This is a genomic window from Streptomyces sp. NPDC107550, assembly GCF_055639095.1.
Genome location: NZ_JBVKBC010000031.1, coordinates 1 through 57206, shown reverse-complemented (window position 1 = coordinate 57206; position 57206 = coordinate 1). Strand labels below are relative to the sequence as shown.

52 protein-coding genes (1 of these 52 running past the window's edge) are annotated in these 57206 nt (G+C 72.8%); 39 read left to right on the top strand and 13 right to left on the bottom strand.

What is annotated here, in order from left to right; genetic code table 11:
- From ACZ7LY_RS28825 to ACZ7LY_RS28775, 11 genes are all read left to right on the top strand, one after another.
- Positions 1-1474, top strand: partial view of a CTP synthase gene (locus ACZ7LY_RS28825; RefSeq protein WP_471627663.1) — the 3' portion only. The gene continues 218 nt to the left of window position 1, outside the view; the window shows 1474 of its 1692 coding nt (coding positions 219-1692); the start codon falls outside the window, past its left edge; its stop codon occupies positions 1472-1474.
- Positions 1475-1564: 90 nt separating this feature from the next.
- Entirely contained in the window at positions 1565-2194 is a 630-nt protein-coding gene (locus ACZ7LY_RS28820) for an NUDIX domain-containing protein (protein WP_471627662.1), read from the top strand.
- Between the two features lie 398 nt (positions 2195-2592).
- Complete coding sequence (locus tag ACZ7LY_RS28815; protein ID WP_471627661.1) at positions 2593-4671, top strand: tetratricopeptide repeat protein; 2079 nt, start codon at positions 2593-2595, stop codon at positions 4669-4671.
- Positions 4672-4816: 145 nt separating this feature from the next.
- Complete coding sequence (ald, locus tag ACZ7LY_RS28810) at positions 4817-5932, top strand: alanine dehydrogenase (RefSeq protein WP_471627660.1); 1116 nt, start codon at positions 4817-4819, stop codon at positions 5930-5932.
- A gap of 350 nt (positions 5933-6282) precedes the next feature.
- The gene (locus ACZ7LY_RS28805) at positions 6283-7458 is read left to right on the top strand and encodes a ParA family protein (protein WP_471627659.1); all 1176 of its coding nucleotides are present in this window, start codon (positions 6283-6285) and stop codon (positions 7456-7458) included.
- Complete coding sequence (locus tag ACZ7LY_RS28800) at positions 7443-8063, top strand: hypothetical protein (RefSeq protein WP_471627658.1); 621 nt, start codon at positions 7443-7445, stop codon at positions 8061-8063. Before ACZ7LY_RS28805 ends, ACZ7LY_RS28800 begins: the two co-directional genes overlap by 16 nt.
- A gap of 17 nt (positions 8064-8080) precedes the next feature.
- Complete coding sequence (locus tag ACZ7LY_RS28795; RefSeq protein ID WP_471627657.1) at positions 8081-9115, top strand: segregation and condensation protein A; 1035 nt, start codon at positions 8081-8083, stop codon at positions 9113-9115.
- 23 nt (positions 9116-9138) lie between these two features.
- Complete coding sequence (scpB, locus tag ACZ7LY_RS28790; protein WP_471627681.1) at positions 9139-9795, top strand: SMC-Scp complex subunit ScpB; 657 nt, start codon at positions 9139-9141, stop codon at positions 9793-9795.
- Positions 9795-10922 (top strand): pseudouridine synthase, encoded by a 1128-nt coding sequence (locus ACZ7LY_RS28785; RefSeq protein ID WP_471627656.1) that lies wholly within the window; start codon positions 9795-9797, stop codon positions 10920-10922. The genes scpB and ACZ7LY_RS28785 overlap by 1 nt, the downstream gene beginning before the upstream one ends.
- Positions 10923-11074: 152 nt before the next feature.
- Positions 11075-11899 carry an NUDIX hydrolase gene (locus tag ACZ7LY_RS28780; protein ID WP_471627655.1) on the top strand — a complete coding sequence of 275 codons (825 nt, stop codon included), beginning with the start codon at positions 11075-11077 and terminating at the stop codon, positions 11897-11899.
- Positions 11896-12888 carry an ADP-ribosylglycohydrolase family protein gene (locus ACZ7LY_RS28775; protein WP_471627654.1) on the top strand — a complete coding sequence of 331 codons (993 nt, stop codon included), beginning with the start codon at positions 11896-11898 and terminating at the stop codon, positions 12886-12888. Before ACZ7LY_RS28780 ends, ACZ7LY_RS28775 begins: the two co-directional genes overlap by 4 nt.
- A gap of 71 nt (positions 12889-12959) precedes the next feature.
- Here ACZ7LY_RS28775 and ACZ7LY_RS28770 read toward each other — a convergent pair whose 3' ends face one another.
- A complete protein-coding gene (locus tag ACZ7LY_RS28770) occupies positions 12960-13646 on the bottom strand; it encodes a nucleotidyltransferase domain-containing protein (RefSeq protein ID WP_471627653.1) in 687 nt (228 codons plus the stop codon).
- Positions 13647-13766: 120 nt separating this feature from the next.
- On the opposite strand from ACZ7LY_RS28770, the gene ACZ7LY_RS28765 reads away from it, so the two are divergent.
- The 6 genes from ACZ7LY_RS28765 to der all read left to right on the top strand — a co-directional run bounded on the left by ACZ7LY_RS28765 (position 13767) and on the right by der (position 18968).
- The gene (locus tag ACZ7LY_RS28765; protein ID WP_471627652.1) at positions 13767-14291 is read left to right on the top strand and encodes a YidB family protein; all 525 of its coding nucleotides are present in this window, start codon (positions 13767-13769) and stop codon (positions 14289-14291) included.
- Positions 14292-14410: 119 nt separating this feature from the next.
- The gene (gene aroH, locus ACZ7LY_RS28760) at positions 14411-14773 is read left to right on the top strand and encodes a chorismate mutase (protein WP_471627651.1); all 363 of its coding nucleotides are present in this window, start codon (positions 14411-14413) and stop codon (positions 14771-14773) included.
- Entirely contained in the window at positions 14770-15855 is a 1086-nt protein-coding gene (locus tag ACZ7LY_RS28755) for a prephenate dehydrogenase (protein ID WP_471627650.1), read from the top strand. The genes aroH and ACZ7LY_RS28755 overlap by 4 nt, the downstream gene beginning before the upstream one ends.
- Positions 15856-16073: 218 nt before the next feature.
- The gene (gene cmk / locus ACZ7LY_RS28750; protein ID WP_471627649.1) at positions 16074-16769 is read left to right on the top strand and encodes a (d)CMP kinase; all 696 of its coding nucleotides are present in this window, start codon (positions 16074-16076) and stop codon (positions 16767-16769) included.
- A complete protein-coding gene (locus ACZ7LY_RS28745; protein WP_471627648.1) occupies positions 16727-17410 on the top strand; it encodes a lysophospholipid acyltransferase family protein in 684 nt (227 codons plus the stop codon). Before cmk ends, ACZ7LY_RS28745 begins: the two co-directional genes overlap by 43 nt.
- A 79-nt stretch (positions 17411-17489) precedes the next feature.
- Entirely contained in the window at positions 17490-18968 is a 1479-nt protein-coding gene (gene der / locus ACZ7LY_RS28740; RefSeq protein WP_471627647.1) for a ribosome biogenesis GTPase Der, read from the top strand.
- Between the two features lie 3 nt (positions 18969-18971).
- Here der and ACZ7LY_RS28735 read toward each other — a convergent pair whose 3' ends face one another.
- Both ACZ7LY_RS28735 and ACZ7LY_RS28730 read right to left on the bottom strand, forming a co-directional pair.
- Complete coding sequence (locus ACZ7LY_RS28735; RefSeq protein ID WP_471627646.1) at positions 18972-19364, bottom strand: hypothetical protein; 393 nt, start codon at positions 19362-19364, stop codon at positions 18972-18974.
- Positions 19365-19473: 109 nt separating this feature from the next.
- Entirely contained in the window at positions 19474-20271 is a 798-nt protein-coding gene (locus ACZ7LY_RS28730) for a hypothetical protein (RefSeq protein ID WP_471627645.1), read from the bottom strand.
- A 507-nt stretch (positions 20272-20778) separates the two neighbouring features.
- Here ACZ7LY_RS28730 and ACZ7LY_RS28725 point away from each other — a divergent pair.
- The 4 genes from ACZ7LY_RS28725 to ACZ7LY_RS28710 all read left to right on the top strand — a co-directional run bounded on the left by ACZ7LY_RS28725 (position 20779) and on the right by ACZ7LY_RS28710 (position 24470).
- The gene (locus tag ACZ7LY_RS28725; protein WP_471627680.1) at positions 20779-21354 is read left to right on the top strand and encodes a LysM peptidoglycan-binding domain-containing protein; all 576 of its coding nucleotides are present in this window, start codon (positions 20779-20781) and stop codon (positions 21352-21354) included.
- Positions 21355-21603: 249 nt separating this feature from the next.
- Positions 21604-22851, top strand: a complete 1248-nt coding sequence (locus ACZ7LY_RS28720; protein ID WP_471627644.1) for a glycosyltransferase family 4 protein — start codon at positions 21604-21606, stop codon at positions 22849-22851.
- A complete protein-coding gene (locus ACZ7LY_RS28715; protein ID WP_471627643.1) occupies positions 22848-23768 on the top strand; it encodes a hypothetical protein in 921 nt (306 codons plus the stop codon). Before ACZ7LY_RS28720 ends, ACZ7LY_RS28715 begins: the two co-directional genes overlap by 4 nt.
- Positions 23769-24254: 486 nt before the next feature.
- The gene (locus ACZ7LY_RS28710) at positions 24255-24470 is read left to right on the top strand and encodes an I78 family peptidase inhibitor (RefSeq protein WP_471627642.1); all 216 of its coding nucleotides are present in this window, start codon (positions 24255-24257) and stop codon (positions 24468-24470) included.
- Between the two features lie 108 nt (positions 24471-24578).
- Here the strand turns inward: ACZ7LY_RS28710 and ACZ7LY_RS28705 are convergent, their stop codons facing one another.
- Both ACZ7LY_RS28705 and ACZ7LY_RS28700 read right to left on the bottom strand, forming a co-directional pair.
- The gene (locus ACZ7LY_RS28705) at positions 24579-25604 is read right to left on the bottom strand and encodes a phosphatase PAP2 family protein (RefSeq protein ID WP_471627641.1); all 1026 of its coding nucleotides are present in this window, start codon (positions 25602-25604) and stop codon (positions 24579-24581) included.
- 259 nt (positions 25605-25863) lie between these two features.
- Positions 25864-27006, bottom strand: coding sequence for a hypothetical protein (locus ACZ7LY_RS28700; protein ID WP_471627640.1), 1143 nt, complete (start codon positions 27004-27006; stop codon positions 25864-25866).
- Positions 27007-27252: 246 nt separating this feature from the next.
- On the opposite strand from ACZ7LY_RS28700, the gene ACZ7LY_RS28695 reads away from it, so the two are divergent.
- A complete protein-coding gene (locus ACZ7LY_RS28695; protein ID WP_471627639.1) occupies positions 27253-28920 on the top strand; it encodes an MFS transporter in 1668 nt (555 codons plus the stop codon).
- 212 nt (positions 28921-29132) lie between these two features.
- On the opposite strand, the gene ACZ7LY_RS28690 is transcribed toward ACZ7LY_RS28695, so the two are convergent.
- A complete protein-coding gene (locus ACZ7LY_RS28690; RefSeq protein ID WP_471627638.1) occupies positions 29133-29570 on the bottom strand; it encodes a cell division protein SepF in 438 nt (145 codons plus the stop codon).
- Positions 29571-29959: 389 nt separating this feature from the next.
- Here ACZ7LY_RS28690 and ACZ7LY_RS28685 point away from each other — a divergent pair, with 389 nt between their 5' ends.
- Positions 29960-31321, top strand: coding sequence for a DUF5685 family protein (locus ACZ7LY_RS28685; RefSeq protein WP_471627637.1), 1362 nt, complete (start codon positions 29960-29962; stop codon positions 31319-31321).
- A gap of 41 nt (positions 31322-31362) precedes the next feature.
- Here ACZ7LY_RS28685 and ACZ7LY_RS28680 read toward each other — a convergent pair whose 3' ends face one another.
- Positions 31363-32304, bottom strand: a complete 942-nt coding sequence (locus ACZ7LY_RS28680) for an ABC transporter substrate-binding protein (RefSeq protein WP_471627636.1) — start codon at positions 32302-32304, stop codon at positions 31363-31365.
- A gap of 805 nt (positions 32305-33109) precedes the next feature.
- Here ACZ7LY_RS28680 and ACZ7LY_RS28675 point away from each other — a divergent pair.
- The 10 genes from ACZ7LY_RS28675 (at position 33110) to adhE (ending at position 46048) form a co-directional block, all read left to right on the top strand.
- Entirely contained in the window at positions 33110-33961 is an 852-nt protein-coding gene (locus ACZ7LY_RS28675) for an amino acid ABC transporter permease (RefSeq protein WP_471627635.1), read from the top strand.
- Positions 33958-35823, top strand: coding sequence for an FAD/NAD(P)-binding protein (locus ACZ7LY_RS28670; RefSeq protein ID WP_471627634.1), 1866 nt, complete (start codon positions 33958-33960; stop codon positions 35821-35823). The genes ACZ7LY_RS28675 and ACZ7LY_RS28670 overlap by 4 nt, the downstream gene beginning before the upstream one ends.
- Positions 35824-35895: 72 nt before the next feature.
- Positions 35896-36837 carry an amino acid ABC transporter permease gene (locus ACZ7LY_RS28665; RefSeq protein ID WP_471627633.1) on the top strand — a complete coding sequence of 314 codons (942 nt, stop codon included), beginning with the start codon at positions 35896-35898 and terminating at the stop codon, positions 36835-36837.
- Positions 36838-36842: 5 nt separating this feature from the next.
- A complete protein-coding gene (locus ACZ7LY_RS28660; RefSeq protein ID WP_471627679.1) occupies positions 36843-37595 on the top strand; it encodes an amino acid ABC transporter ATP-binding protein in 753 nt (250 codons plus the stop codon).
- Positions 37596-37705: 110 nt separating this feature from the next.
- A complete protein-coding gene (locus ACZ7LY_RS28655) occupies positions 37706-38686 on the top strand; it encodes an ABC transporter substrate-binding protein (RefSeq protein WP_471627632.1) in 981 nt (326 codons plus the stop codon).
- A gap of 73 nt (positions 38687-38759) precedes the next feature.
- The gene (locus tag ACZ7LY_RS28650; protein ID WP_471627631.1) at positions 38760-39623 is read left to right on the top strand and encodes an LLM class flavin-dependent oxidoreductase; all 864 of its coding nucleotides are present in this window, start codon (positions 38760-38762) and stop codon (positions 39621-39623) included.
- A gap of 38 nt (positions 39624-39661) precedes the next feature.
- A complete protein-coding gene (locus ACZ7LY_RS28645; protein WP_471627630.1) occupies positions 39662-40450 on the top strand; it encodes a DUF1684 domain-containing protein in 789 nt (262 codons plus the stop codon).
- Positions 40451-40643: 193 nt separating this feature from the next.
- The gene (locus ACZ7LY_RS28640) at positions 40644-41543 is read left to right on the top strand and encodes a S1 family peptidase (RefSeq protein WP_471627629.1); all 900 of its coding nucleotides are present in this window, start codon (positions 40644-40646) and stop codon (positions 41541-41543) included.
- A gap of 546 nt (positions 41544-42089) precedes the next feature.
- On the top strand, positions 42090-43172 hold the full coding sequence (locus tag ACZ7LY_RS28635) for a S1 family peptidase (protein WP_471627628.1): 1083 nt from the start codon (positions 42090-42092) through the stop codon (positions 43170-43172).
- A gap of 239 nt (positions 43173-43411) precedes the next feature.
- Positions 43412-46048, top strand: a complete 2637-nt coding sequence (gene adhE / locus ACZ7LY_RS28630) for a bifunctional acetaldehyde-CoA/alcohol dehydrogenase (protein WP_471627627.1) — start codon at positions 43412-43414, stop codon at positions 46046-46048.
- A gap of 76 nt (positions 46049-46124) precedes the next feature.
- Here the strand turns inward: adhE and ACZ7LY_RS28625 are convergent, their stop codons facing one another.
- Both ACZ7LY_RS28625 and ACZ7LY_RS28620 read right to left on the bottom strand, forming a co-directional pair.
- On the bottom strand, positions 46125-46778 hold the full coding sequence (locus tag ACZ7LY_RS28625; protein ID WP_471627626.1) for an acetate uptake transporter: 654 nt from the start codon (positions 46776-46778) through the stop codon (positions 46125-46127).
- Positions 46775-47839 (bottom strand): DUF3533 domain-containing protein, encoded by a 1065-nt coding sequence (locus tag ACZ7LY_RS28620; RefSeq protein WP_471627625.1) that lies wholly within the window; start codon positions 47837-47839, stop codon positions 46775-46777. Before ACZ7LY_RS28620 ends, ACZ7LY_RS28625 begins: the two co-directional genes overlap by 4 nt.
- Before the next feature lie 151 nt (positions 47840-47990).
- Between ACZ7LY_RS28620 and ACZ7LY_RS28615 the strand changes: the two genes are divergently transcribed.
- Both ACZ7LY_RS28615 and ACZ7LY_RS28610 read left to right on the top strand, forming a co-directional pair.
- The gene (locus ACZ7LY_RS28615; protein ID WP_471627624.1) at positions 47991-51458 is read left to right on the top strand and encodes a DNA polymerase III subunit alpha; all 3468 of its coding nucleotides are present in this window, start codon (positions 47991-47993) and stop codon (positions 51456-51458) included.
- A 6-nt stretch (positions 51459-51464) separates the two neighbouring features.
- The gene (locus tag ACZ7LY_RS28610) at positions 51465-52493 is read left to right on the top strand and encodes a DNA polymerase Y family protein (RefSeq protein ID WP_471627623.1); all 1029 of its coding nucleotides are present in this window, start codon (positions 51465-51467) and stop codon (positions 52491-52493) included.
- Between the two features lie 71 nt (positions 52494-52564).
- Here the strand turns inward: ACZ7LY_RS28610 and ACZ7LY_RS28605 are convergent, their stop codons facing one another.
- The gene (locus ACZ7LY_RS28605; RefSeq protein WP_471627622.1) at positions 52565-52948 is read right to left on the bottom strand and encodes a cupin domain-containing protein; all 384 of its coding nucleotides are present in this window, start codon (positions 52946-52948) and stop codon (positions 52565-52567) included.
- Positions 52949-53043: 95 nt separating this feature from the next.
- Between ACZ7LY_RS28605 and ACZ7LY_RS28600 the strand changes: the two genes are divergently transcribed.
- Positions 53044-53490, top strand: coding sequence for a MarR family winged helix-turn-helix transcriptional regulator (locus ACZ7LY_RS28600; RefSeq protein ID WP_471627678.1), 447 nt, complete (start codon positions 53044-53046; stop codon positions 53488-53490).
- Between the two features lie 7 nt (positions 53491-53497).
- Here ACZ7LY_RS28600 and ACZ7LY_RS28595 read toward each other — a convergent pair whose 3' ends face one another.
- Positions 53498-54541 carry a lytic polysaccharide monooxygenase auxiliary activity family 9 protein gene (locus ACZ7LY_RS28595; RefSeq protein WP_471627621.1) on the bottom strand — a complete coding sequence of 348 codons (1044 nt, stop codon included), beginning with the start codon at positions 54539-54541 and terminating at the stop codon, positions 53498-53500.
- A 243-nt stretch (positions 54542-54784) separates the two neighbouring features.
- Between ACZ7LY_RS28595 and ACZ7LY_RS28590 the strand changes: the two genes are divergently transcribed.
- A complete protein-coding gene (locus ACZ7LY_RS28590; RefSeq protein ID WP_471627620.1) occupies positions 54785-55255 on the top strand; it encodes a GNAT family N-acetyltransferase in 471 nt (156 codons plus the stop codon).
- Positions 55256-55264: 9 nt separating this feature from the next.
- Here the strand turns inward: ACZ7LY_RS28590 and ACZ7LY_RS28585 are convergent, their stop codons facing one another.
- Entirely contained in the window at positions 55265-55402 is a 138-nt protein-coding gene (locus tag ACZ7LY_RS28585; protein WP_471627619.1) for a hypothetical protein, read from the bottom strand.
- A 108-nt stretch (positions 55403-55510) separates the two neighbouring features.
- On the opposite strand from ACZ7LY_RS28585, the gene ACZ7LY_RS28580 reads away from it, so the two are divergent.
- Complete coding sequence (locus ACZ7LY_RS28580; RefSeq protein ID WP_471627618.1) at positions 55511-56065, top strand: class I SAM-dependent methyltransferase; 555 nt, start codon at positions 55511-55513, stop codon at positions 56063-56065.
- Here the strand turns inward: ACZ7LY_RS28580 and ACZ7LY_RS28575 are convergent.
- Positions 56046-56543 carry a ribonuclease FAU-1 family protein gene (locus ACZ7LY_RS28575; protein WP_471627617.1) on the bottom strand — a complete coding sequence of 166 codons (498 nt, stop codon included), beginning with the start codon at positions 56541-56543 and terminating at the stop codon, positions 56046-56048. The two genes, ACZ7LY_RS28580 and ACZ7LY_RS28575, sit on opposite strands and share 20 nt — an antisense overlap.
- Positions 56544-56613: 70 nt before the next feature.
- Here ACZ7LY_RS28575 and ACZ7LY_RS28570 point away from each other — a divergent pair, with 70 nt between their 5' ends.
- Complete coding sequence (locus ACZ7LY_RS28570) at positions 56614-56979, top strand: GntR family transcriptional regulator (RefSeq protein WP_471627616.1); 366 nt, start codon at positions 56614-56616, stop codon at positions 56977-56979.
- The last annotated feature ends 227 nt before the right edge of the window (positions 56980-57206 follow it).

Sequence of the window (57206 nt, the reverse complement as noted above, 5' to 3'; positions counted from 1 at the left end):
CACCAACGACGGCGCCGAGACCGACCTGGACATCGGCCACTACGAGCGCTTCCTCGACGTCGACCTCGACGGCTCGGCCAACGTCACCACCGGCCAGGTCTACTCGCAGGTCATCGCCAAGGAGCGGCGCGGCGAGTACCTCGGCGACACCGTCCAGGTCATCCCGCACATCACGAACGAGATCAAGCACCGCATCCGCCGCATGGCCACCGAAGAGGTGGACGTCGTCATCACCGAGGTCGGCGGCACCGTCGGCGACATCGAGTCGCTGCCGTTCCTGGAGACTGTCCGCCAGGTCCGCCACGAGGTCGGCCGGGACAACGTGTTCGTGGTGCACATCTCGCTGCTGCCCTACATCGGCCCCTCCGGCGAGCTGAAGACCAAGCCGACCCAGCACTCCGTCGCCGCCCTGCGCAACATCGGCATCCAGCCCGACGCCATCGTGCTGCGCTGCGACCGCGAGGTCCCGACCGCCATCAAGCGCAAGATCTCGCTGATGTGCGATGTCGACGAGGCCGCCGTCGTCGCCTGCCCCGACGCCCGCTCGATCTACGACATCCCGAAGGTCGTGCACGCCGAGGGCCTCGACGCGTACGTCGTCCGCAAGCTGGACCTGCCGTTCCGCGACGTGGACTGGACGACGTGGGACGACCTGCTCGACCGCGTCCACAACCCCGACCACGAGATCGTCATGGCCCTGGTCGGCAAGTACATCGACCTGCCCGACGCCTACCTCTCGGTGACCGAGGCGCTGCGCGCCGGCGGCTTCGCCAACAAGGCCCGCGTCAAGATCAAGTGGGTCACCTCCGACGACTGCAAGACGCCGGCCGGCGCCAAGAAGCAGCTCGGTGACGTCGACGCGATCTGCATCCCCGGCGGCTTCGGCGACCGCGGCGTGTCCGGCAAGGTCGGCGCGATCCAGTACGCCCGCGAGAACAAGATCCCGCTGCTCGGCCTCTGCCTCGGCCTGCAGTGCATCGTGATCGAGGCCGCGCGCAACCTGGCCGACATCCCCGACGCCAACTCCACCGAGTTCGACGCCGCCACCGGCCACCCGGTCATCTCCACCATGGCCGAGCAGCTCGACATCGTCGCCGGCGAGGGCGACATGGGCGGCACCATGCGGCTCGGCATGTACCCGGCCAAGCTCGCCGAGGGCTCCATCGCGCGCGAGGTGTACGACGGCAAGGAGTACGTCGAGGAGCGCCACCGTCACCGCTACGAGGTGAACAACGCCTACCGCGCCGAGCTGGAGAAGAAGGCCGGCCTCCAGTTCTCCGGCACGTCCCCGGACGGCAAGCTCGTCGAGTACGTCGAGTACCCGCGCGACGTCCACCCCTACCTCGTCGCCACCCAGGCCCACCCGGAGCTGCGCTCGCGCCCGACGCGCCCGCACCCGCTGTTCGCCGGGCTGGTCAAGGCCGCCGTCGAGCGCAAGACGAAGGCCGCCGCCGAGGGCAAGAAGGCCAAGTAGGAGCGCCTGCTCAGCGATGTACGGTTACCGGGGTGCGTGCCTTTCGAGGCACGTGCCCCGGTTTCTTTTGTACGTGGGAGGACGTTCCGCATGACGACGATCAAGGACACGGCCGAGCTGTGGGAGGTCCGGGAGACCGCGACGCCCTTCGTCGGCAACAAGACCTCCGTCCGCACCGATGATGTGGTCATGCCCGACGGGTCCGTCTCGCGCCGCGACTACCAGGTCCACCCCGGTTCCGTGGCCGTCCTCGCCCTCGACGACGAGGACCGCGTGCTGCTGCTCAAGCAGTACCGGCACCCCGTCGCCATGAAGCTCTGGGAGATCCCGGCCGGGCTGCTGGACGTGCCCGGGGAGAACCCCTTGCACGCGGCGCAGCGGGAGCTGTACGAGGAGGCGCACGTCAAGGCGGACGACTGGCGTGTCCTCACGGACGTGTACACCACGCCGGGCGGCTGTTCCGAGGCCGTACGGGTCTTTCTCGCGCGGGGGTTGTCCGAGGCGGACGGGGAGCGGTTCGAGGTCGAGGACGAGGAGGCGGACATGGAGTTCGCCCGGGTTCCGCTCGATGAGCTTGTGCGGGGGGTGCTGGCGGGGGAGTTGCACAACAACTGCCTTGTGGTGGGGGTGCTGTCGTTGCACGCGGCGATGTCCCTTGCCGGGGGTGGGGTCGACTCCCTGCGGCCTGCGGAGGCCCCTTGGCCGGCGCGTCCCTTCTAACTCCCCGGGGTTCCCGGGCGCGCGCCGCTTGCAGTGACCGTCCGCGCAGTTCCCCGCGCCCCTGGGGAGTTCTCCGGGTGAGGGCCCGCTGACCTGAACGTTGCGCAGTTCCCCGCGCCCCTGTCGGGGCCCAGGGGGGAGGTGGCGACGTAGTCGCCCCTCCAGGGGCGCGGGGAACTGCGCGCTCAGCCACGACGTGAGTCGACGACGAAAGACCACGGGCCGGCCCACTCACCTGGAGGTACGCCGGCTGGGCGAAACGCCGGTTGTCGGAAGATGCGCTGATCCGATTCGGTGACTTGTCGGCGCCGCCCACCCAGAACACCCGCCCACCCTCAACTACGCTCGGAACCGCCCCGCCGACCCCCGGAGGGGCAGGGTGAGACGGAGCGTGGCCCGTGGCGCAGCAGGCGGTCGAGTCGAACGACGTGACGGCGATCGAGTCGTCCCGCACCCCCGTGAGGCCCCGTCACTTCCTCGGCCGCCGACGCGAGTTGAAGGAGCTGCGCGCCGACATCGAGCGCGCGGGACTCGACACCCTGTCAGGACGGAAGTCCCCCCGCGCCCGCGTCCTGCTGATCGCCGGCCGCCCCGGCACCGGCCGCACCGCCCTCGCCGAGGAACTCCTCGCCCAGATCGCCGACCGCTACCCGGACGGAGTCCTGCGCACCCGGCTCAGCGCCCCGGACGGCACCCCCGTACCGACCGAACGCGTCGCCCGCGACCTGCTGAACGCGCTGAAGCTGCCCGCCCCGGCCGGGGAGTGCGCCGACGACCTCACCGAGCGGCTGCGCGAGGGGCTTTCGCTGCGCAAGGTCGTGCTGCTGCTCGACGACGCCGGCACCGCCGAACAGGTCGATCCGCTGCTCCCCGACACCCCGGACTGCCTGGTCGTCGCGGTCGCCGAGGGCCCCCTGACCGGCATCCCCGACGTACGCCCCTGCACGCTGGGCGGCCTGGACACCAAGGCGGCGCTGGAACTGCTGTCCCGGCACACCGGTTCCGTACGGATCACCTGCGACCCGCGTTCGGCGGAGTCCCTGGTCGAGCTGTGCGGGGCGGAGCCGGCCGCGCTGGAGATCGCCGGCGGCTGGCTCGCCGTACGGCCGAAGGAATCCGTCGCGGACCTGGCCAAACAGGTGCACGCCATGGACGGCGACGGGCCCGCGCTCGCCCGCGTCTTCCGGCACACGTACGCGTCCCTGCCCGCGCCCGCCGCCCGGATACTGCGGTATCTGTCGCTGGCGCCCGAGGGGTACGTCGATCCGCACATGGCCTCCGCGCTGGCCGGCTGCTCGGTCTCGGCGGCGCACACCACGCTGGACGACTTCGTGAAGCTCGGCCTCGTGCGTGCCGTCGACTCGGCGCTGCCGCAGTACGAGGTGCCCGGCTGTCTCGTACCGCTGCTGCGCGGACTGACCGACACGCAGGACCGGCCGGCCGAACTCCAACTGGCCCGCGCGCGGATGCTGGAGCGCACGGTCAGGCTGCTGAGTTCGTGCCGCGCGGTCACCGAACCGGAGGGCTCGCCCGCCCGCAAGAAGCTCGCCGGGCTGCCGAGCGCCCTGCGTTTCGCGCGCCCCGAGGACGCGGCCGACTGGCTGGAGGCGCGCCGCCCGAGTCTGCTCGCGGCCGCCCGACTGGCCGTCGCGGACGGGGAGTTGGACACGCTCGCCCGGCGGCTGATGGCCGCGCTCGTACGGGCGATGGTCGCGCACCGCACGACCGAGGAGGCCGCCCCCGACCTGTACGGCATCCACCGGCTCGTGCTCGACGTGGCCGAGCGGCGCGACCTGCCCCGCGAGAAGGCCGCCGCCCTGCTCAACCTCGCCGACCTGGACGCGAGCACCGGCCGCACCGAGGAGGCCCTGGCCCGCTACCGGGCCGCGCTGGACGCCGGGCGGGCGGCGCGGGACCCGTACGCGACGGGCCGGTCGATGGAATCCGTAGGCGGCGCGTACCAGGAGCTGGGGGACTGGTACCGGGCCGCCGACTGGTACGGGCGCGCGCTCGCCCAGCGGCTCACGCGCGGCGAGCGCGTGGACGCGGCGCGGCTGCACGGCCGGCTCGCCACCGTGCACACGTACGCGGGCCGCTACGGCGAGGCGATGCGCGGCTGGCGTTCGGCGGCGGCCGGGTACCGCAAGGAGGGCGATGTCGCCGCGCAGGCACGGGCGTTGAGCGAGCTGGCGCGGGTGCAGGAGTACGCGGGCCGGCCCGAGGAGTCGCTGCTGACCTGCCAGGAAGCGGTCGAGTGGGCGCGGCGCGCACGGGACGTACGACTCCAGGCGGCGTTGCAGGTGCGGCTCGCGGACACGCTGGAGCGGCTCGGCGACCCGGCGGCGGCCAAGCTGCACCGGAGCGCGGCCGAGCGGATGCTCGGCGACGAGCTGGCCGCCGCCGGGGCCGCGGAATCGATCCCTTCGGAACACGCCGCAAACACCTGCGAAATCCGTAGTGCATCCGCAGAAGATTGATGCAACGAAAGGCTAGACAGCTCGAAAACCTTCATTAGACTGGCTCCGCTGCGTTCGTTCGCGGTGTCCCCCGGTGTGCCTGCGAGCACACTGGTATGTAGTGCATTGCCCGAAACATCCCCAGAGCCAAGGACCGTGATCGACGATGAAGGTCGGCATCCCCCGCGAGGTCAAGAACAACGAGTTCCGGGTGGCCATCACCCCCGCCGGCGTGCATGAGCTGGTGCGCCACGGCCATCAGGTCTTCGTCGAGCAGAACGCCGGTGTCGGCTCCTCGATCACGGACGACGAGTACACGGCTGCGGGCGCCCAGATCCTCGGCACCGCCGACGAGGTGTGGGCCACGGCCGACCTGCTGCTGAAGGTCAAGGAGCCGATCGCGGAGGAGTACCACCGCCTGCGCAAGGACCAGACCCTCTTCACGTACCTGCACCTGGCCGCCTCCAAGGAGTGCACGGACGCGCTCCTGGAGTCCGGCACCACGGCCATCGCCTACGAGACGGTCGAGACCGCGAACCGCGCGCTCCCGCTGCTCGCCCCGATGTCCGAGGTCGCGGGCCGCCTCGCCCCGCAGGTCGGCGCCTACCACCTGATGGCCGCCAACGGCGGTCGCGGTGTCCTGCCCGGCGGTGTCCCCGGCGTGCACGCGGGCAAGGCCGTCGTCATCGGCGGCGGCGTCTCCGGCTGGAACGCCGCGCAGATCGCCATCGGCATGGGCTTCCACGTGACCCTGCTCGACAAGGACATCAACAAGCTCAAGGAAGCCGACAAGATCTTCGGTACGAAGATCCAGACGGTCGTCTCCAACGCCTTCGAGCTGGAGAAGGCATGCCTGGACGCCGACCTCGTCATCGGCGCCGTCCTCATCCCCGGTGCGAAGGCCCCGAAGCTCGTCACCAACGAGCTGGTCTCCCGTATGAAGCCGGGAAGTGTCCTTGTCGACATCGCCATCGACCAGGGCGGCTGCTTCGAGGACTCGCACGCCACCACGCACGCCGAGCCGACCTTCAAGGTCCACAACTCGGTCTTCTACTGCGTCGCCAACATGCCCGGCGCGGTGCCCAACACCTCGACGTACGCGCTGACCAACGCCACGATGCCGTACATCGTCGAGCTGGCGAACCGCGGCTGGGTCGAGGCCCTGCGCCGCGACCCGGCGCTCGCCCTGGGTCTCAACACCCATGACGGCAAGGTCGTTTACAAGGAGGTCGCCGAGGCCCACGGCCTGGAGCACGTCGAGATCGAGACGCTGCTCGGCTGACCCCGCCCGGCGACGTCAACGAGAGTCGTCAATCTCACGCCTACGGCCGGACCTTGCGAGGGGTCCGGCCGTAGGCGTGCGGGCACGCGCGAGGGCCGGACTTGGTCAACTCGCCGCGAACGTAACCCTTTAACCGATTCGCGCCCCCGCGAAACGCGCCGAAGGATCGCCGCACGCCCTTGACATGAGGACCTTCGATCCTTCCCGAAGTGCCGACGCATCGTGCCGGGTCCGGCGGATTGTGTTGCTGCGGAGCGGTGACACGCCATAGAGTCGCCAACCGTCGGCATGGTGCCACGCTGACCTATCGATAAATGTTCCTGGTCACATCCAAGGAGGTAAGACGACTTGTGAATGAGTCGACATTTACTCCCGGAGGTGGCCAGCCAGACGGACAGGGACCCGGGCTTCAGGCTGTCGGCTCCGTCGCTGTGCGTACCTTCGCGGCCCACCAGAGCGGCTACCAGAGCAGCCCCCACAAGACGCCGACGCAGACAGCACACCAGAGCATGGATGGCCATCACGTGAACGCCATGGCCGGCGACCGAAGCGGCGACACACACAGCCACTTCGCCGACTACGACGAACTGCCCGAGGGGCACTTCTACGACCCCGACGCCGAGTACGAGCCCGACCCCGAGTACGCGGCCACGCTCGCCCCCGACGCTGCCCGCCAGCGCCGCGAGCGCATCGGTCCGACCGGGCGTCCGCTCCCGTACTTCCCGATCCCAGGACCGCTGACCGACCACGGCCCGGCGAAGATCATCGCCATGTGCAACCAGAAGGGCGGCGTCGGCAAGACCACGTCGACCATCAACCTGGGTGCCGCGCTCGCCGAGTACGGCCGCCGTGTCCTGCTCGTCGACTTCGACCCGCAGGGTGCCCTGTCGGTCGGCCTCGGCGTGAACCCGATGGAGCTCGACCTCACGGTCTACAACCTGCTCATGGAGCGGGGCATGGCCGCCGACGAGGTCCTCCTGAAGACCGCGGTCCCCAACATGGACCTGCTCCCCAGCAACATCGACCTGTCGGCCGCCGAGGTGCAGCTCGTCAGCGAGGTCGCGCGCGAGTCCACGCTCCAGCGGGCGCTCAAGCCGCTGATGGCCGACTACGACTACATCGTGATCGACTGTCAGCCCTCACTCGGCCTGCTCACGGTCAACGCGCTGACGGCCGCTCACAAGGTCATCGTCCCGCTGGAGTGCGAGTTCTTCGCGCTGCGCGGTGTCGCGCTGCTGACGGAGACGATCGAGAAGGTCCAGGAACGGCTCAACCCCGACCTGGAGCTGGACGGCATCCTCGCCACGATGTACGACTCGCGCACCGTCCACAGCCGCGAGGTCCTCGCGCGCGTGGTCGAGGCGTTCGACGATCACGTCTACCACACCGTGATCGGGCGTACGGTCCGCTTCCCGGAGACCACGGTCGCCGGTGAGCCCATCACCACGTACGCCTCGAACTCGGTCGGTGCCGCCGCCTACCGTCAGCTCGCCAGGGAGGTGCTCGCCCGGTGTCACGCCGAGTGAGTCTGCCCGGGGCCGACGAACTGTTCCGTACGACCGGGGGCATGGCACTTCAGGCGTCGTCACCGAGGCGCGCGGCGAACAACGGCGAGGCACGCGTGCCGAACCCGGCCGGTGAGAGCGACGAGGCCGCGGCCTCGTCGGCCGCCGACCAGGACGCGGGGGCCGAGGCGGCGCCCGCGGGCTCCGCGCCCGACGCCCCGGCCGGGGGCGCCTCCGGTGAACACACTGCCGCGCACGCCGAGTCGGAGTCCGGTTCCCGCAGCCGGGGCGGCGCCGCCGAGGGCGCGGACAAGCCCGCCCGGCGCTCGCCCGCGGGGGCGCAGGAAGGTTCTGCCACCTCTCGTGGCACGGCCCCCGCGCGCCGCAGGGCCCGCGCCGCCAACCGGCGGCCGAGCGGACGTGAGCGGCACGACGAGAAGATCACCGTGTACGTCTCCGCCGAGGAACTGATGGACCTGGAGCACGCGCGCCTGGTGCTGCGCGGCGAACACGGGCTCGCCGTCGACCGCGGCCGGATCGTGCGCGAGGCGGTCGCCGTGGTCCTCGCCGACCTGGAGTCCCGCGGGGACGCGAGCATCCTCGTACGACGCCTGCGCGGACGGTAGCGGTAGCCTCCGGCCTTGTGCCTGTGAACGATTACTCCGCGCCACCGTCCGACCGGGGCGCGCGCCGGCGCGCCCTGGGACGGGGGGCGCTCGCGGCACCCCCCGACGGGCGGGCACCCGCCGATCCCGGGGCGGCGCCCGCCCCGGACGAGCCCGCGCCGGACGTGCCCGCGGCCGGTGCCGAGGTGCCCGCGCCCGTCGAGGCCGACGCCCCGCCCGCCGGGGACGCGGCCGGTGCCGAGGGTGACGGGAAGTTCACGGTCCGGCTGGCGAACTTCGAGGGCCCCTTCGACCTGCTGCTCCAGTTGATCTCGAAGCACAAGCTGGACGTCACCGAGGTCGCCCTGTCGAAGGTCACCGACGAGTTCATGGCGCACATCCGCGCGATGGGCCCGGACTGGGACCTCGACCAGACCACGGAGTTCCTGGTCGTCGCCGCGACCCTGCTCGACCTCAAGGCGGCCCGCCTGCTGCCCGCCGCCGAGGTGGAGGACGAGGCCGACCTCGCGCTCCTTGAGGCCCGCGACCTGCTGTTCGCGCGGCTGCTCCAGTACCGCGCGTACAAGCGCGTCGCCGACATCTTCAGCGAGCGGCTGGAGGACGAGGGCCGCCGGCACCCCCGTACCGTCGGCCTCGAACCGCACCACGCGGAGCTGCTGCCTGACGTCGTCATCAGCATCGGCGCCGAGGGGTTCGCCCGGCTGGCGGTGAAGGCCATGCAGCCCCGGGCCAAGCCCCAGGTGTACGTCGAGCACATCCACGCCCCGCTGGTCAGCGTGCAGGAGCAGGCCGGGCTCGTGGTGGCGCGGCTGAAGGAGCGCGGCGAGGTCTCGTTCCAGGAGCTGGTCGCCGACACCGACGACACCCTGACCGTTGTCGCCCGCTTCCTCGCCCTGCTGGAGCTGTACCGGGAGAAAGCGGTCGCGCTCGACCAGGAGAGCGCCCTCGGCGAGCTGCTGGTGCGCTGGACCGGTGACGACGCGGGGGAGCCGGTCGTCACCGACGAGTTCGACCGGGCGCCCGAGCCCGTGAAGGAGGAGAGCGAGCGGTGAGCGAAGCGACGGACGTGACCACGATGGCGGGGCTCGACCTCAAGCCCGCCCTCGAAGCCGTGCTGATGGTGGTGGACGAACCGGCGACCGAGCGGCACCTGGCGAAGATCCTCCAGCGCCCCGAGCGGGCGGTGGCCGACGCGCTGCGCGAACTGGCCGACGAGTACACCGTGCAGCGCCGGGGCTTCGAGCTGCGGCTCGTCGCGGGCGGCTGGCGGTTCTACACGCGGCCGGCGTACGCGGAGGCCGTCGAGGCGTTCGTCCTGGACGGGCAGGTGGCGAGGCTCACCCAGGCGGCCCTGGAGACGCTGGCGGTGGTCGCGTACCGCCAGCCGGTGAGCCGTTCGCGGGTCTCCGCGGTGCGCGGGGTGAACTGCGACGGCGTCATGCGGACCCTGCTCCAGCGGGGTCTGGTGGAGGAGGCGGGCGCGGAACCCGAAACAGGTGCGATCCTGTACAGGACGACGAACTACTTCCTGGAGCGGATGGGCCTGCGCGGTCTGGACGAGCTGCCGGAGCTGGCGCCCTTCCTCCCCGAGGCGGACGCGATCGAGGCGGACACGCTGGAAGGGGTCCCGTCGTTCGATCCGGACGCGCCCGACGCGCCGGACACGAGATACACCCGGCACATCGAACAGACCCAGTACACCGAGCACACAGGCGACCAGACGGAACTTTGATGCGAAGCAGCAGCGGCAGGAACAGCAGCGGAAACAACGGCGGGAGCCGTGGTGGCAACAGCGGCGGCCGCGGCGGGAACGGCGGCGGCCGCGGTGACCACCGTGGCGCCGGCAACAACCGCGACGACAAGCAGGGCAGCGGGCGCCCCAGCAAGCCCCGCCCCGAGGAGCGGCGCTACGACGTAGGCCCGAACGCCTCGCATGAGGGCCCCAAGGCGGGCCGTGGCGCGTCGGCGCGCGGCGGTGCCAAGGGCGGCCCCAAGCGCGGCCAGCAGTCCACGGGCCGCGGCCGTACGGCTCCCTCGCGTTCGCGTGAGTTCGAGACGCGGGCCGAGGAGCGCAACCGCGAGCGCTACGCGGGCAAGAAGGAGGTCAAGCTCCCCAAGACCTTCCCGGGCGCCGAGCAGGAGGGCGAGCGGCTGCAGAAGGTGCTGGCCCGCGCCGGTTACGGCTCGCGCCGCGCCTGCGAGGAGCTGGTCGACCAGGCCCGCGTCGAGGTCAACGGCGAGATCGTCATCGAGCAGGGGCTGCGCGTCGACCCGGAGAAGGATGAGATCAAGGTCGACGGGCTGACCGTGGCCACGCAGTCGTACCAGTTCTTCTCGCTGAACAAGCCGGCCGGTGTCGTCTCCACGATGGAGGACCCCGAGGGCCGGCAGTGCCTGGGCGACTACGTGACCAACCGCGAGACGCGGCTGTTCCACGTGGGCCGGCTGGACACCGAGACCGAGGGCGTCATCCTGCTCACCAACCACGGTGAGCTGGCGCACCGCCTCACGCACCCCAAGTACGGCGTGAAGAAGACGTACCTGGCGCACATCGTGGGCCCGATCCCGCGCGACCTGGGCAAGCAGCTCAAGGACGGCATCCAGCTGGAGGACGGCTACGCGCGCGCCGACCACTTCCGCGTCGTCGAGCAGACCGGCAAGAACTACCTCGTGGAGGTCACCCTGCACGAGGGCCGCAAGCACATCGTGCGGCGGATGCTGGCGGAGGCCGGGTTCCCGGTCGACAAGCTGGTCCGGGTCTCCTTCGGCCCGATCACCCTGGGCGACCAGAAGTCCGGCTGGCTGCGCCGCCTGTCGAACACGGAGGTCGGCATGCTGATGAGGGAAGTCGACCTCTGAGCCGGCCCGGTAGCTGAGGCGCGCGGACCGCTTGCGGGTGGCGTAGAGCGCTTGCGGGTCGCGTAGACCGCCGGCGGTTCGCGCCGACCTCTTGTCCGTGGCGACCCCCTCCCTTTAAGGTCTAGTAGACCAAAAAGAGAGGGGGTCGCCGCATGTCCACCGACGAGCACACCGCGTCAGCCGACGAGAACACCGGGTCCGCCGCGGGCGCCGGCGGTGCGGGCGTCACGCCGTACGACAAGGCGGGCGTCACGCCGTACGACAAGCACGCCTTCGAGCCGTTCGCCGTCACCGTCGATCTGGCCGTCTTCACGCTGCGCGCCGGGCGGCTGCACATCCTGCTCGTCGAGCGCGGCCAGGCCCCCTACGCGGGCCGCTGGGCGCTGCCCGGCGGATTCCTCGCGCCGGACGAGTCCGCCGAGAGCGCCGCCCGCCGCGAACTGGCCGAGGAGACCGGCCTCGCCGACGTCGCCGGGCTCCACCTGGAGCAGTTGCGCACCTACAGCGAGCCGGGCCGCGACCCCCGTATGCGGGTCGTCTCCGTCGCCTTCGCCGCCCTCGTCCCCGACGCCCCGCAGGCCCGCGGCGGCGGTGACGCGGCCCAGGCCGCCTGGCTGCCGTACGGGACCCAGGGGCCCCTCGCCTTCGACCACGACCGGATGCTCGCCGACGCCCACGAACGGATCGGCGGCAAGCTGGAGTACACCTGCCTCGCCACCGCGTTCTGCCCGCCCGAGTTCACCCTCGGCGAGCTGCGCCAGGTCTACGAGGTGGTCTGGGGCACCGAACTCGACCCCGCCAACTTCCGCCGCAAGGTGCTCGCCACCCCCGGCTTCGTCGACCGCGTCCCCGGCGCCTCCCGGCTCACCGGAGGCCGCGGCAAGCCCGCCGCGCTGTACCGGGCCGGCGGCGCGAGCGCCCTGCACCCGCCCCTGCTCAGACCCGCCCCCGACCCCGTGGAAGGACCCCGCCGATGACGAAGACCGCCGCCACCGGATCGCTGCTCGGCCTCGCGCTCGGCGACGCCCTGGGCTTCCCGACCGAGTTCAACGACGTACCCGCGATCCTCGCCAAGTGCGGGCCCTGGCGCGAGATGGAACTGCCCGGCCCGACGGCCTGGGTCACCGACGACACGCAGATGGCGCTCGCCGTCGCCCGCGCCGGCGCCCCCGACGACCCCGAGCGGTACGCCGGCGCCCTGCGGGAGCGGTTCATCGCCTGGAACCGCTCCCCGGACAACAACCGCGCGCCCGGCACCACCTGCATCACCGCCTGCGAACTCCTGGAGGACGAGCACCGCGACTGGCGCGACGCGAGCCGCGTGCACTCCAAGGGCTGCGGCGCCAACATGCGCGTCACCCCGCTCGGCCTGCTGCCCGGCCTCGACGACGACCGGCGCGCCGGGGCCGCCCAGCTCCAGTCCGCGCTCACCCACGGCCACCCCACCGCCCTCGCCGCCGGCGACCTCACCGCCCGCGCCACGCACCTGCTCGCCCAGGGCGCCGACCCCGCCGGACTCGTCGGACGCCTGCGCTCGTACGCCCTGGAGAACCGCACCCGGTACCGCGCCGACTGGCTCGGCGACCTGTGGACCCGCTCCCAGGACGCGGGCCCCGAGCAGTTCATCGCGCGCGGCTGGGACGAGTGCCTGGCCGTCCTCGAACGCCTGGAGGCCGCGCTGCGCACCGCCAACCCCGAGACCGACCCCTGCCTGGCCACCGGCGCCGGCTGGATCGCCGAGGAGGCCCTGGCGACGGCACTGCTGTGCTTCCTCCAGTTCGTCGACGAGCCGGTGCTCGCCCTGCGCCGCGCCGCCTGCACCTCCGGCGACTCCGACTCCATCGCGGCCCTGACCGGCGCCTTCGCGGGCGCCCACCTCGGCGCCGACGCCTGGCCCGAACCCTGGACGACCCGAGTCGAACACCACGACGAACTCCGTGACCTGGGGGCCCGCTGGGACGCGTGAGGGGCCCGGGCGGGGCGTCGCGGGGCTGGAGGTAGCGGGGCCGGTGATCGGGGGGGGCGGGGAGCTGACTGTCAGCAGGCCGAGCGGCGGCGGACCTTGTGGAGGAAGCGTTCCACTTGGGGGAGGTCCGGGGTGGGTGGGAGCGGGGAGTGGGGGAGGGCCGCGTCCGTCTCGGTGATCAGGCGGGCGATGCGGGACTCCACCTCCGGCCACGCGACCTCGCCGCGCTTCACCGCGAGCAGGGACGCGCGGTGCTCGCTGACGTCGACCCGCAGTTCCCCGGTGCGCAGCAGCTCGCGGCACGTGAGCAGCAGGCGCAGCAGATGCATGGCGTGCTTCCAGCGCGGGGCGCCGTGCGCGCGGGTGTCCGCCTCCAGCTTGCGGCGCTGGGCCGCCGCGTACCCGGTGAACGTGGCGTGGACCCGGCGGGAGAGGAACGCCCCGCGCAGCGCCAGCAGTTCGCGGCCGGTGGCGTCGGCGTACTCGACGAGCGGGGAGTGCAGGCACTCCAGGATGTTGGGGTTGCCGCGCAGGGCCAGCTCGCAGAAGCGTTCCAGCTCCCAGGAGAACTGCTCCGGGGCCGGGCCCTCGATGTGCGTCGGCGGCTTCTGGAAGCGCCAGAACAGGGGCGTCGGCGCCACGTACACGCCCCGCAGGTCCGTGTCGCTGTCCTCCGTCGCCAGGCCGAAGGCGCGCGAACCCATGACGCAGGCGTACACGGTGTGCTCGCGCACCAGGAAGTCGGACTCGGGTTCCATCGGGCGAGCGTACGGCGGGCGCGCCCGCTCCGCGCAGCGGTTTTCCGGCGCCTCCACCGCTCCGCGCCCGGCGTCTGGCCCGCGCGGGGCCGTGCCGAGTGGCGGGCGGGTGCGGTTCGGGTGACATTGGGGGCGGCCCGGGCCGGGCGCCCACGCGCTGCCCGCGCCGACCCCTCGTACGTCCCGAAAGGCGTGACCATGGCGAGCAACAACGGCGGACCCGACCTCGGCAGCCTCCTCGGCGGGCTCCTCGGCGGCGGCAGCGGGCAGGGCGGCGGCAGCGGCTCGGCGGGCAGTGTGCTCACCGCCCTGCTCGCCGCCTTCACCAAGGGCCAGAGCGGCTCCGCGGGCGGCAACCCGCTCGGCGGCCTCCTCGAGCAGATCACCCGGTCCGGACTGGTCAGCAAGGAGCAGATCGACTCCTGGGTCGGCAAGGGCGACAACCAGGCCCTCACCCCCGACCAGGTCAAGGACGCCCTGCCCGACGTCACGCTCCAGAAGGTCGCCGCCGAGTCCGGCGTCACGCCCGACCAGGCCGCCCATGACATCGCCGGCGCCCTGCCCACCGCCGTCGACAAGCTCACCCCCGACGGCGAGGTCCCCGGCCTCACCCTCGACGAACTGGTCCGGCAGCAGAACATGTGACTCAGCCCGGTGCGCGGCGTCCGGCTGTCTCGGCAGGCGGGCGCCGCGCACTCGCGCGTACGGGCCGAACTACGCTGGTCACCTCAGACACGTACGCAGAGGGATCGAGGAGAGACACCGTGGCGGTACGAGCGGTCCGGGGCGCCGTCCAACTGAAGCGGGACGAGGCCGCGCACATGGACGAGCAGGTCAGCGCGCTGCTGAAGGCCGTCATGGAGCGCAACGGACTGACCGGCGACGACCTGATCTCCATCTGGTTCACGGCCACGCCCGACCTGCACAGCGACTTCCCGGCCGCCGCCGCCCGCAAGCTCGGCATCGTCGACGTGCCGCTGATCTGCGCCCAGGAACTCGACATAGCCGGCGCCATGCCACGCGTCGTCCGCCTCCTCGCGCACGTGGAGACCGACCGGCCCCGCGCCGAGATCGCGCACGTCTACCTCGGCGCCGCCGCCGCACTCCGCAAGGACATCGCCCAGTGAGAACCGCACTCGTCATCGGCACCGGCCTCATCGGCACCTCCGCCGCCCTGGCCCTCGCCTCGCGCGGCGTCACCGTGCACCTCGCCGACCACGACCCCGCGCAGGCCCACACCGCCGCCGCGCTCGGCGCCGGCACCGACGAGGCGCCCGGGGGACCCGTCGACCTGTGCGTCGTCGCCGTGCCGCCCGCCCATGTCGCCGCGACCCTCGCCGACGCCATGCGCGGGGGCGCCGCCCGCGGCTACCTCGACGTCGCCAGCGTCAAGGGCGGCCCGCGCCGGGACCTGGAGGCGCTCGGCCTCGACCTGACCGCGTACATCGGCACGCACCCGATGAGCGGCAGGGAGCGCAGCGGACCGCTCGCCGCGACCGCCGACCTCTTCGAGGGCCGCCCCTGGGTCCTCACCCCGACCCGCGACACCGACACCGAGGTCCTGAACCTCGCGCTGGAACTGGTCGCCCTGTGCCGGGCCGTCCCCGTCGTCATGGACGCCGACGCCCACGACCGGGCCGTCGCCCTCGTCTCCCACATGCCGCACCTCGTCTCCAGCATGGTCGCCGCCCGCCTGGAGGGCGCCGAGGAGACCGCCGTACGCCTGTGCGGCCAGGGCATCCGCGACGTGACCCGCATCGCCGCCTCCGACCCCGGCATGTGGATCGACATCCTCTCCGCGAACCCCGGCCCGGTCGCCGACCTCCTCGCCGACGTCGCGGGCGACCTGGAGGAGACCGTACGGGCGCTGCGCTCCCTGCAGTCCTCCGACGACGACAAGCGCCGCGCGGGCGCCGACGGCGTCGAGACCATGCTCCGCCGGGGCAACGCGGGCCAGGCCCGGGTCCCCGGCAAGCACGGCGCCGCCCCCGCCGCGTACGAGATCGTCGCCGTCCTCATCTCCGACCAGCCCGGCGAGCTGGCCCGCATCTTCGCCGACGCCGGTGCCGCCGGGGTCAACGTGGAGGACGTCCGCATCGAGCACGCCACCGGTCAGCAGGCCGGTTTCGTCCAGCTCATGGTGCAGCCGGCCGCCGCCCCCAAGCTGGCGGCGGCGCTGCGCGAGCGGGGCTGGGCGATGCGCCAGTAGGCGGGCTGTACGAGAGACCCCCGGGCGGGCTCCCGTGCGGGCTTCCGGGAGGGCTCCCGTGCGGGGGGTTCGGGCGGGCTCCCGTGCGGGCCGTGGGCGGGTCCTGGGCGGGCTTCCGGGCGGCCGTAAGAAGGGCTCGCGGGAGCCAGTAACCTTGTGCGGGGCGTGTCCGCGCCCCGCACACCTGTCCCGTGTTCTCAGAAAGGTGCCCGTCACCCATGGAAAGCGCCGCGACCGCCGCCCCGGCAGCAGTGATCGTCGCCATCGACGGACCCTCCGGCACGGGCAAGTCGAGCACCTCCAAGGCCGTCGCCGCCCACCTCGGCCTCAGCTACCTGGACACCGGCGCCCAGTACCGGGCGATCACCTGGTGGATGGTCGCCAACGGCATCGACCTCGACGACCCGACCGCGATCGCCGCCGTCGCGGGCAAGGCCGAGATCGTCTCCGGCACCGACCCGGCCGCGCCCACCATCACGGTCGACGGCACCGACGTGTCGGGCCCGATCCGCACGACCGAGGTCACCTCCAAGGTCAGCGCCGTCAGCGCGGTGCCCGAGGTGCGCGCCCGCATCACCGAGTTGCAGCGCTCCATCGCCGCGGGCGCCGAGAAGGGCATCGTCGTCGAGGGACGTGACATCGGTACGACGGTGCTTCCCGACGCCGACCTGAAGATCTTCCTCACCGCCTCGCCCGAGGCCCGCGCCGCCCGCCGCTCCGGCGAGCTGAAGGGCTCCGACGTCAAGGCGACCCAGGAGGCCCTGATCAAGCGCGACGCGGCCGACTCCAGCCGGAAGACGTCGCCGCTGGCCAAGGCCGACGACGCCGTCGAGGTCGACACCACCGAGCTGACGCTCCAGCAGGTCATCGAGTGCGTCGTCACGCTGGTCGAGGAGAAGCGGGCCGGCCGGTGACGGCCCCCTCGGTACGCGGCGCGGACGTCGGCCGCCGCATCGGCGTCGGCCTCATGTACGGGCTGTGGAAGCCCCGCGTCCTCGGGTCCTGGCGGGTCCCCGCCACCGGCCCGGTGATCCTCGCGGTCAACCACTCCCACAACATCGACGGCCCGATGGTCATGGGCGTCGCCCCGCGCCCCACGCACTTCCTGATCAAGCAGGAAGCGTTCATCGGGCCGCTGGGCACCTTCCTCGAAGGCATCGGACAGGTCAAGGTCGACCGCTCGGGCGCCGACCGCACGGCCATCACCCGCGCCCTCGACGTGCTGCACGAGGGCGGCGTCCTCGGGATCTTCCCCGAGGGCACCCGGGGCGAGGGCGACTTCGCCTCGCTGCGGGCCGGCCTCGCGTACTTCGCGGTGCGCACCGGGGCGCCGATCGTCCCGGTCGCCGTCCTGGGAAGCACCGAGCGCCGCGGCCGGTTGATAAAGGGGCTGCCCCCGCTGCGCGGCCGGGTCGACGTCGTCTTCGGCGACCCGTTCGAGGCGGGCGACGGCAGCGGGCGGCGTACGCGCAAGGCGCTGGACGAGGCGACCGTGCGCATCCAGGACCGGCTCGGCCGCCACCTGGCCGACGCCAGGCGCCTGACCGGGCGCTGAGCGAGACTTTCAGTAGTGCGCGCGCCCCGGACGGGGACACGCACCGATCACCACGAATGAACGACGAGGTACGGACTTCATGAACGACCAGACCCAGCCCGAGGGCGGCCCCGACCACGAGCACGGGGAACTCGGCGACGCGGAGTACGCGCAGTTCATGGAGCTGGCCGCCGAGGAGGGCTTCGACGTCGAGGATGTCGAGGGCGCCATCGAGGAGGCCGGCCACGGCCCGCTGCCCGTCCTCGCCGTCGTCGGCCGCCCCAATGTCGGCAAGTCGACCCTGGTGAACCGCATCATCGGCCGCCGCGAGGCCGTCGTCGAGGACAAGCCCGGCGTCACCCGCGACCGCGTCACCTACGAGGCCGAGTGGGCGGGCCGCCGCTTCAAGGTCGTCGACACCGGCGGCTGGGAGCAGGACGTGCTCGGCATCGACGCGTCGGTCGCCGCGCAGGCGGAGTACGCCATCGAGACCGCCGACGCCGTCGTCTTCGTCGTCGACTCCACGGTCGGCGTCACCGACACCGACGAGGCCGTCGTACGGCTGCTGCGCAAGGCCAAGAAGCCCGTCGTGCTCTGCGCCAACAAGGTGGACGGCCCGTCCGGCGAGGCCGACGCCACGGCCCTGTGGTCGCTCGGCATCGGCGAGCCGCACCCCGTCTCCTCGCTGCACGGCCGCGGCACCGGCGACATGCTCGACGCGGTCCTTGAGGCGCTGCCCGAGGCGCCCCAGCAGACGTTCGGCGGCGCGGGCGTCGGCGGCCCCCGCCGCATCGCCCTGATCGGCCGCCCGAACGTCGGCAAGTCCTCGCTGCTGAACAAGGTGGCCGACGAGGAGCGCGTCGTCGTCAACGAACTGGCGGGCACCACCCGCGACCCGGTCGACGAGCTGATCGAGCTGGGCGGCGTGACCTGGAAGTTCGTCGACACGGCGGGCATCCGCAAGCGTGTCCACCTCCAGCAGGGCGCCGACTACTACGCCTCGCTGCGCACCGCCGCCGCCGTGGAGAAGGCGGAGGTCGCGGTCATCCTGATCGACGCCTCCGAGACCATCTCCGTACAGGACCAGCGGATCGTGACGATGGCGGTCGAGGCGGGCCGCGCGATCGTCGTCGCGTTCAACAAGTGGGACACCCTCGACGAGGAGCGCCGCTACTACCTGGAGCGCGAGATCGAGACCGAGCTGGGCCAGATCGCCTGGGCCCCCCGGGTCAACGTGTCGGCGCGCACCGGCCGCCACATGGAGAAGCTGGTCCCGGCGATCGAGACGGCCCTCGCGGGCTGGGAGACCCGCGTCCCGACCGGCCGTCTGAACGCCTTCCTCGGCGAGCTGGTCGCCTCGCACCCGCACCCGGTCCGCGGCGGCAAGCAGCCCCGCATCCTGTTCGGTACGCAGGCCGGTACGAAGCCGCCGCGGTTCGTGCTGTTCGCCTCCGGCTTCATCGAGGCGGGCTACCGGCGCTTCGTGGAGCGGCGTCTGCGCGAGGAGTTCGGTTTCGAGGGGACGCCGATCCACATCTCGGTGCGGGTGCGCGAGAAGCGCGGCAACAAGAAGAAGTAGGCGTTACGGGACGTCACGCACCCAGCGCTCACGGCGTGGGGCGGGCGGCAGGGCGGCCGGGACATGATGAGTCTGGCCGTACTGCCGCCCGTTCTGCTGTGCGGGCCAGGAGTGCTGCGCCGGGGCGGTGGCCGCGGGGGCGGGGGAGTAGTGGGGGCTGCGGTGGCGGGCCGCGTAGGGACCCGTGCCGAAGGCGGTGAAGCCCAGGTCTTCCTCGCCGCTGCGGTCGCCGGGCAGCGTCCGGAAGGAGCGGAGGTACTCCGCGTACAGGGCGTCGTAGATGGGGGTCGCCGAGCGGCCGCCCGAGCGGTTCTCCGCCGGGCGCATCGAGGGGATGGGCGGCTGGTACGCCTGACGGCGGCCCGAGGGCGTCGAGGGGGTGTCGTATGCGTGCACGTATGTGCCAACGACCCGGAACCCCGACGGATGCGCCCTTGGCCTCGGCTGTTGCGGGGCGTCAGGGCACAGGCGCGGGGTTCCGGGCCGTGCGGGCGGGTGCGGGCGCTCAGGTGCCCGCGAGCGGCATCGCGGCGCCCACCAGACGGCCGTTGGCGGCGGCCTTGTCGAGCGCGTCGCGCAGCAGGTCCTCGCGCGGCTGGCGGCCGATGGAGCCGGCCGGGGCGGCGAAGACGAGCACGGTGTGCGTCTTGTTCGCCGCGGTCCGCCAGCCCTCCGTCACCTGGAGCGGCTGGTGCGCCTGCCACCAGGCGACCTGCGCGGCGGAGCCGCCGGTGCCGGGCTGGAGCACCGCGTGGAGCTGGCCCATGGCGAGCAGCACCGACCAGCCGGGCAGCACGGCGGGCGCCTCCGACAGCTCGGTCAGCGGCATGAAGCCCTGCTCGATCAGGAGCGGCAGGAAGTCGTCACCGCCGCTGCCGTCGGTGCCGGGGCGGGCGATCGGGCCGGTCGGCTCGACGACGAGCGCCGGGTGCAGATCGCTGCCGAGCAGCACCAGGCCGCTGGTCACGCCGAGGACGGCCTGCGCGGGCGCGTCCCCCGCGGGGGCGGCGCCGCCGGTCGGGCCGGGCGTGCCGGTGGCGGACTGGACGGCGCCCCTCAGCTGGTCCTCGGCGACCTGGACGACCTGCGAGGGCAGGCAGGCCGCGTGGGCGAAGGCGAGTACGGCGGTCTCGTCGCCGACGAAGAGGACCGTGCTCGTGCGCTCCTGCGCGGGGTCGCCGGGGGTGCGGCAGGACGTGCAGTCGTAGCTGCCCGGGGCGTTGTCTCCGGCGAGCAGCCGGTCGGCTTCTTCGTCGCCGATCTCGGCGCGTACCTCGTCACTGACGTCGAGCAAGCGCGGCACGGGGGACTCCTCATGATCGGTCGGGTCGTGCTGTGGCTATGAAGGCACAACGGGCGATCGGCGGCCCAAGTCACGCCCGGAACCGAACGGAATCGGCCCGTTCGGCGGCGCCGGGGGAGGAACGTGCCGCCCGCCGTGGCGCGGTCGGCTGAGCGACAGGTCGACACATCGGGAAATCGGCCGGTGCGGCGTGTGCCGGCGGGTGGGTGGCGTGTGGCTGGAACTCGTCGTGGAGGGCGCTGTCTTGCGTGGCGGTCGGCCGACCGGGTGGGGCCCTCACGCGCGCGGGCGCGCCACGCGGGCGCCCTCGCGGGCGCTGCTTAGCGTGACGCGATGCGTGATGACAAACATCTGATCCACCCGGCCGAGCCCTCCGCCGCCCCGCGGTCCCCGGCCCTGGTTCCGGCCTCGGCTCCGGCTTCGGCCCCGGCCTCGGCTTCGGCCTGGGCCTCGGTATCGGCCCCGGCCCCGGCCCCGGCGTCCGTCCGGCGCGGGCGTTCGGTGGCTGTGGCTCGTGCCGGGCTGCTGCTCGCCGGTGTGGCGTTCCTGGCGGGTTCTCTGACGGCAGTGCCGGCGGCCGCCGCGGGGACCGGACCCGGGGCGGGCGCGGGCGCCGGTACCAGCACGGGTGCCGGGCGGCCCCCCGCCACCTGCGGCAAGGGCGAGTGGCCCTGGGACTGCCTCGCCCAGTGCGAGAGCGGCGGCGACTGGCACGCGAACACCGGCAACCGCTACTACGGCGGGCTCCAGTTCTGGCAGCCCACGTGGAAGGAGTACGGCGGCCTCGCCTACGCGCCCCGCGCCGACCTCGCCACCCGCGAGGAGCAGATCCTGGTCGCCGAGGCGGTGCTGCGCGGCCAGGGCTGGCGGGCGTGGCCCGCGTGCGCACGCAAGTACAGGCTGACCGGCCGCGGGCACATCGTGCGGCGCGGCGAGACGCTCGCCTCCCTCGCCGCCCGCTTCAAGGTCCCCGGCGGCTGGCAGGCGCTGTACCGGGCCAACCGCAAGGCGATCGGCGCCGACCCGGACCGGCTCGTCGCCGGCACGCTGCTGACCCTGCCGGACGCCCGCGCCCGGGGATGAGTCACATGCCCCTCACGGGTTACCCGGGACGGTGACAGGGTCCGTACGCGGATTGACGCCCTCCGCCGCGCTCACCAGCGGCTACCCGCCCCCGCTCGACAAAGTGGCCAAATGGTTCCCGAACTTGCTTACCGATCCGGCATCCGTTCTGGAACAAGATGACGACGAGGAACAACCCTCGACCGGGCATCTCCGTCTAACTCAACGGTAGACGGACTGACCGCGGAAAAAGGTGGGATACGGGGACGCATGCAGATTTCTTTCCTGATTCACAACGCGTATGGGATCGGAGGGACGATCCGCACGACGTACAACCTCGCCAACACACTGGCGGAGCATCACGACGTGGAGGTCGTCTCCGTCTTCCGCCACCGTGACGAGCCGGTCTTCACCCCCGACCGGCGCGTGAAGGTACGTCACCTCGTGGACCTGCGCGCGGACGCCCCCGGCTACGAGGGCGACCACCCCGATCACGCCCGCCCCGCCGCGGTCTTCCCCCACCAGGAGGGGCGCTACCAGCAGTACAGCGCCCTCACCGACCAGCGCATCGCCGACCACCTCGCGCGCGTGGAGGCCGATGTCGTGGTCGGCACGCGGCCCGGGCTCAATCTGCACCTCGCCACCCAGACCCGGCGCGGCCCCCTGCGCGTGGGCCAGGAGCACCTCACGCTCGACACGCACTCGGACGGGCTGCGCCGACGGCTGCGCGGCGTCTACCCCCGGCTCGACGCGCTGACCACCACCACCGAGGCCGACGCCCGCGCCTACCGCTCCGGCATGCGGCTGCCCGGCGTCCGCGTCGAGGCCATGCCCAACCCGGTGCCCGCACCCTCCGTGCCGCCCGCCGACGGCTCCGGCAAGTGGGTCGTCGCCGCCGGCAGGCTCGCCCCCGTCAAGCGCTACGACCTGCTGATCCGCGCCTTCGACCGGGTCCGCAAGGAGCGCCCCGACTGGCGGCTGCGGATCTACGGCGGCGGCAAGCAGAAGGACCGTCTGCGCCGCCTGATCGACGAGCTCGGCCTGTACAACCACGTCTTCCTGATGGGCCCCGCGCACCCCATCGAGCCCGAGTGGGCCAAGGGCTCCCTCGCCGCCGTCACCTCGACCTTCGAGTCGTTCGGTATGACCATCGTCGAGGCCATGCGCTGCGGCCTGCCCGTCGTCTCCACCGACTGCCCGCACGGCCCCGGCGAGATCATCGACAACGGCGTCGACGGCCGCCTCGTCCGCGTCGGTGACGTGGACGCCATCTCCTCCGGCCTGCTCGAACTGATCAACGACGACGACCTGCGTGAGCGGATGGCGGCCCGCGCCCTCACCCGCTCCGAGCGCTTCGACCCGGCGCACATCGCCGAACGCTACGAGACGCTGTTCGGCTCGCTCACCGCCCGTCGCGCCACGACGGGCCTGCTGCACCGCGCCCGCGGCTCCCTGCTCGGCGGCGCCTACGCCGTGCGGGACGCCTTCCGCGCCCCGGGAAAGGGACGCGCCGCATGACGCTCGCCACGCCCGTGCCCGCCCCCGCCGACGACAGGACCGCCCGCATGGCCCCCCGCGCCGACTGCATCGCCGACTCCGCCGGCGGCCTCACCTTCGACGTCTGCGACCTCGGCGCGTCCGGCACCGCCCCGCATCTGCTGCTCGTCGAGCGGGCGCACGGCGAGGAGGTGCGGCTGCCGCTGACCCCGGCGGCCGACGGCCGGCTGCGCGCCTCGCTGCCCATGAGCGTGGGTCTGCCCGAGGGCCGCTGGGACGCCTTCATCCAGGCGTCGGGCGAGGAGCCGATCCGCCTGGTGCCGGGGGTGAACGACCTGCGTTCCCTGGTGGACCGCGCCCCCAGCGGCGCCCGCGGCCATGTCGCCGTCCGCATCCCGTACGCCACCAAGCACGGCAACCTCACGGTCCGCAGCTGGCACCGCGCCCCGCACGCCGAGGCCGGGGAACTCCTCGTCGCCGACAGCGAACTGACGGTGGACGGCCGGCTGTACGGCGTGACGTTCGACGCGAAGGCCCACGCCGACATACGAGCACGGGAGGAGGGCGGCCCCGTCCTGCGGGCCGCGCTCGACGCGGACGGCGCCCGCTTCACCGTACGGCTGGCGTACGCGGACCTCGGCCCGGGGCGCTGGGACCTGTGGCTGCGCCCGGCCGGTGACGACGGGCCCGAGGTGCGGGTCGCGCGGCTGCTCGACGACGTCGCCGACAAGAAGCCGATCTTCACCTACCCCGTGCAGCGCGTCACGGCCGGCGGCCCGGAGCGGACCGCCGAGCCGTACTACACCGCGGACAACGACCTGTCCGTCGTGGTGAAGGCCGTCGCGTCCAAGGACGGCGGGAAGCCCGGCACGGCCGCCGAGGCCCGGGGCGCGATCAAGCCCCAGGGCGCGGGGCGGAGGGAGACGGCCCAGCGCTGACGCCGGGGCGCCCGGGCTCTCGGGGCTGTTTAGGCTCAGTGATGAGGGGCGACGGGCAGACCGTCGCCCCTTCGTGCTGCCCGGCCCGCTCCGGCCGCGCGCACGGCCCCGCGCCACCGCCGCCGCCCTCGCCGGCGGACAGGGCCCGCCGCCCTCTTTCCGCCCTTCAGGGGCAATTCCCGGACGACTTGAGCCCCTCGGGGAGGGCGTACTCGCGTTATCGGGTACGGAATTGAGTTGAGCCCGCGCGGCCCCGCTGGTATAGCCCCCCGGCACCCTTTTCGGAAGCCGCCGGAATTCCCCGCTTCGGGGCCGGGAGCGGCAGAGTAAGAAACGAGTGAGAAGTGCTGAACCGCCCGATCGTGTGAGCGAGTTCGAGGGAAACAACCGTCGTGATCTTGTGACGAAAGCGTGACCGTACGAGGAGAGGGGCGGCCCGCGCGGGTGGCCCTGGCGTGGGCCTCGCGCACCGCTTACGGTGGCCGCATGGCACCCATTCCGACCCCGCCCGAAGCCCCCCAGGACGACCCCGACGCCTATGTCGGGCTCGACGCCGAGAGCGCCGAGCGGCAGGCGCGCGGCCGTGGCTGGTCCACCGTCAGGAAGCTGCCGCCGGGGGCGATCATCACCATGGAGTACCTCGCGGGCCGCCTCAACTTCGAGGTGGACGGCGACACGGTGACGCGCTGCTGGAAGGGCTGAGCCCGCCCGAGCGTCCCCGGAACGCGCGAAGGCCCCGTACCTCTCGGTGCGGGGCCTTCGCTGTGCGGGCGGGGCTTGTGCGTACCGGGCCGCCCGCTGTCCGGGGCGCTAGAACGTGCGCGCGGAGGGTGCCGTACGGGGCAGTCGCTCGGTCACCGGGCGGCGGCTGCCCGCCGGGGTCACCGGGGTGCGCTCGCCGCGCGGGGTGTGCGGGCCAGGGGCGAGATGGGGGGTGTGCCGCCGGGCGGCGCCGACGGGCTCGCGGGCGCGGACCTCGTCGTCGGCCGGGGCCGGGGCGGGGGAGCGCGGGGCCATCGCGGGCACCGGCACGGGCTGCGGGGCCGGCCGGGGCGCCTCGGCGGGGGCCGCGCCGGCGCGGGCGCGCAGCCGGTCGCGCAGGGCGAGGATGACGGCCTCGACCCGGGTCACCAGCGGCTCGAACCAGGGCAGCGCCAGCAGGATCAGCAGGCCCGCGGCCCAGCCGAGGAGCACATCGCTCAGCCAGTGCGTACCGAGGTAGACCGTGGTCAGGCCGACGCTGAGGGAGATCACCGCGGAGACCGCCGACAGCCACCGCCGGGCGCGCGGGGTCGAGGCCAGATACGCGAGGATGCCCCAGGTCACCACCGCGTTCGCGGTGTGGCCCGAGGGGAATATGTCGCCGCCGCCCCACATCTCGTTGGAGCCGATGGCGGTCGCGTAGTGCGGGCCGAGGCGGCCCATGCCCAGCTTCGCCGCGCCCACCGTCAGATTGAGCAGCAGCAGCGCGGCGCCGAAGGTGAGCAGTGGGCGCAGCGTGTGCTGCCGCCACGAGCGCCAGCCCAGCCAGGCCATCACCATGACGGCGGTCGGGCCGCGCTGCCCGAGGACCACCCAGTAGTCGAGGAACGCGTGCACCTCGGGCCACTGCTGGTACGGGCGGAAGAACATGACCTGCCAGTCGAGCGCGACCAGCGCCGACGTGGTGACGACCGCGACCACGATGGCCAGGTAGAACGCCAGCGTCAGGCCGAAGAGCACGACGCGGTGCCGGCTCATCCGGGGCATGTCCAGAAGGGCCGGCCGTTCGGGCTCGCGGTCGAGCCGCGCGAAGACCCGGTCGACACGCCGGGTCAGGTTTCGTTCGGTACGCACCCAATCGACGCTACAGCGGACGCGCCGGGGACCAGGACGGAACAGTGGCTTTGTGATGACGATGTGATGTGGGATTGATCTCAGGACACGTGGTATTCCCCGAAATCCGCGGAGCCGGAACATCTCTTTCCGTGAATTGCCTGATCGTCCCGTGGGCGCGTTATTGAAGCGCTTATCAATGCGTTCACCGCCTGCTGGCACGGAATTCTCCGTCCGCTCATCGGGGCCCTCGGGGTCGATCAAGGACGGTCGGGGACGGTCACGGCGGACCCGAACCGGTCAGCCAGAACGCCCCGTACCCCGCCGAGACCAGCGCCAGCCCCCCGAGCACCCACGCCGACCTGCTCGTACGCCACCGCCCCAGCGCCACCGCGACCGGCAGGAGCAGCGGGAACGCGGGCAGCAGCAGGCGCGGCTTCGATCCGAAGTACCCCGAAGCGCACAGCGCAAGCGCCACCACGATCCCCGTGTACACCAGCACCGGCACCGGCTGACGCGCCCGCACCCCGCTCACGTACAGCCAGAGCACGAGCACCACACCGGCGATCAGGCCGAGCCCCGCGAGCGCGCCCGGAAGTGACGTGAACTTGTCGGCGACGAAGCGGGCGAAGGACAGGCCCCCGTCGAAGCCGTTGCCCCACTGCGCCTGCACGTCCAGATAGCCGAAGAGGCCGCCGCCCGTGCGATGCCCCACCCACAGCACGTACGCCGCCGCCCCCACCGGCGCCAGCAGCACCCCCAGCACCAGGCGCCACGGGACCCGCCGCTCCGCCGCGATCCACAGCGCGGCCCCCACCCACACCGCCGCCACGACCGCCGCGCCGACCGGACGCGTCAGCCCCGCCAGCGACGCCAGCAGGCCCGCGCTCACCCAGTGCCGCCGTACGACCGCGTACAGGCCCCACGCGGCGAGCGCCGTGAACAGGGCCTCGCTGTACGCCATCGACGCCACGACGCCCACCGGCAGCGCCCCCCACAGCACCGCGAGGCACACCCCGGCCCGCCGCCCGTACAGCCGGTCGCCCAGCGCGAAGACGCCCCAGGCCGCCGCGAGCGAGGCCACCCAGCTCACCGCGAGGCCCGCGTCCGGCGCGCTCAGCGGGGTCAGCGCCGACACGGCCCGCTCCAGCCAGGGCAGCAGCGGGAAGAACGCCAGGTTCGAGTGGACACTGCCGTCCGGGAGCGTCACCGACCAGCCGTAGCCGTGCTCGGCGACCCGCGTGTACCAGAGGGAGTCCCAGCGGGCCGTCAGCAGCGTGTGCGGGTTCTTCCCGGCGAGCGCGCCGCCGACCGCGAGCGCGGCGAGGCCGAGGGCCCGCACCCCCGCGTACAGCAGGAGCGCGGGCCAGGCCCTGCGCAGCGTCGGCCGCTCGCTTGCTTCCCCTGCTTCCACGTCGATCACGGGCCCGATTATCGGCGCCCTGTGACCGGACCCCGCGCACCGCCCCCGTCCGGCCGAGTGGCGGACACCACATCGACCGGCGCGTTCCTTGAGAGGTCCGCCACGTGTACCCCGACCGAACTCGCGTACTCTGGCCGCTCACTCGCCTTTCGCTGCGGGGCCGGGAGTTCGCTCCCTGGGCCGAGGCCGCGGGCCGTCCCCAGCCCCCGGACACGCCGAACGCGAGGACCATTGGGAGGTACGCACATGTCCGGGACGAACACGGCCTCCGGGCGCCCGAGCCGCGGCCTGGCCGCGAGGGTGGCCCGCGCGAACCGCTGGGTCGTCCTGGTGGTGCTCTGCACCAGCCTGCTGCTCGTCGCCCTCGACTCGACCATCCTCTACGTCGCCCTGCCCTCGGTCACCGAGGACCTGCGGCCCACCTCCGTCGAGCTGCTGTGGATCGGCGACGCCTATCCGCTGGTCTGCGCCTCGCTCCTGATCCTCTTCGGCACCCTCGGCGACCGCGTCGGCAGACGGCGCGTGCTGCTGCTCGGCTACGGCCTGTTCGGCATCGCCTCCGCTCTCGCCGTCGTCTCCGACACGGCCCTCGTCCTGATCTGCGCGCGGGCCCTGCTCGGCATAGGCGGCGCGATGATCATGCCCGCGACGCTGTCGATCCTGCGGGACGTCTTCCCCGACCGGCACGAGCGGGCCGTCGCCATCGGCGTGTGGACGGCCGTCGCCGCGGTCGGCGCCGCGACCGGCCCCGTCCTCGGCGGCTTCCTCGTCGAGCACTTCTGGTGGGGCTCGGTCTTCCTCATCAACATCCCGCTGATGGCCGTCATGCTGCCGCTGTGCCGGCTGCTGGTGCCCGAGTCGAAGGGGCGCTCGGACGGGCCCTGGGACCTGTTCGGCGCGCTGCTGGCCGCGCTCGGCGTCCTCGGCGTGGTCTACGGCATCAAGGAACTCGGCATCCGGCGCGATCTGCTCGCCGGGGGAGCGGTGCTGCCGTTCCTCGTGGGCGTCGCGCTGCTCGCCCTGTTCGTGCGCAGGCAGCGGCGGCGCGAGCACCCGCTGATCGACATGCGGCTGTTCTCGCGGGCCGCGTTCTCCACCTCCGTCGGCTGCATCGTCATCGCCATGCTGGCCCTGGTCGGCCTTGAGCTGATCGCGGTCCAGTACCTCCAGCTCGTCCTCGGACTGAGCCCGCTGGAGACCGGCCTTCGGATGCTGCCGCTCACCTTCGCCGCCATGGCCGCGGGCGTCCTCGGCTCGTCGAACCTGCGCCGCGTCGGGCCGCGCCGGATGGTCAGCTTCGGGTTCACGCTCACCGCGGGCGCGGTCCTGCTGCTGTGTCTGATGGGCGACCACGACCGGCCGTGGCTGCTCGGCACCGGGTTCATACTGCTCGGCTTCGGCTTCCAGTCGACCCTGTTCGGGGCGTACGAGTCGATGCTGACGGAGGCGCCGGCGGACGACGCGGGGGGCGCGGCGGCGATCGGCGAGACCTCGTACCAGCTCGGCGCGGGCATGGGCATCGCGCTTCTCGGCTCCGTCATGAACGCGGCGTACTCGCCCGGGCTCGCGCGTGTTCCCGGGGTGCCGGCGGCGACGAGTGAGGCGGCGGGGCACTCACTGGGGGAGGCGTACGGGCTCGCCGAGCGGCTCGGGGGGTCGGCGGGGGCGGCGCTGCGGGCGGCCGCGCGGGGGGCGTTCGTGCACGGGCTGCATGTGACGCTGGTCGTCAGCGCGGTTCTGCTGCTGCTCGGTGCGGGGGCGGCGTTGCGGCTTCCTCGCCGGATGGATTGTGAGGAGGGGGGTTCCGGTGCGGATGCGGGTTCTGGCGCGGGTTCTGGTGCCGGGGCTGGTTCCGGTGCCGGGGCTTCGGCTGAGGCGGGGGAGCCTTCTCGGCGGCGGTCTTCGGTCGTGTGACCTGGGGAGTCGGGGCCGGGGGCGCCGTATGGGGTGAGCGGTGCTGTGGTGTGGGGGCGTCCCGTTGTGGGGTCTAGTGCCGCGCCGTGGGGGTTCTCGCGCAGTTCCCCGCGCCCCTGGGGGGCGTTCACCTGAGGGGTTCTGCCGTGGGGGGGGCGGGTGCGTCCGGGCGGGGCCGGACGTACGCACCCTTCCACCCGCCGGGCAGGCGCTCAGCTCTGGTTGAAGAAACCGTCCTGCTGGCTCGTGGCGTCCCGTCCGGACACGATTTCCGTGTCCGCGGGGGACAGCAGGAAGACCCGGGTGGCGACCCGGTCGATCGAACCGCGCAGACCGAAGATCAGGCCCGCGGCGAAGTCGACGACGCGCTTGGCGTCGGCCGGCTCCATCGCCGTGAGGTTCATGATCACCGGAACGCCGTCCCGGAACATCTCCCCGATCCGGCGGGCGTCCCGGAAGCTGTCCGGGGTCACCGTGCCGATCCGGCGGCCCTGCTCCTCCGCCTGCTCCTCCGCGACCTTCACGCGCGGGTCCGTCACCCATGCGTCGCCGGGCTCGGGTCCTTCGGCGTACTCGTCGTCGTAGTAACGCTCGTCATCGTTGTCGTCGACGAGGCCAAGCCAGGCACTCGCCTTGCGCACCGATCCCATGGACGCCTCCTCTCACAGCGGTTCCTCTGCGTTCCGCACGTCGTGCATCCCCAATGTTCGTCCATGATGCAGATGCCGCGCCAAGTGGATAGTCGCCGCGCGGGGTTTTCGTGACGGTACTGGTGCACAGTCAACACGCTGTGGCCCCCGCGTTCCCAAGGGCTGTACGGGGTACGCCTGCTGACCAGGAGTGAAATATTATTCTTCACGGCATTTGGGGGACGCTCACGGCGTACGGGTGAACCCGGGGGCGTGCAGGGGGTTCGGGGCGCATCGGTACGCGGTCGGTACGATGCCGGGGTTCTTTTCGCCGGTCGGCGTGTCGCGGCGGGGGTGACGGGGGTCACGCCCGGTTGACACGCCGTCATCCGACGCACGGGGGAGTCGCTTTGTTCGGAATGGTCCGACCTTGTAGTCATCGGCTCGGTGACGCGCTCAAGACGCAGTGGATGGCGCACCTGTGCGGCCTGTGTCTGGCGCTGCGCGGCGACCACGGGCAGTTCGCCCGCGTCGTCACCAACTACGACGGGCTGCTCATCTCCGTACTGACGGAGGCTCAGGCCGAGCGGCCCGGCGCGGACAACTGGCGTAGACAGGCCGGACCCTGCCCGCTACGCGGTATGCGCACCGCGTCCGTCGCGCGGGGTGAGGGCGCCCGGCTCGCCGCCGCCGTGTCGCTGGTGCTGGCGTCGGCCAAGGTCCGCGACCACGTCGACGACCGGGACGGCGTGTTCGGGCGGCGGCCGGTGGCCCTCGCCGCGCGCCGGGTCGCCGCGAGCTGGGGGCGGGCCGGCGCCCGTACGGCCGGGGACGTCGGCTTCGACACGGCCGTGCTGCTCGACGCGGTGGACCGGCAGGCCGGCGTCGAGGCGCTCGCCGGGCCCGGCACGTCCGTGCTGAGCGTGACCGAGCCGACCGAGACCGCGACCGCCGCCGCCTTCGCGCACACCGCCGTCCTCGCGGGCCGCCCGCACAACGCGGCGCCGCTCGCCGAGGCGGGCCGCCTGTTCGGGCGGCTCGCGCACCTCCTGGACGCGGTCGAGGACCAGGAGGCCGACCGGGCGGCAGGGGCGTGGAACCCGCTGACCGCGACCGGCACCAGCACCGCCGAGGCCCGCCGCCTCGCCGACGACGCCCTGCACGGCATCCGGCTCGCGCTGCGCGAAGTGGAGTTCGTGGACGGGCGGCTCGCGCATCTGCTCCTCGCGCACGAGCTGCGGCGGTCGGTGGACCGGGCGTTCGGCACCGGGGCGTGCGGGCACGCGGGCGGGCACGCGGACGGGGGTGGCGAGGGCCACGGGCCGGGCGCAGGGCAGGGGCCCGGGTCCGGTGGGTGGGCGCCGACCGGGGCGCCGGGCAGCCCGTACGTGCCGTCCGGTTCGGGAGCGTACGCGCCGAACGACGCGTACTCGTCGAACAATCCCTACGGGGGCGGCGGCAATCCCTATGGGGGCGGCGGCTTCGGTGGTCCCGGTGGGCCGGGTGGTCCCGGTGGTCCCGGTGGGCCGGGTGGGTCCGGGGGTGGGCCGTCGTTCCAGCCGGGCAAGCGCGGGTTCTTCGCCGGGTGCGCCGCCGCGATCGGGCTGTGCTGCACGTGCAAGGTGTGCTGCGCCGACGAGTTCGAGGGCCCCTGGTCGCGCAAGAAGCGGGAGGGCTGGTGCGGCAACTGCGACGGCTGCGACTGCTCGTGCTGCGAGGCGTGCTCGTGCTGTGAGTGCTGCGAATGCTGTAGCTGCTGCGACTGCGGCTGAGCGGGCCGCCGGGCGCGCCCGCGGCCCGGCGGCCCGGCGGGTCAGTTCCGCAGCTCCGGCGGGGAGATCCGGGAGCGGCCGACGGCCGAGGGGGTCGTGCCCCACTTCTTCAGGATCTTCGCGTACGTGCCGTCGGCGATCAGGTCGTCGACGGCCTTGCGGAACGCCGGGGCCAGCGGGGTGCCCTTCTTGAACGCGAAGCCGACGTCGAGCCGGTGGAACTCGTTGAGGAAGCGCAGCCCCCGCTGGTGGGCGACGCCGTAGCGCAGCCCGTTGATCGTGCTCATCAGCACGTCCGAGCGGCCCTGCTGCAACGACGACCAGGCCGCGCCCGACTCCGCGTACGTCCGCACGCTGTACGGCTTCTTGCCGGCCTTCGCGCACTGGCCCTTGTTCTCCTCCAGGGTCGCCTCGAAGGTCGTGCCCGCGCCCGTGGCGACGTTCAGGCCGCACAACTGCGTGAGGCTCGTGACCTTCTTCAGATCGCTGTCCTCGCGTACGGCGAAGCCCTGGCCGTCGTTGATGTACGTGACGAAGTCCAGCGTCTTGCGGCGCTCGTCGGTGACGCCGAAGTTGCCGGTGCCGACGTCGTACTTGCCGCTGTCGAGCGCGGGCAGGATCGCCTCGAAGCCGGCGACCTCGCGGCGCAGCTCGATGCCGAGGACCTTGGCGACCGCGTCGGCGAAGTCGATGTCCTGCCCGACGACCGTCTTGCCGTCGGGCAGATAGGCGGAGCCGGGCGGGGTGCCGCCGACGCTCGCCGCGAGGGTCAGCCGGCCCTTCGCGCGGACGTCTGCGGGGAGCAGCCGGGCCGCCGCCGGGTCCTTCTTGACCGACGCCACCACGTCCCGCGTCGGCAGCTTGTCGCTCGCGGCGGCTCCGGCGGGCGCCGCGTCGGTGCCGCCGCCCGAACCGCAGGCGGTCAGCCCGAGAGCGGCGACGGTGAGCAGCGCGAACGTGGAGGTGAGCGTGGAGGAGCGCATGGCGGCGAGGCCCTTCGGTGACGACGAGGGAACAGGGTGGCGCGGGCGGACACGGCGAGGGGAGGGGGCGGCGCGAGGTGAAGGCGGGGCGGAGAGATGGCGGGCGGAGATGCGGCGGACGGGACGGGCGGTGAGGGAGTCGGGCGCAGGGTGAAGGGAGGGTGAGAGAGGAGGCCGTCGCGGATGCACGGGCGTACGGACTTACGGGCGTAGGGAAGTGCGGGCGCGCCGGAGCGCTGGAGCGCGGGACGGGACGAGCCGCCGTACGACGAGGACGTGCCGAACGCCTGAGATACGTACGGGAGTTGACGCGTCATGCCGGGGAGCGCGGCACCCGCCGGTGAAGGCGGGCGTCGCCCCTGACGACGCGTACGTAGCGGACCAGAGGTCGACGGAATCGAGGCTCAGCGGCTCAGGGCTCAGCGGAGGTTCAGGGCTCAGCGATCAGAGACCGACGCGGCGGAGCGCACGAGAACGCGTCGAGAAATCGAGCACCAAAGAGACCGCAGGGCGCCGGCCGACACGGGCGTGCCGGGGCGGATCAGGGCGTCAACAAGACGCGGACCACACTCGACCGAAGTCGATGTGGGAGCGCGTGACCAGCCACTGCTGCGGATGCATGGGCACAAGTGGAACAGGCATCCGGTTTCCCGTCAACTCACTTGAGACGCACGGCTCATAGTGTGGACAGCCTTGACAGCGGCCCTGAACGGCCCCTTAATCTCGGGGCGGTACCGCTGCTGAGGGGCTCGGTACCAGGTGTGAAGGCAAGACCGTGCCGGCCTCCGGCACCCGGAGCCTTCCCATGTCCTCAGACACCCTGTCCAAGACCGCGCCGCCCGCAGCGCCCCCGGCCGACGCCGCCGCGCCCCGCGTCGTCCCGAGGCGCCGCACCGGCCAGTGGGCCGCCGCCGTCCTCGTGCTCGCCCTGCTCGGCCTCGCCGTCAACTCCGTCCTGCGCAACGACGCCTTCCAATGGGACGTCGTCGCCGCGTACTTCACCACCTCGGCCGTGCTGCGCGGACTCTGGCTCACCCTGTGGCTGACCGCGCTCGTCATGGCCCTCGGATTCGCCCTCGGCACCCTGCTCGCCGTCATGCGGCTGTCCGCCAACCCCGTGCTGCGCGCGGTCAGTTGGGGATACGTGTGGCTGTTCCGCTCGATGCCGATCCTCGTGCAGCTGCTGTTCTGGTTCAACATCGGCGCCCTGTACCCGCGCGTCCTCGGGGTGCGGACCGTCGACCTGTTCGGGCCGGTCACCGTCGCCGTCGTCGGACTGACCCTGCACGAAGCCGCGTACGCCGCCGAAGTGGTGCGCGGCGGCATCCTCTCCGTCGACCGGGGGCAGATCGAGGCCGCGCAGGCGCTCGGGCTCAGCCGCCTTTGCCGCTGGCGCCGGATCGTGCTGCCGCAGGCCATGCGCTCCATCGTGCCGCCCGCAGGGAACATGCTGATCGGCACCCTCAAGGGCACGTCCATCGTCAGCGTCATCGCCGTGCAGGACCTGCTGTACTCCGTGCAGCTCGTCTACCACCGCACCTACCAGGTCATCCCGCTGCTCCTCGTCGCCACCCTCTGGTACGTCGCCGTGACCTCGCTCTTGAGCGTCGGCCAGTTCTACGTCGAGCGGCACTACGCGCGCGGGACCGGCCGATGAGCGGGCCCCGGCAGTCCCTCGTCATCGTCGGAGCGGGCCCGCGCGGCACCGGCGTACTCGAAAGACTCGGCGCCAACGCACCCGCTTTCGACGGGACTTGGCCGCTCGACATCCATCTCGTCGACCCCTACCCGCCCGGCCCGGGGCGCGTCTGGCGGCAGAGCCAGTCGCCGCTGCTGTGGATGAACTCGCGGGCCGAGGACGTCACCATGTTCACCGACGACACCGTCGAACTCGCCGGACCCGTACGCCCCGGGCCCGCCCTGGACACCTGGGCCGGCCTCGCGCCCGACGCCTTCGCCGACCGCCGTCGCCAGGGCGCCTACCTGCGCTGGGTGTACGAGAAGGCCGTCGCCGCGCTCCCCGCCGGCGTCGTCGTCCACCATCACGCGCGCCGCGCCCTGCGGCTCACCGAGTCCGCCGAAGGCCGCCAGCACGTCTGGCTGGAAGGGCGGCGGCGACCGCTGCCCGCCGACGCCGTCGTCCTCACCCAGGGGCACCTCGACGCCGAACCCGACGCGGAACAGGCCCGGTTGAGCGCGTACGCCGCCCGGCACGGGCTCGCCCATCTGCCGCCCGCGTTCACCGCCGACACCGACCTCGACGTGCTCGCGCCCGGCCAGGACGTGCTCGTACGCGGGTTCGGGCTGGCGTTCGTCGACCTCATGGTGCTGCTCACCGAGGGGCGCGGCGGGCGCTTCGACGGGGACCGGTACCTGCCGTCAGGGCGCGAGCCCGTCCTGCACGTCGGCTCCCGGCGCGGCGTCCCCTACCACGCCAAACTCGGCTACGACGGGGGCCTCGACGGGCAGCCGGCGCCCCCGCTGCCGCGCTTCCTCGGGCCCGCCGAGATCGACCGGCTCCTCGCCCGCCCCGGCGGGTTCGACTTCCGCCGTGACGTATGGCCGCTCGTCGCCAAGGAACTCGGGTACGCGCACTACCACCGCCTCTTCGCCGCCCACCCCGAGCGGACCCGGGGCACCTGGGGCGCCTTCGAGCGGGCGTACGCCGCCGCCGACCCGCTCGGGCCCGCGCTCCAGGCGCTGGTCACCGCGCAGGTGCCGGACCCCGGCGACCGGCTCGACCTCGCCGCCCTCGACCACCCCCTCGACGGCGTCCGGTACGCCACGCCCGACGCCCTCCAAGGCGGACTGCGCGCCTACGTCGAAGCGGACCTGGCCCGCCGTCAGAACCCGGCGCACAGCCCCGACTTGGCGGTGTTCCGCGCCCTGCTGTCCGTCTACGGGCAACTCGTCCGGCTCGGCGACATCGGCCCCTGGTGGCACGGCTTCTTCAGCTACCTGGCGTCCGGGCCGCCCGCCCCGCGCCTGCGCCGGCTGCTCGCCCTGAACCGGGCCGGTGTCGTGCGCTTCGTCGGCGCCGGGATGCGGGTCACCACCGAGGGCGGGGTCTTCCGGGCCCGCTCCGCGACCGTCCCCGGCGCCGTCGTCGACGCCCGCGCCCTCGTCGAGGCCCGCCTGCCGCAGCCCACGCCCGCCCTGGTCCGCGACGACCTGCTGCGCGGCCTGTTCGCCGAGGGCGCCCGCGCCACCCCCGGCGGGCTGCTCGCCGTCGATCCCGCCGACGGGCGTGTGCTGCTGCGCGGCGGCGGCGCCCATCCGCGCCGGTTCGCGCTCGGGCCGCACACCGACGCGCGGGGCGCGGGAGCGTTCACCCGGCCCCGGACGAACAGCCCGGCGTTCCGGCAGAACGACGCGACCGCGCGGGCGGTCCTGACGCTGCTGCGCGCCGCCCGCCCCTCCTGTCCCACGGGTACTACGGCTCCGGCCGGTGCCACGGTTTCCTCCGGTCCTACGGCTCCCGGCGGCTCCCGCACCGTCACGGTCGGCGGCGACCTCTGACGCCGCTTCCGCCGCCCCGGGGCCCGTCCAACGCCCCGACCCACCCGCCCACGCCTCCCCCTAGGAACCCGCATGTCCCTGACCAGTGATCCTCCGCTCGGCACGCCCGCCGCCACCTCCGCCACCGCCACCTCCGCCACCTCCGACCCCGCCGCGCCGCCCGGCGCGCCCGGCGTCCCCGACGATCCGGCCGGGCTGCGCGTCGTCCCCGTACGCCACCCCTGGCGCTGGGTCGCCATCGCCGTGACCGCCGTCCTGCTGGCCCAGTTCATCCACGGGCTCGCCACCAACCCCGGCTGGGAGTGGGAGGTGTTCGCGCGGTTCTTCACCGCCGAGGTCATCCTCAAGGCCGTCTGGACGACCCTCCAACTCACCTTCTACGGAACAGCGCTGGGCTTCGCCCTCGGCATCGTCATCGCCTTCATGCGGCTGTCGCGCAGCCGGTTCCTGCGGACCGTCGCCTTCGGCTACATCTGGGCGTTCCGCTCGATCCCGCTCATGGTGCAACTGCTGTTCTGGTTCAACCTGGCCTACCTCTACAAGAAGGTGCAGTTCGGCATCCCCTTCGGGCCCGGCTTCTTCGCCTTCGACACGATGGGCCTCGTCGGCGCCATGAGCGCCGCCGTCCTCGGGCTCGCCCTGCACCAGGCCGCGTACGCCGCCGAGATCGTGCGCGGTGGCGTACTGGCCGTGGACAGCGGCCAGTTGGAGGCGGCGGCCGCCCTCGGCATCCCCCGGCTGCGGCAGATCCGGCGGATCGTGCTGCCGCAGGCGATGCGCTCGATCCTGCCGAACGCCGCCAACGAGGTCATCTCCCTCTTCAAGGGCACCTCGATCGTCTCCGTCATGGCGATCGGCGAACTCTTCTACCAGGTGCAGGTCGTCTACGGCCGCAACGGGCGCGTCGTGCCCCTGCTGATGGTCGCCACCGCCTGGTACATCCTCCTGACCAGCGCCCTCTCCGTACTCCAGCACTACGTGGAGCGGCACTTCGCGAAAGGTTCCGTGCGATGACCGCCATGGTCGACATCACCGCCGTCCACAAGAGCTTCGGCCCGCTGCACGTCCTGCGCGGCATCGACCTGCGGGTGCGCGCCGGCGAGGTCACCGTCGTCCTCGGCCCGTCCGGCTCCGGCAAGTCCACGCTGCTGCGCGCCATCAACCACCTGGAGAAGGTGGACAGCGGCTGGATCAGCGTCGACGGCGCGCTCGTCGGCTACCGCCGCGCCAAGGACAAGCTGTACGAGCTGCGCGAACGCGAGATCCTCAAGCAGCGCACGCGGATCGGGTTCGTCTTCCAGAACTTCAACCTCTTCCCGCATCTGACCGTGCTGGAGAACATCATCGAGGCGCCCGTCTCCGCGCTCGGCCGCCCGCGCGCCGACGCCGCCGAGGCCGCGCGCCGCCTCCTGGAGCGGGTCGGGCTCGCCGACAAGGCCGACGCCTACCCGAAGCAGCTCTCCGGCGGCCAGCAGCAGCGCGTCGCCATCGCCCGCGCGCTCGCCCTGGAGCCGAAGCTGCTCCTGTTCGACGAGCCGACGTCCGCGCTCGACCCGGAACTCGTCGGTGAAGTCCTCGACGTCATCAAGGACTTGGCCCGCCAGGGCACCACGATGATCGTCGTCACGCACGAGATCGGCTTCGCCCGCGAGGTCGCGGACACCGTCGTCTTCATGGACGAGGGCCGCATCGTCGAGCAGGGCGCCCCCGCCGACGTCCTGGACGCGCCCCGCGAGGAGCGCACCAAGGCGTTCCTCTCCAAGGTCCTGTGACCCGCCGGCTCCAAGACCCGGTGACCCGCCCGGGCCACGGCCCCCTCTCCCGTACGTCAGTCTGCCGCCCCTACCGAACCATCCACCCCTACCGAACCAGGAGTACGTCCATGCTCTCCCGCCGCACCCTCGCCGCGTCCGTCGCCGCCCTCGCCCTCGCACCCCTGCTCAGCGCCTGCGGAGGTGACAGCGACGCCGCCACCGGCACGGGCGGCGCCGCCGGCGCCAAGAAGGTCGGCCACATCAACATCGGGCCCGACCAGCACCGCATCCGCGCCAAGAAGGTCGCCGCCGTCGCCGCCCTCGTACCGGCCTCGGTCCGCGCGCGCGGCACGCTCAACCTCGGGCAGAGCGCCGACGCCTCCCCGCCGCTCGGCTTCACCGCCACCGACGACAAGACCCGTATCGGCGTCGAACTCGACCTCGCCACCCTCGTCGCCGACACCCTCGGGCTCAAGCTCAAGGAGAACGTGGTGAGTTGGGAGAACCTGTTCGTCGGCCTCGACAGCGGAAAGTTCGACGCCGTCTTCTCCAACGTCACCGTCACCGAGGAGCGCAAGGAGAAGTACGACTTCGCCACCTACCGCCTCGACAACATCGCCTTCGAGGCGAAGAAGGGCACGGACTGGCGGGTCAAGGGGCCGAAGGACGTGGCAGGCAAGACCATCGCCGTCTCCTCCGGCACCAACCAGGAGAAGATCCTCCTCGACTGGAGCGCGCAGGACGAGAAGGCCGGCCTGAAGCCGGTGGACGTCAAGTACTTCCAGAAGGACACCGACTACTACCTAGCCCTCCAGTCCGGCCGCATCGACGGCTACCTCGGCCCGAGCCCGTCCGTCGCCTACCACGTCGCCTCGGCGGGCCAGACGCGCATCATCGGCACGCTCTCCGGCGGCGGCGCCGAGGTCCAGGGGAAGATCGCCGCCACCACCAAGAAGGGCAGCGGCCTCGTCGACGCGTACGCCGCCGCCCTCGACCACCTCATCCAGGACGGCTCGTACGGCAAGGTCCTCAAGCGGTGGGGGCTCAGCAGCGAGGCCGTGCCCAAGTCGGAGATCAACCCCAAGGGGCTGCCCAAGCCCAAGTCCTGAACCGTGGGCGGCAGTTCGCCGCCCCTCCCGTACGTCCGGTCCGCCCCCGCGCACAGAGAGGTCCACCCCACCGATGACCAGCAGCCCCGGCCGGGGCCCGCTCCACCTCGCCGCGGCCGTCGATCTCCCGGGACGCGCGCCACGTGAGGACGGGCCGTATCTGGACCTCGTCCGGCTCGCCGAGGACGGCGCGCTCGACTTCGTCACCCTGCACGAGCGGGCGCCGGGCCCGGACAGCGTCGCCGTGCTGTCCCGGCTCGCGCCGCGCACCGCCCGGATCGGGCTCGTGCCCATGGGCGTCCCGCCGTCCGCGCGGGCCGCCGTCGCCGCCCTCGACCAGGTCAGCAGGGGCCGCGCCGGATGGGGGCCGGTGCTCGGCCCGTCCGGCGACGAGGAGAGCCGCGCTTTACGCGGGGCCCGCGGCGGGCCCGTCGCGGTCGTCGCCGCGGACCAGGCGGGCGGCGACGGACTCGCCGCCCGCCACGCCGACGTGGCCCTCGTCGCCGCCGCCGACGCCGACCGCCTCACCGCCGTACGCGAGGACCTGCGGCGCGGCGCCGCCGAACACGGCCGGGACCCCGACGCCCTCCGCGTCCTCGCCGCCCTGCGCATCGACCTGACCGGCGGCGAGCACAGCGCCCTGCCCGGCCACGGCGGCGGCCCGCTGCCCACCGGCGCGGGCCCGCTGTACCGGGGCGGGCCCGTGGACCTCGCCGACCTCGTCACCGACTGGCACCGCAGAGGCGCCGCCGACGGCTTCCACCTCACCCCGCTCGACCCGCGCCGCGACCTGGAACGTCTGGTCAACGCGACGGTCCCGTTACTCCAGCACCGCGGCCTGTTCCGCACGTTCTACCCGGGCGCCACCCTCGGGGAGCACCTGGGCCTCGCCCGGCCCGGGGCCCGCCGGTACGCCACCGCGGGCCCCCGCGTCTGACCCCCGCCCCACACCCCGTACCGGAAGGACCCCTGAGCATGAGTGACGACGCCTTCGCCGACTGGAAGCAGTGGCACGAGGAGCGCACCGCCGCCGTCGCCGCGCCCCACGGACCGCTCTCCCTCGTCGGGACGCACTGGCTCGCCGACCATCCGGAGGGCCGACTTCCGGCCATCCCCGGGCACTGGCGCGCCGAGGGCGACGCCGTCGTGGTGCGCGCCGCCGCGGCCGACGCGCTGCGCGCCGATGGCGCCCCCGTCGTCGGCGAACACCGGCTGCCCGCCGACGCCACCGTCACCCTCGGCGCCCGCCGCCTCACCGTCATCCTCCGCGAAGGACTGTGGGCCGTACGGGACTTCGACCCGGCCGCACCCGCCCGCACCGCCTTTCTGCACGCGGGCGGCATCGACGCCACGCCCTACGACCCGCGCTGGGCGGTCGCCGGGCACTACACCCCGTACGCCGAAGCACGCCCGGTCCGCGTCGAGAACGCCGACGGCGTCGAGCGCGGTCTCGCCCTCGCCGGAGAGCTGGCCTTCACGCTCGACGGCCGTACGCACACGCTGCGCGTGGCACGCCAGGGCGACGGGCCGCTGTGGGCCGTCTTCGCCGACGCCACCAGCGGGCGAAGCAGCTTCCGGTTCCGTTTCCTGCATCCGCCGGTGCCCGGCGCGGACGGCTCGACGACCGTCGACCTGAACCGCGCAGTGCTGCCGAGCTGCGCCTTCGCCGACCACTTCGCCTGCCCGTTCCCGCCGCCGGGCAACACGCTGGACGTGGCCGTCGAGGCGGGAGAACGGAACCTGAGGGGCCTGCCACGCGTCTGACAAAGATGGCCCCGAGTGGCGGAAGTCCGAAAGGCGCCCTTGTGCGGGGTAGTTGAGAGCCCGAATACTCCCGAGCAGCGCTTGTCAGGGCCACGGCGTGTTCGTAATCCGGACTCCCGGCGCCCGGCCCTGGCTGCGCCTCACGGGCCCCGACCCCACGCGGGCCCCCGACTTCCCTCGGGAGGAACGACCAGTGAGGAACAAGCGCACCACCCCCCGCGTCGCAAGACGGACCCGGCTGATCGCCGCGGGTTCCGGTTTCCTGGCGGCGGCCGCGTTCGCCGTCCCGTCCGCCCACGCGGCCGACGCGCCGCAGACGTTCAGCGCCACCGAGCTCGCCCGGACCAGTGACGCGGTGCGCGGCGCCGACGTCGCCGGCACCGCGTGGGCCGTCGACGCCAAGACCAAGCAGGTCGTCGTCACCGTCGACAGCACGGTCACCAAGGCGGAGATCAACAAGATAAAGAAGGAGGCCGGCGCCGATGCGGGCGCGCTGAAGATCGAGCGCACGCCCGGCACCTTCAAGAAGCTGATCTCCGGCGGCGACGCGATCTATGCGAGTAGCTGGCGCTGCTCGCTGGGCTTCAACGTCCAGGACAACAGCGGGAACTACTACTTCCTGACCGCCGGTCACTGCACCGACGGCGCGGGCACGTGGTGGTCCAACTCCGCGCACTCCACGACGCTGGGCACCACCGCGGGCTCCAGCTTCCCCGGCAACGACTACGGCATCGTGCGCTACACGAACAGCTCGGTCGCCAAGTCCGGCGCGGTCGGCAGCCAGGACATCACCAGTGCGGCCACGCCGTCCGTCGGTACGACGGTCACGCGGCGCGGGTCCACCACCGGGATCCACAGCGGGCGGGTCACCGCGCTCAACGCCACCGTGAACTACGGCAACGGTGACATCGTCTCCGGGCTCATCCAGACCACGGTCTGCGCCGAGCCGGGGGACTCCGGCGGGCCGCTGTACGGGGGGTCCACCGCGTACGGGCTCACCTCCGGTGGTAGCGGGAACTGCACGTCCGGCGGTACGACGTTCTTCCAGCCGGTGACCGAGGCGCTCTCCGCTTATGGGGTGCATGTGTACTGACCTTGTGGTCAGTGGGCCGTTCTTCTTGCGGCAGTGAGTGTGCCGGTCCCTGTTCGGGTCGGTGACGGAGCCCTTGTCCGGGGTGTTCTTCTTCCGGGCGGGGGCTCTTGTCTTGGGGATTGATTGGGCCTTTCAGGCCCCCCGGTGTGGGTTGTTTCTTCGGGTGCTGCGCCGTCGGGGCCGGGCGCGCAGTTCCCCGCGCCCCTGGGGGGTTGGGGTGGGCCCATGTTGTTTTGTGGGGGGGGTGTGGGAGTGCTGTGCGCGGTTCCTCGCGCCCCTGGGGGTGTCTGTGGGGAGGGAAATCGGACAGGACTAGTCCTTACCGGGTGCTGTGAGGGGTGTGCGGGGGGTGTTTGCAAAGGGGATGCGCAGGAGGTGGGAGTGGGGCCGGAGGGGGTCGCGGGGTGGGGGAGAAGGGGAGGGCGGGCGTCCTGAACTCGGCCTTGTGGGGCCGCAGGGGCGGTCGGGATAGTGGGCGCGTCAGCCTCACGGAACGGGCCCACCCCACATCGGGCCTGTTCCGAACCCCCCACAGGAGGACGTGAGTTGAAGCACCGACGCATACCCAAGCGGCGTGTCGCCCTGGCCGGGGCCACCGTCGCCGCCCTGGCCGCCGCGGGCATCACCTTCCAGACTGCGAACGCCAGCACCGAGACTCCGGCGCCCGCCCCGCGGACCCTGTCCGTCGCCAAGGCCGGAAACCTCGCATCGAGTCTCACCAAGGACCTCGGCGCCGACGCGGCCGGCACGTACTACGACGCCTCCGCCCGCCACCTCGTGGTCAACGTCCTGAGCGCGGACGCCGCCAAGGCGGTCGAGGCGGCCGGCGCGCGGGCCAGAGTCGTCCGCAACTCGCTCGCCGCGCTCACGAGCGCCCGTACGACGCTGAAGGACCACGCCACCATCCCGGGCACGTCCTGGGCCACGGACCCCGCCACCAACAAGGTCGTCGTCACCGTCGACCGCACGGTCCGCGGCGCCGCACTCGCCAAGCTGACCCGGGTGGTCGACGGGCTCGGCGCCAAGGCCGAACTCAAGCGCAGCAAGGGGGAGTTCAAGCCCCTGATCGCGGGCGGTGACGCCATCAGCGGGGGCGGCGGCCGATGCTCCCTCGGCTTCAACGCCGTCAAGGGCGGCCAGCCGTACTTCCTCACCGCCGGTCACTGCACCGAGGCCATCTCCACCTGGTCCGACTCCAGCGGCAAGCAGATCGGCGCCAACGAGCGGTCCAGCTTCCCGGACAACGACTTCGGGCTCGTGAAGTACACCGCCGACGTGGCCCACCCGAGCGAGGTGAACCTGTACGACGGGTCCACGCAGAAGATCACCAAGGCCGGTGAGGCGACCGTCGGCATGAAGGTCACCCGCTCCGGCTCCACCACCCACGTGCACGACGGCACGGTCAAGGGCCTGGACGCCACCGTGAACTACGGCAACGGCGACATCGTCAACGGGCTCATCCAGACCGACGTCTGCGCCGAGCCCGGCGACAGCGGCGGCTCCCTCTTCTCGGGGGACACGGCGATCGGCCTCACCTCCGGCGGCAGCGGCGACTGCACATCGGGCGGTGAGACGTTCTTCCAGCCGGTGACGGAAGCGCTCTCCGCGACCGGCGCGCAGATCGGCTGACACCCCGCACGGCACGGGGGAGGGGCACCTCACACAGGCGGGGTGCCCCTTTTCCGGGAATTTCTTGTGAAAACTTTCACAAGCGCACCAGGTCTTTAGGCCCTCAGTAAAACCGCAGGTGGGAGGGTGTGTTGCAGGCTCCGTAAAGGCTCCGCGGGGACTTTCGGCCTGCTTGCCGGGGTCCTTCTCCGCTGCCTTCGGCGGGCGCGGAGGTGTGGAATTGAGGCATCAGATAAAAGGTGCGGAAAAAGGAGCCTGCCGTGGAGACCGAGGGCATGGTCGACGAACTCGTGGAAGGCGCGCTCAAGGCGCTGGAGAGGTTCGAGACGTACGACCAGGAGCAGGTGGACCACATAGTCAAGAAGGCGTCGCTCGCGGCGCTGGCCCACCACGGGGACCTCGCCAAGGCCGCCGTCGAGGAGACCGGGCGCGGCCTGTTCGAGGACAAGGCCGTCAAGAACCTCTTCGCCTGCGAGCACGTCGTCAACTCGATGCGCGGGCTGAAGACCGCGGGTGTCATCTCCCGCGACGAGATCAACGGCATCACCGAGATCGCCGAGCCCGTCGGCGTGATCTGCGCGATGACCCCTGTCACCAACCCCACGTCGACGACCGTCTTCAAGGCGCTGATCGCGCTGAAGACCCGTAACCCGATCATCTTCGCGTTCCACCCGAGCGCTCAGAAGTGCTCCGCCGAGGCCGCGCGCATCGTGCGGGACGCGGCGGTCGCGGCCGGGGCGCCGGAGAACTGCGTGCAGTGGATCGAGCAGCCGTCCATGGAGGCCACCGGGCAGCTCATGCACCACGACGGCGTCTCCACCATCCTCGCCACCGGCGGCAACGCGATGGTCAAGGCCGCCTACTCGTGCGGCAAGCCGGCCCTCGGCGTCGGCGCGGGCAACGTCCCCGCGTACGTCGCCAAGGACGCCAAGCTCCAGCGCGCCGTCCACGACATCGTGCTCTCCAAGGCGTTCGACAACGGCATGATCTGCGCCTCCGAGCAGGCCGTCATCTTCGACCAGGAGGTGTACGAGGCGGGCGTCGCGGAGCTGAAGCGGCTCAAGGCCCATGTGCTGACCGCCGCCGAGAAGACCAAGGTCGAGGAGTTCGTCTTCGGCACCACCGCCTACGGCACGGACTGCGCGGGCGCCAAGCTGAACGCCGACGTCGTCGGCCGGCCCGCGGCCTGGATCGCCGAGCAGGCCGGGTTCGAGGTCCCCGCCGACACCTCCGTCCTGGTCGCCGAGTGCGCCGAGGTCGGCCCGTCCGAGCCGCTCACCCGCGAGAAGCTCTCCCCGGTCCTCGCCGCCCTGAAGGCGAGCGACACCGAGCACGGGCTGACGCTGGCCGCGCGGATGGTCGAGTTCAACGGGCTCGGGCACTCCGCCGCCATCCACACCGAATCCACGGAACTGGCCGAGGAGTTCGGCCGCCGGGTCAAGGCCGTGCGCGTCATCGTCAACTCGCCGTCCACCTTCGGCGGCATCGGCGACGTCTACAACGCCTTCCTCCCCTCCCTCACCCTCGGCTGCGGCAGCTACGGCCACAACTCGGTGTCCAACAACGTCTCGGCGGTCAACCTCGTCAACATCAAGCGGATCGGACGGCGCAACACCAACATGCAGTGGTACAAGATCCCGCCGAAGATCTACTTCGAGCGCAACGCCGTGAAGTACCTCGGCGAGATGGCCGACGTCTCCCGCGTCACGATCGTCACCGACCGGACGATGGGCGAGATCGGCTTCGTGCAGCGGGTCACCGACATCCTCAACTCCCGCCAGAGCCCGGTCACCGTGCAGGTCATCGACAACGTCGAGCCCAACCCGGAGCTGGCCACCGTGCAGGCGGGCGCCGCGGCCATGCGGGACTTCCGGCCGGACACCATCGTCGCGCTCGGCGGCGGCTCCCCGATGGACGCCGCGAAGATCATGTGGCTGATGTACGAGCACCCGGAGGTCGAGTTCGCGGACACGAAGGAGAAGTTCTTCGACATCCGCAAGCGGGCCTACACGTTCCCGCAGCTCGGCGAGAAGGCCAAGCTGGTCGCCATCCCGACCACGTCCGGCACCGGCTCGGAGGTCACGCCCTTCGCCGTCATCTCGGACCCGGCCGCCGCCCAGAAGTACCCGCTGGCCGACTACGCGCTGACCCCGAACGTGGCGATCATCGACCCGATGCTGCCGATGAACCTGCCGCCGACCGTCACCGCCGACTCCGGCTTCGACGCGCTGACCCACGCCACGGAGGCGTACGTCTCGGTCTACGCGAACGACTTCACCGACGGCCAGTGCCTCCAGGCCATCAAGCTCATCTTCGAGAACCTGGAAGCGTGCGTGAAGGAGGGCGCGAAGAACCCCGAGGCGCGCGAGAAGATGCACAACGCGTCCACGATCGCGGGCATGGCCTTCGCCAACGCCTTCCTCGGGCTCGTCCACGCGATGGCGCACACCCTGGGCAACACCTTCCACGTCGCTCACGGCCGCACCAACGCGCTGCTCCTGCCGCACGTCATCCGGCACAACGGCACGGTCGCGTACAAGGCGACCCCGTGGCCGAAGGCCGAGACGTACCGGGCGCCGGAGCGGCTCCAGGAGATCGCGCGGATGCTGGGCCTGCCCGCGTCGACCCCGCAGGAGGGTGTCGAGTCGTACGCCAAGGCCATCGAGGAACTGCGCGAGCGGTGCGGCATCCCGGCCTCCTTCCAGGCCGAGGGCGTCGAGGAGCAGGCGTTCCTGGACGCGCTGCCGCAGCAGGCGATGAACGCCTACGCCGACCAGTGCGCGCCCGCCAACCCGCGGATGCCGATGATCGACGACATGCAGCAGCTCATGCGGCAGGCGTACTACGGCAACGCCGAGGGCACCCCGGCCGCCTGACCGGCCACCGCAGCACGGCGACGCCCCGCCCCCTCTTCGCAGGGGGCGGGGCGTCGCCGTAGCGGCATGAGGGGGGTCAGGGCTCCGCGAGTTCCGGCGGGGTCAGGAAGCGGCCCATCGGGAGGACCGGGCGCCCCCACGTGGACGCCATCACCTGCCCGGCCAGCAGATACAGCGCGCCGGCCGTCGCGCCGAGGCCCGACCAGCCCGCGACCCGGTTCCAGCCGACCAGGCCCGTGAAGCCGTTGCAGGTCATCGCCACGAAGACGACGAGTACGCAACTGAAGGTGAGCAGCAGCACCAGATGGATGCGCCAGCTCGCCAGCCACAGCACGAACACGACGAAGACCCAGGGCAGCGTGAACAGGCCCATCGCGTCGCCGCGCAGCCCCGGATCGAGCGTGGGCAGCACCCACTGGAGCATCAGCGCCTTCGCCATCCAGAACAGGCCGAAGCCGCCGAAGACCGTCGCGTGCCAGGTGTCGCCGCGCTGCGCCTGGAAGAGGCCGGCGAGGAGCTGGGCGAGCCCGCCGATGAAGAAGCCGACCACGGGCACGTCGGCCGCCGCCAGCTTTTCCGGGAAGACGCCCGCGTCGATGCCGGTGGCGATCATGGTGACGACGATGAAGCCGGTCAGCCCGAGCGGCCCGAGCTGGGCCTGGGCCGTCGGCTCCATGCGCTTGACGGAGACGGCCTGGGCGGCCGGTCCCGTACGGCGGGGCAGGCTCACCCCGAGGCCGCCTCGGTGAGCCCGTCCCGGCCGTGCGCGGCGTGCGCGCCGTGCGACCCGCGCCGCCCGGTGCGCAGGGCCGCCACCAGCATCGTGCCCACGACGCCGACCACGGCCCACCCGGAGAGCACCAGGAGCGAGTGGGTCAGGTCGTTGCCGCGGAAGTAGGCGATCGAGCGGGCCGCCCAGGTGCCCGCGCCCGGCGGCAGCCAGGGCCCGATGGCGTGCCAGAACGGCGGCAGCAGCGGCAGCGGGAACGCGCCGCCCGCGCTCGGGTTGCCCGCGATCACGATGAGCAGGACGGCCAGACCGATGCCGACGACCCCGGTCAGCTCCTCCAGGGCCAGGGTGATCGCGCCGACCGCGAAGGTGACGAGGGCGCCGAGCCCGGCCAGCCCCCAGAAGGAGCCGGGCAGCGCCCCGAGGATCGAGTCGCCGATGATCAGCGAGCCGCCGATGCCGCCCGCGATCGACACCAGGGCCATCGCGCCGAGCCGGATGCCCGCGCGTGCGGGGCTCGCCATCATCGACCCGGCGCTGATCGACATGATCGAGGCGCACAGATAGCCGCCGACGCACCAGCCGACGACGAGATAGAACGACGACAGGCCGTCGAAGTCCTTCGGGGACGCGGGCGCCACGTCGATGGTGCGGACCGTGCGCTGCTGGGCGCCGTCGAGCTTGGTGGTGAGGGTCTGCAGGGCGTTGGACAGGACGGTGCCGCCGCCGGAGGCGACGAGCAGAGTGTCCGTCGTGCCGCGCGGGTCGAGGACGAGGGCTCCGTCGATCTTCCGGTTCAGGATCTGGTCGCGGGCCGTGCGGGCGTCGGCGACCACCCGTGGGTCCAGCGGCGATCCGGGCAGCTTCTCCAGCCGCTGTTTGGTCTGCTGCGCGGCGGCCGGCACCGGGGCGACGACACCGAACGGCACGTCCTTCGGCTTCGGATTGTGCAGCGCCCCCACGTACGACGCGATGAACAGGAGCTGGAGGGCGAGGACGCCGATGACCAGCAGCGCGGCGCGTGGGGTGACGGCGTTCTTGAACTCGGCGGCGAACTTCATGCCCCCACGCTCGGGGCTGGCCCGGGTTCATGCAGGCGGGGTGGGCCGGACGGGTGACGTTCGAGCCGTGTCGTACGCACGTTCGAAAACTGGTCTATGGTGGTGGTGGGGGAGGTGAGACCCGATTGGTTCGAGTGTGCGGGAGGTGCGTGTGCCGGGATTCACGCATCTGCACACCGTGTCCGGGTTCTCCGTGCGGTACGGCGCGAGCCACCCGGAGCGGCTGGCCGAGCGCGCCGCCGAGCGGGGCATGGACGCCCTCGCCCTCACCGACCGGGACACCGTCGCCGGGACCGTCCGGTTCGCCAAGGCGTGCGCCAAGCACGGCGTGCGGCCGCTGTTCGGCACCGACCTCGCGGTCGGCTCCCCGCCGCGCGGCGAGCGCCGGCGCGCGCCCGTGCGCGGCGGCGCCTTCATCGACGAGTCGACACCCCGGGTCACCTTCCTCGCCCGCGACGGCGCCCGCGGCTGGGCCGACCTGTGCCGCATGATCACCGCCGCCCACGCCGACGACGCCCGGGACGTCCGGCTGCCCTGGTCCGCCAACCACGGCGACGGACTCACCGTCCTGCTCGGCCCCGCCTCCGACGTCGGCCGCGCGCTCGCCGCCGGCCGCCCCGACAAGGCCGCCCGCCTCCTCGTCCCCTGGCGCGAGGTGTACGGCGACGCCCTGCGCCTCGAAGCCGTCCACCACGGCAGGAAGGGCACCGGGCCCGGCTCGCTGCGCCTGGCCGCCCGCACCGTCGGCTTCGCCGCCGAACAGGGCGTGCGCCCGGTGCTGAGCAACGACGTCCGCTACGCCGACCCCGGCGCGGGCCCGGTCGCCGACGTCCTCGACGCGGCCCGCAGGCTCGTGCCCGTCGACCCCACCAAGGAACTCGACAGCGGCGAGCGGTGGCTCAAGGGGCCCGACGCCATGCTGCGCGAGGCCGAGCGGATCGTGGAGGCCGCGGGCTTCCGCCGCGACACCGCCGTACGGCTGCTCGAACAGACCGCCGCCACCGCCGCCGCGTGCCTGGTCGACCCCGAGGACGACCTAGGCATCGGCTCCGTGCGCTTCCCCGAGCCCCGGCTCGTCGGCGCCGGGCGCCGCACCGCGCAGCGCGTCCTCGCCTCCCGCGCGACGGCGGGCCTGGTCCGGCTCGGACACGGCGGCGAGCGCGCCTACTGGGAACGCCTCCACCGCGAGCTGGACATCATCGCCCACCACGACTTCGCCTCCTACTTCCTGACGGTCGCCCAAGTCGTGGACGACGTACGGGACATGGGCATCCGGGTCGCCGCGCGCGGCTCCGGCGCCGGCTCCCTCGTCAACCACGCGCTCGGCATAGCGAACGCCGACCCCGTCGAGCACGGCCTGCTCATGGAGCGCTTCCTGTCCAAGCGCCGCTCCGTGCTGCCCGACATCGACATCGACGTGGAGTCCGCGCGCCGCCTGGAGGTCTACCGCGCGATCCTCGACCGGTTCGGCGCCGAGCGCGTCGCCACCGTCGCCATGCCCGAGACCTACCGGGTCCGGCACGCGATACGGGACGTCGGCGCGGCCCTGTCCATGGACCCCGCCGACATCGACCGCATCGCCAAGGCGTTCCCGCACATCCGCGCCCGCGACGCCCGCTCCGCGATGGCGGAACTGCCCGAACTGCGCGAGATCGCGGGCGAGTTCGGCGGCCGTGAGCGGCTGTGGGAGCTGGTCGAGGCGCTCGACGCGCTGCCCCGGGGCGTCGCCATGCACCCCTGCGGCGTCCTGCTCTCCGACGACTCCCTGCTCGCCCGCACGCCCGTCGTGCCCACCAGCGGCGAGGGCTTCCCCATGTCCCAGTTCGACAAGGAGGACGTGGAGGACCTCGGCCTGCTCAAGCTGGACGTGCTCGGCGTGCGCATGCAGTCGGCGATGGCCCACGCCGTCGGCGAGATCGAGCGCGCCACCGGCGAGCACGTCGACCTCGACGACCCGGCCCGGGTGCCGCCGGGCGACCCGAAAACGTACCAGCTCATCAAGTCCGCCGAGACGCTCGGCTGCTTCCAGATCGAGTCGCCGGGCCAGCGCGACCTCGTCGGGCGGCTCCAGCCGGCCACCTTCCACGACCTCGTGGTCGACATCTCGCTGTTCCGCCCCGGCCCGGTCGCCGCCGACATGGTCCGCCCCTTCATCGAGGCCCGCCACGGCCGCGCCCCCGTCCGCTACCCGCACCCCGACCTGGCGGACGCGCTCAAGGAGACGTACGGCGTCGTCGTCTTCCACGAGCAGATCATCAAGATCGTCGACATCATGACGGGCTGCGGCCGCGACGAGGCCGACCGGGTGCGCCGGGGCCTGTCCGACCCCGAGTCGCAGGGGCGCATCCGGTTCTGGTTCGCCCAGCACGCCGCCGCCCGGGGGTACGACGCCGAGACCATCGCCCGTACCTGGGAGATCGTCGAGGCGTTCGGCAGCTACGGCTTCTGCAAGGCGCACGCGGTCGCCTTCGCGGTGCCCACCTACCAGTCGGCCTGGCTCAAGGCCCACCACCCGGCCGCCTTCTACGCGGGGCTGCTCACCCACGACCCCGGCATGTACCCCAAGCGGCTGTTGCTCGCCGACGCGCGCAGGCGGGGGGTGCCGGTGCTGCCGCTGGATGTGAACCGGTCCGCCGTGACCCACCGGATCGAACTGGTGTCCGGTTTCAAGGGGGCGCCCGGCGATGTCTGGGGCATCCGGCTCGCCCTCGCCGACGTCCACGGCATCAGCGAAGCCGAGGCCACCCGCATCGAGGCCGGCCAGCCCTACACCTCCCTGCTCGACTTCTGGGAGCGGGCCCGCCCCAGCAGGCCGCTCGCCGGACGCCTCGCCCAGGTCGGCGCGCTCGACGCGTTCGGCGCCAACCGGCGTGATCTGCAACTGCATCTGACGGAACTTCAGCGCTCCGGCCGGGGCGCGCGCGGGGAGCAACTGCCGCTCGCGGGCGGGCGCGGCACCGCATCCGCCGGACTGCCCGACCTCGGCGACGCCGAACGGCTCAGCGCCGAGCTGGGCGTCCTCGGCATGGACGCCTCCCGCCATCTCATGGGCGACCACGAGCAGTTCCTGCGGGAGCTGGGCGTGGTCTCGGCGCGCAGGCTGCGGGACGCCGAGCACGGGAGCACGGTCCTCGTGGCCGGCGCCAAGGCCGCCACGCAGACCCCGCCCATCCGGTCCGGCAAGCGGGTCGTCTTCACGACCCTCGACGACGGCACCGGCCTCGTGGACCTCGCCTTCTTCGACGACGCGCACGCGGCCTGCGCGCACACCGTCTTCCACTCCTGGCTGCTGCTCGTACGCGGCGAGGTGCAGCGGCGCGGCCCGCGCAGCCTGAGCGTCGTCGGCCACGCCGCCTGGAACCTCGCCGACCTGGTCGAGGTCTACCGGCGCGACGGCCTGGACGAGGTGGCCCGCCGCATGGCGACGCCCCCGGACCCGGAGCCCGCGTCCGAGGCGGCGCCGTCCGCGCCCGAGGCGGGGAGTCCCGGCGGCGGCCGGCGCATCACGCTACCCACCGGGTACGCGATGCATCCGTGGGCCGACCTCAAGCCGCCCGGCGCCGGAGTGCCGGGCGTACGAAGGAAGTTGTGGCACCAGAGTCCGGGAAGCGCGGGGTGAGGAAGGATGAGCACGGTCGATAACGGACCTGTGAGGCACGGGGACCCGGCGGGCGTCGGGGGCGGCGGTGAGGGCGCGGTCCTGTACGTACGGTTCGCCCTCGACGCCGCGCGGGAGGCCGAGCTGCCCCGGCTGCTCGCGCTGCTCGGCGAGTTCAGCCCGGTCGTCCAGGCGCTGCCGCCGGACGCCGCGCTGGTCGATCTGCGCGGCGCCGTACGGTACTTCGGGCAGGGCTCGCGGCGGATCGCCTCGGTGATCCGGGTGCGCGCGGTCGCCCTGTACGGCGTGGAGTGCGTGATCGGCGCGGGACCGGGCCCGATGATCGCGCGGATGGCGGCCAGGGAGGCGCCGCCCGGCACGACGGGCGTGGTCACGGACGTCGCCGGGTTCCTGGAGGGGCAGCCGGTGGCCGCGCTGCCCGGGGTCGGCGCGGCCACCGCCCGCACCCTGTGCGAGTACGGGCTCGACACCGTCGGCCGGGTCGCCGCCGCGCCGCTGTCCACGCTCCAGCGGCTCACCACCGCCCGCACCGGCCGCGAACTCCTCGACAAGGCGCGGGGCGTGGACCGTGAACGGGTCGTGCCGAACGCCGCCGCGCACTCCGTCGCCGCCGAACGCGCCTTCCCCCGCGACGAGGTGGACCCGGCCCGGCACCGCAGGGCGCTGCTCGCCGTCGCCGACGAACTGGGGGCCAGGATGCGGGGCGACGCCCTGGTGTGCCGGGCGCTGACCCTCACCGTGCGCTACGCGGACCGGACCTCGACCGTACGGCGCAAGGTCCTCGCCGAGCCGTCCGCGCACGGCGCCGCGCTGGCCGCGACCGCGTACCGGATGTACGAGGCGCTCGGCCTCCAGCGGGCCCGGGTGCGCGGGGTGTCCCTGCGGGCGGAAGGGCTCGGGGAGGCGGAGGCGGCGGCCCGGCAGCTGAGCTTCGACCCGGTGGACGAGCGGGGCCGGCTCCTGGAGGCGGTGACCGACCGGGCCCGGGCCAGGTTCGGCGCGGGCGTGATCGGCCCGGCGTCCCTGGCGGCCTGACGGGCGCGCGGTCCGGGCCCCGGGGGAGTGTCGGCGGGGGCCCGGACCCGGGGGAGCGCTGGGCGGCGGGATCAGGCGGTGGCGTTGGCCCAGGGCGGGGTGATGCGGGTGCCGTCGGCCAGTTCCGCCTGGAGGCCGACGCGGGTGGTGACCCAGGTGAGCGCGGGCTGCCCGGCGGGGTTCTCGACGGCGAGCGTGCTGCCCGCGTTCACGATCGCGGTGTCGCCCGCCTCCAGCGTGTGGACCGTGCCGTCGAGGGTCAGCCGCAGCGTGCCGGAGAGCAGGTGCAGGATCTCCTCGTGGGTCACGGTGTGCGCGGGCGCGACCGTGCCGGCGGGAATCTCGCCCCGCCAGGCGGCCAGGTCCTCGCTGCCGGTGGCGGGAGTGGCGTACGAGACGAAACGGGCGCCGTGCATCTCGTGGACGACGGCTTCGCGGGCGCGGATCACGGGCATGGGGTCCCCCTGGGACGCGTGACTGGACAAGCTCCTTGTCTATATAGTCAACCTGCTTGACTACTTACGTCAAGGGAGGGTGTTCAATGGCCCGCGTGGAGAACTCCGACGCCCTGGCCCTCGCCGCCGCCCTGCTCAGCGCCGCCGGCGACCTCACCCGGCGCGTCCACGAAGGCGTCCTCGCCCGGGGCTTCGACGGGCTGCGGCCCGCGCACGGCTTCGCCTTCGTGCGGCTCGCGGCCGGTGACGCCACCGCCGGCGACCTCGCCGCCCATCTCGGCGTCACCAAACAGGCCGCCGGTCAGCTCGTCGACGAACTCGTGCGCAAGGGCTACGCGGAGCGCCGCGCCCACCCGCGCGACGCCCGCGCCCGTCTCGTCGTCCTCACCGACCGCGGCCGGGCCTGCACCCGCGCCGCCGAGGAGGCCATCGCCGACGCCGTACGCCCCTGGGCGGACCGCCTCGGCGAGACGGGGGCCCGGGAGCTGGCACGGCAGTTGCTGACCGTCGCCCCCGAAGGGCCCCTGCGCCCCGCCTGGTGACGCTCCGTCAGTGACCGCGCCGGCCGCCCGCCGCGGCCCGCCGCCGCACCGAGGCGAACATGCCCGCGGCGCCGAGCGCGAGCGCCGCCGCGCCGCCGACCGCGATGTACGGGGTCGTGGAGTCGCCGCCGGTCTCCGCGAGCTTCTGCGTGTCCCCGTTCGCCTCGGGCGCGTTGGCGGCGGAGGCGTCCTTCACCGTCGAGGTGTGCGCGCCGTGCCCGCCCTCGCCGGCCGCCTCGGAGCCCGTACCGGAGCCGGAGGTGCCCGTACCGCCCGTGCCGGACGCGTCACCGCCCATGTCCATGTCGCTGTGGTCGACCGTCGACTTGTCCGCGCCCTTGGCGATCTGCGCGTCGGTCGGCGCCGACGCCTTCGGCGCCGGGGCCCCGCCGCCGGACGCGGTCGAGGCGCCCCCGTACGTCACGTCCGAGCAGGAGTAGAACGCCTCCGCGCTGTCCGAGCGCTGCCAGATGCCGTAGATGAGCTGCCGGCCCGTACGCGCGGGCAGCGTGCCGGAGAACGTGTAGTAGCCGCCCGACGCGACCGGGTCCGTCTTCGTGGCGACGGGGTGCGCGAGGTCCAGGTCCGACCAGGACAGCGGCTTCGACGCGTCGTAGCCCTGCTTCGTCAGGTACAGCTTGAACGTGCCCTTGTGCGGGGCCGTCACCTTGTACTTGAAGGTGTACGAGCCCGCCGACACCTTCGTCGCGGGCCAGTCGGCGCGCGCCAGGTCGAGGCCCTTGAACTCAGGGGCGTTCGCGGAGCACAGCTTGCCGTCCGGGATGCGCTTCTGGTGCTGCCCGTTCGCCTCGCCGTCGCGGATGCCGTTCCAGTCGTACAGCGCCTGCGTACCGCCCGCCGCGACGGCCGCCTTGCACGCCGCCGACGTCGGGTTCTCCGCCCCCTCGGCGTAGCAGGCGGCGACCCGGCTGACGGGGTCGCCGAGGGTGCCGTGGGCGGCGGCGGGCGTCGCGGTCAGCGCGGTCAGCGCGAGCGGCGCGGCGCCTGCGACGGCGAGGACGGCGACCTTGCGGCTGCGGCTTGCGGGCATGGGGGAACTCCTCGATGCGACGACAGGGGGCGGGGGCGACTGCGGCGCGCTGCGCTGAACGGGCCCCGGTGACAGGCAAGTTAGCCGCCGAACCAGCACCGGACGGCCCCTGTCGGCCCCTCCCGGCGATCTTTATGGCGCCGTTAAGGCCCGGCTCAGACTCCGCTCAGAGTGCCCCCGCCGCACATCCGCCGACGCCGAAACGAAGTGGCGCGGGACGGGCGAACTGCCGTAAAAAGCGGCATGACCAGCCAAGGAACCACACCGACGATCAGAGCCGCCGTGGCCGCGGACGCGGCCGCCGTCGCCGCCGTCACCGACGCCGCCTACCGCCCCTACCTCGCCCGGATCGGCGTCGTCCCCCAGCCCATGGAGGCCGACCACGCCGCCGACATCGCCGCGGGCCGGGTCCATGTCGCCTGCGATCCGCGCGTCATCGGCCTCGTCGTCGTCGAGGCGCGCGCGGACCATCTCTTCCTCGACAGCGTCGCCGTCCACCCGGACGCCCACGGCCGTGGCGTGGGACGCGCGCTGCTCGCCTTCGTCGACGGGCACGCCCGCGCGCTCGGCCTGCCCGAAGTACGGCTCTACACCAACGCGTTGATGTGGGAGAACCAGAAGATCTATCCGCGGTACGGGTACGAGATCGTGGAGCGCCGCGTCGACGGGCCCTACGACCGCATCCACTACCGCAAGCGTCTGGACGCCGTCTGACCGGCCCGCCTACTCGTCCGGCCACCACGTCTTGCGCACGTCCCTGCGCACCTCGGGGCGCTCGCGCCGGGGCTCGGCGGCCTCTTCGCGCAGCCGGCGCGTGATGCTGCTCGCACGCGGCGGCTTGTGCGTGGTCACTCGGCGCATGATGCCTCCTGTACCGACAGGGGTTCCAAGGTGGTGCCGTGGTAGTCCTGTTCCCGGAGGGGTCCGCCTCGAAGCGCAATTGTCAGTGGCGGTTGTCACGATGTTCATATGACTCCCTCACCCGAGACGGTCGACTGGGACGCCGAGGCGTCCGTCTTCGACGACGAGCCCGACCACGGCCTGCGCGACGAGCGGGTGCGCGCCGCCTGGGCGGCCCGCCTCGACGCCTGGCTGCCCGCCGAGCCCGGCGCCGTCCTCGACGTGGGCTGCGGCACCGGCAGCCTCGCCCTCCTCGCCGCCGCGCGCGGCCACCGCGTCACCGGCGTGGACTCCGCGCCGCCCGTCCCCGCCGCCTCCCACGACGTCGTGCTCGCCCGGCACGTGCTGTGGGCGCTGCCCGACGCGCGGGCCGCTCTGGCGTGTTGGGCCGGGCTGCTGCGGCCCGGCGGGCGGCTCGTCCTCGTCGAGGGCGTCTGGGGCGAGCTCAGCCCCGTCGGCATCCCCGCGGCCCGGCTCCACGCGCTCGCCGAGGAGATCGCCGGGCCGCTCGGCGGGACCGTACGCCATGAGGACCTGGCCGGTGATCCGGCGCTGTGGGGGAGGGAGGTGCGGGACGAGCGGTACGCGGTCGTGGCGACCGGGCTCAGCCGAGCAGCGCCGTGAGCGTGCCCGCGCGGGCCAGCTCCTCCAGCTCGTCCAGCGCACGGGCCGCCGCGCGTGCGGCGGCCGGGTCCCGCGCGTCCAGGCCGCTCGCCGTGAACTCGTCCTCGTCCAGCCGCAGCACCCGCGTCCCGTCCGCCGACACCCACAGGTCGAGGTCCAGGTCCTCGCAGCGCAGCTCGTCGCCGTCGCGTACGGCGGGCCGTGTCACATCGCAGTACCAGCCCTTCAGCGTGCCGTCGCCCGCCCTGACCTCCTTCACCGCGTAGTACCGGTCGCGCCAGTAGTGCTCGGTGAAGACGTCACCGGGCTCGAACGCGACGAAGCCGAAGTCCCGTACGCGCTCGGCCGCCCAGTTCGCCCGTACGGTGATCCGCGTGCCGTCGTCGGACAGCAGCCGGGCCGGGTAACCGATCTTCGTGCGGCCCGCCTTGACGAGCAGCACCCGCATCATGTGTGCCGTGTTCCTGGTCATGCTCATGCGGACGGACGGTACGCGCCGGACGCGCCCGGGTGCCTCCGGTTTTCCGCCGCTGCGGGACAATCGGACGGTGACCTTGAAGATCCGCATTGACGACTCGGCGGCCCCCTATGAGCAGGTGCGGGCCCAGATCTCCGAACTCGCCCGGACGGGGGTGCTGCCCGTCGGCTACAAACTGCCCACCGTGCGGGGGCTCGCGCAGGAGCTGGGGCTCGCGGCGAACACCGTGGCGAAGGCGTACCGGGCGCTTGAGGCGGACGGGGTGATCGAGACGCGAGGGCGGAACGGGACGTATGTGGGGGCTGCGGGGGATGCGGCGGCGGTTGCTGCGGCTGAGGCGGGGCGGGTGTTCGCCGAGCATGTTCATCGGCTCGGGCTCACGCGGGGCCAGGCCCTGGAGGTGGCGCGGGTTTCTCTGAACGCCCTTTACGACTGAGGGCGGTTGCGGGCCCCCGGGGAGTTCTCCGGGCGAGGCCCGCTGCCCTGAACGCTTGCGCAGTTCCCCGCGTCCCTGACGGGGCGCTGCCCCCTGAGGTTGTCGTTCACCTTTCGCCGGGTGGTGGGCTGGTCGCGCAGTTCCCCGCGCCCCTGAAGCATGCACTTCGTGCAGCTTCCCCAGGGGGGAGGTGGCGACGCAGTCGCCCCTCCAGGGGCGCGGGGAAC

Coding starts and splice junctions, on each gene's coding strand:
- ACZ7LY_RS28710 (WP_471627642.1), top strand. CDS start 24,255: ATGGCACCCATTCCGACCCCGCCCGAAGCCCCCCAGGACGACCCCGAC.
- ACZ7LY_RS28585 (WP_471627619.1), bottom strand. CDS start 55,402: ATGCGCCGAGTGACCACGCACAAGCCGCCGCGTGCGAGCAGCATCACG.
- cmk (WP_471627649.1), top strand. CDS start 16,074: ATGGAAAGCGCCGCGACCGCCGCCCCGGCAGCAGTGATCGTCGCCATC.
- ACZ7LY_RS28820 (WP_471627662.1), top strand. CDS start 1,565: ATGACGACGATCAAGGACACGGCCGAGCTGTGGGAGGTCCGGGAGACC.
- ACZ7LY_RS28580 (WP_471627618.1), top strand. CDS start 55,511: ATGACTCCCTCACCCGAGACGGTCGACTGGGACGCCGAGGCGTCCGTC.
- ACZ7LY_RS28665 (WP_471627633.1), top strand. CDS start 35,896: ATGTCCCTGACCAGTGATCCTCCGCTCGGCACGCCCGCCGCCACCTCC.
- ACZ7LY_RS28720 (WP_471627644.1), top strand. CDS start 21,604: ATGCAGATTTCTTTCCTGATTCACAACGCGTATGGGATCGGAGGGACG.
- scpB (WP_471627681.1), top strand. CDS start 9,139: ATGGCGGGGCTCGACCTCAAGCCCGCCCTCGAAGCCGTGCTGATGGTG.
- ACZ7LY_RS28775 (WP_471627654.1), top strand. CDS start 11,896: ATGACGAAGACCGCCGCCACCGGATCGCTGCTCGGCCTCGCGCTCGGC.
- ACZ7LY_RS28610 (WP_471627623.1), top strand. CDS start 51,465: ATGAGCACGGTCGATAACGGACCTGTGAGGCACGGGGACCCGGCGGGC.
- ACZ7LY_RS28770 (WP_471627653.1), bottom strand. CDS start 13,646: ATGGAACCCGAGTCCGACTTCCTGGTGCGCGAGCACACCGTGTACGCC.
- ACZ7LY_RS28715 (WP_471627643.1), top strand. CDS start 22,848: ATGACGCTCGCCACGCCCGTGCCCGCCCCCGCCGACGACAGGACCGCC.
- ACZ7LY_RS28780 (WP_471627655.1), top strand. CDS start 11,075: ATGTCCACCGACGAGCACACCGCGTCAGCCGACGAGAACACCGGGTCC.
- ald (WP_471627660.1), top strand. CDS start 4,817: ATGAAGGTCGGCATCCCCCGCGAGGTCAAGAACAACGAGTTCCGGGTG.
- ACZ7LY_RS28695 (WP_471627639.1), top strand. CDS start 27,253: ATGTCCGGGACGAACACGGCCTCCGGGCGCCCGAGCCGCGGCCTGGCC.
- ACZ7LY_RS28595 (WP_471627621.1), bottom strand. CDS start 54,541: ATGCCCGCAAGCCGCAGCCGCAAGGTCGCCGTCCTCGCCGTCGCAGGC.
- ACZ7LY_RS28660 (WP_471627679.1), top strand. CDS start 36,843: ATGGTCGACATCACCGCCGTCCACAAGAGCTTCGGCCCGCTGCACGTC.
- ACZ7LY_RS28645 (WP_471627630.1), top strand. CDS start 39,662: ATGAGTGACGACGCCTTCGCCGACTGGAAGCAGTGGCACGAGGAGCGC.
- ACZ7LY_RS28620 (WP_471627625.1), bottom strand. CDS start 47,839: ATGAAGTTCGCCGCCGAGTTCAAGAACGCCGTCACCCCACGCGCCGCG.
- der (WP_471627647.1), top strand. CDS start 17,490: ATGAACGACCAGACCCAGCCCGAGGGCGGCCCCGACCACGAGCACGGG.
- ACZ7LY_RS28575 (WP_471627617.1), bottom strand. CDS start 56,543: ATGAGCATGACCAGGAACACGGCACACATGATGCGGGTGCTGCTCGTC.
- ACZ7LY_RS28590 (WP_471627620.1), top strand. CDS start 54,785: ATGACCAGCCAAGGAACCACACCGACGATCAGAGCCGCCGTGGCCGCG.
- ACZ7LY_RS28785 (WP_471627656.1), top strand. CDS start 9,795: ATGCGAAGCAGCAGCGGCAGGAACAGCAGCGGAAACAACGGCGGGAGC.
- ACZ7LY_RS28650 (WP_471627631.1), top strand. CDS start 38,760: ATGACCAGCAGCCCCGGCCGGGGCCCGCTCCACCTCGCCGCGGCCGTC.
- ACZ7LY_RS28680 (WP_471627636.1), bottom strand. CDS start 32,304: ATGCGCTCCTCCACGCTCACCTCCACGTTCGCGCTGCTCACCGTCGCC.
- ACZ7LY_RS28675 (WP_471627635.1), top strand. CDS start 33,110: ATGTCCTCAGACACCCTGTCCAAGACCGCGCCGCCCGCAGCGCCCCCG.
- ACZ7LY_RS28655 (WP_471627632.1), top strand. CDS start 37,706: ATGCTCTCCCGCCGCACCCTCGCCGCGTCCGTCGCCGCCCTCGCCCTC.
- ACZ7LY_RS28690 (WP_471627638.1), bottom strand. CDS start 29,570: ATGGGATCGGTGCGCAAGGCGAGTGCCTGGCTTGGCCTCGTCGACGAC.
- ACZ7LY_RS28670 (WP_471627634.1), top strand. CDS start 33,958: ATGAGCGGGCCCCGGCAGTCCCTCGTCATCGTCGGAGCGGGCCCGCGC.
- ACZ7LY_RS28605 (WP_471627622.1), bottom strand. CDS start 52,948: ATGCCCGTGATCCGCGCCCGCGAAGCCGTCGTCCACGAGATGCACGGC.